Origin of the sequence: Streptomyces sp. NPDC091376, assembly GCF_044757085.1 — a bacterium.
Classification (GTDB): Bacteria; Actinomycetota; Actinomycetes; order Streptomycetales; family Streptomycetaceae; genus Streptomyces; species Streptomyces pratisoli.
The window spans coordinates 1-57671 of record NZ_JBIVUF010000025.1; the positions used below are offsets into that span (position 1 = coordinate 1).

Annotated in this window: 41 protein-coding genes; 36 read left to right on the forward strand and 5 right to left on the reverse strand. The window is 68.4% G+C overall.

The genetic code is table 11. The features are described 5' to 3' along the window. Positions 1–117 precede the first annotated feature (117 nt). Positions 118–1056: an MFS transporter gene (locus ACIQMR_RS34065; protein WP_401395755.1), complete on the forward strand. Its 939-nt coding sequence runs from the start codon at positions 118–120 to the stop codon at positions 1054–1056. 29 nt (positions 1057–1085) lie between these two features. Next, the gene (locus tag ACIQMR_RS34070; protein WP_401395758.1) at positions 1086–1583 is read left to right on the forward strand and encodes a hypothetical protein; all 498 of its coding nucleotides are present in this window, start codon (positions 1086–1088) and stop codon (positions 1581–1583) included. A 63-nt stretch (positions 1584–1646) separates the two neighbouring features. On the opposite strand, the gene ACIQMR_RS34075 is transcribed toward ACIQMR_RS34070, so the two are convergent. Next, positions 1647–2174 (reverse strand): HNH endonuclease, encoded by a 528-nt coding sequence (locus tag ACIQMR_RS34075; protein ID WP_401395761.1) that lies wholly within the window; start codon positions 2172–2174, stop codon positions 1647–1649. Between the two features lie 288 nt (positions 2175–2462). On the opposite strand from ACIQMR_RS34075, the gene ACIQMR_RS34080 reads away from it, so the two are divergent. The 19 genes from ACIQMR_RS34080 to ACIQMR_RS34170 all read left to right on the forward strand — a co-directional run bounded on the left by ACIQMR_RS34080 (position 2463) and on the right by ACIQMR_RS34170 (position 18718). Next, positions 2463–2888 (forward strand): hypothetical protein, encoded by a 426-nt coding sequence (locus ACIQMR_RS34080; RefSeq protein WP_030958056.1) that lies wholly within the window; start codon positions 2463–2465, stop codon positions 2886–2888. Then, positions 2885–3667 (forward strand): relaxase/mobilization nuclease, encoded by a 783-nt coding sequence (locus tag ACIQMR_RS34085; RefSeq protein WP_401395764.1) that lies wholly within the window; start codon positions 2885–2887, stop codon positions 3665–3667. The genes ACIQMR_RS34080 and ACIQMR_RS34085 overlap by 4 nt, the downstream gene beginning before the upstream one ends. Positions 3668–3754: 87 nt before the next feature. Further along, positions 3755–4453, forward strand: coding sequence for a hypothetical protein (locus ACIQMR_RS34090; protein ID WP_401395767.1), 699 nt, complete (start codon positions 3755–3757; stop codon positions 4451–4453). Positions 4454–4475: 22 nt separating this feature from the next. Next, positions 4476–5225 carry a hypothetical protein gene (locus ACIQMR_RS34095; protein WP_401395770.1) on the forward strand — a complete coding sequence of 250 codons (750 nt, stop codon included), beginning with the start codon at positions 4476–4478 and terminating at the stop codon, positions 5223–5225. After that, positions 5222–5884: a hypothetical protein gene (locus tag ACIQMR_RS34100; RefSeq protein WP_401395773.1), complete on the forward strand. Its 663-nt coding sequence runs from the start codon at positions 5222–5224 to the stop codon at positions 5882–5884. Before ACIQMR_RS34095 ends, ACIQMR_RS34100 begins: the two co-directional genes overlap by 4 nt. Positions 5885–5899: 15 nt before the next feature. Then, positions 5900–6307 carry a hypothetical protein gene (locus tag ACIQMR_RS34105; protein ID WP_401395776.1) on the forward strand — a complete coding sequence of 136 codons (408 nt, stop codon included), beginning with the start codon at positions 5900–5902 and terminating at the stop codon, positions 6305–6307. Positions 6308–6589: 282 nt separating this feature from the next. Then, the gene (locus tag ACIQMR_RS34110) at positions 6590–6973 is read left to right on the forward strand and encodes a hypothetical protein (protein WP_391955307.1); all 384 of its coding nucleotides are present in this window, start codon (positions 6590–6592) and stop codon (positions 6971–6973) included. After that, a complete protein-coding gene (locus ACIQMR_RS34115) occupies positions 6970–7773 on the forward strand; it encodes a DUF317 domain-containing protein (protein WP_401395778.1) in 804 nt (267 codons plus the stop codon). The genes ACIQMR_RS34110 and ACIQMR_RS34115 overlap by 4 nt, the downstream gene beginning before the upstream one ends. A gap of 30 nt (positions 7774–7803) precedes the next feature. Next, entirely contained in the window at positions 7804–8151 is a 348-nt protein-coding gene (locus ACIQMR_RS34120; protein ID WP_401395781.1) for a hypothetical protein, read from the forward strand. A 114-nt stretch (positions 8152–8265) separates the two neighbouring features. Continuing rightward, positions 8266–8991 carry a DUF317 domain-containing protein gene (locus ACIQMR_RS34125; protein ID WP_401395784.1) on the forward strand — a complete coding sequence of 242 codons (726 nt, stop codon included), beginning with the start codon at positions 8266–8268 and terminating at the stop codon, positions 8989–8991. A gap of 50 nt (positions 8992–9041) precedes the next feature. After that, positions 9042–9206 carry a hypothetical protein gene (locus tag ACIQMR_RS34130; RefSeq protein WP_401395787.1) on the forward strand — a complete coding sequence of 55 codons (165 nt, stop codon included), beginning with the start codon at positions 9042–9044 and terminating at the stop codon, positions 9204–9206. 2 nt (positions 9207–9208) lie between these two features. After that, positions 9209–9994: a DUF317 domain-containing protein gene (locus tag ACIQMR_RS34135; protein ID WP_401395789.1), complete on the forward strand. Its 786-nt coding sequence runs from the start codon at positions 9209–9211 to the stop codon at positions 9992–9994. A gap of 34 nt (positions 9995–10028) precedes the next feature. Next, positions 10029–11816 carry a type IV secretory system conjugative DNA transfer family protein gene (locus ACIQMR_RS34140; RefSeq protein WP_401395792.1) on the forward strand — a complete coding sequence of 596 codons (1788 nt, stop codon included), beginning with the start codon at positions 10029–10031 and terminating at the stop codon, positions 11814–11816. After that, complete coding sequence (locus tag ACIQMR_RS34145; protein WP_401395795.1) at positions 11813–12742, forward strand: alpha/beta fold hydrolase; 930 nt, start codon at positions 11813–11815, stop codon at positions 12740–12742. The genes ACIQMR_RS34140 and ACIQMR_RS34145 overlap by 4 nt, the downstream gene beginning before the upstream one ends. Beyond that, positions 12699–13850, forward strand: a complete 1152-nt coding sequence (locus ACIQMR_RS34150; RefSeq protein WP_401395798.1) for a hypothetical protein — start codon at positions 12699–12701, stop codon at positions 13848–13850. Before ACIQMR_RS34145 ends, ACIQMR_RS34150 begins: the two co-directional genes overlap by 44 nt. Then, positions 13847–15118, forward strand: coding sequence for a DNA cytosine methyltransferase (locus ACIQMR_RS34155; RefSeq protein ID WP_401395801.1), 1272 nt, complete (start codon positions 13847–13849; stop codon positions 15116–15118). Before ACIQMR_RS34150 ends, ACIQMR_RS34155 begins: the two co-directional genes overlap by 4 nt. Next, the gene (locus ACIQMR_RS34160; protein WP_401395804.1) at positions 15118–16233 is read left to right on the forward strand and encodes a DnaB-like helicase N-terminal domain-containing protein; all 1116 of its coding nucleotides are present in this window, start codon (positions 15118–15120) and stop codon (positions 16231–16233) included. The genes ACIQMR_RS34155 and ACIQMR_RS34160 overlap by 1 nt, the downstream gene beginning before the upstream one ends. 67 nt (positions 16234–16300) lie before the next feature. After that, the gene (locus ACIQMR_RS34165; protein WP_401395807.1) at positions 16301–17677 is read left to right on the forward strand and encodes a DUF317 domain-containing protein; all 1377 of its coding nucleotides are present in this window, start codon (positions 16301–16303) and stop codon (positions 17675–17677) included. 201 nt (positions 17678–17878) lie between these two features. Then, positions 17879–18718 (forward strand): hypothetical protein, encoded by an 840-nt coding sequence (locus ACIQMR_RS34170; protein WP_401395810.1) that lies wholly within the window; start codon positions 17879–17881, stop codon positions 18716–18718. Here the strand turns inward: ACIQMR_RS34170 and ACIQMR_RS34175 are convergent. The 4 genes from ACIQMR_RS34175 to ACIQMR_RS34190 all read right to left on the reverse strand — a co-directional run bounded on the left by ACIQMR_RS34175 (position 18706) and on the right by ACIQMR_RS34190 (position 22142). Beyond that, on the reverse strand, positions 18706–19512 hold the full coding sequence (locus tag ACIQMR_RS34175) for an aldo/keto reductase (protein WP_401395813.1): 807 nt from the start codon (positions 19510–19512) through the stop codon (positions 18706–18708). The genes ACIQMR_RS34170 and ACIQMR_RS34175 overlap by 13 nt on opposite strands. After that, positions 19422–20633: a JmjC domain-containing protein gene (locus tag ACIQMR_RS34180; RefSeq protein WP_401395816.1), complete on the reverse strand. Its 1212-nt coding sequence runs from the start codon at positions 20631–20633 to the stop codon at positions 19422–19424. Before ACIQMR_RS34180 ends, ACIQMR_RS34175 begins: the two co-directional genes overlap by 91 nt. Before the next feature lie 9 nt (positions 20634–20642). Next, positions 20643–20819 (reverse strand): hypothetical protein, encoded by a 177-nt coding sequence (locus ACIQMR_RS34185; RefSeq protein ID WP_185923492.1) that lies wholly within the window; start codon positions 20817–20819, stop codon positions 20643–20645. Positions 20820–21254: 435 nt separating this feature from the next. After that, positions 21255–22142, reverse strand: coding sequence for a DUF5655 domain-containing protein (locus ACIQMR_RS34190; protein WP_401395900.1), 888 nt, complete (start codon positions 22140–22142; stop codon positions 21255–21257). 610 nt (positions 22143–22752) lie between these two features. Between ACIQMR_RS34190 and ACIQMR_RS34195 the strand changes: the two genes are divergently transcribed. From ACIQMR_RS34195 to ACIQMR_RS34265, 15 genes are all read left to right on the forward strand, one after another. Continuing rightward, positions 22753–24321, forward strand: a complete 1569-nt coding sequence (locus ACIQMR_RS34195) for a TIGR02677 family protein (RefSeq protein WP_401395819.1) — start codon at positions 22753–22755, stop codon at positions 24319–24321. Then, positions 24321–25742 (forward strand): DUF2398 family protein, encoded by a 1422-nt coding sequence (locus ACIQMR_RS34200; protein ID WP_401395822.1) that lies wholly within the window; start codon positions 24321–24323, stop codon positions 25740–25742. The genes ACIQMR_RS34195 and ACIQMR_RS34200 overlap by 1 nt, the downstream gene beginning before the upstream one ends. After that, a complete protein-coding gene (locus ACIQMR_RS34205) occupies positions 25739–30055 on the forward strand; it encodes a TIGR02680 family protein (protein ID WP_401395825.1) in 4317 nt (1438 codons plus the stop codon). The genes ACIQMR_RS34200 and ACIQMR_RS34205 overlap by 4 nt, the downstream gene beginning before the upstream one ends. Continuing rightward, positions 30052–31374, forward strand: a complete 1323-nt coding sequence (locus tag ACIQMR_RS34210; protein WP_401395828.1) for a TIGR02679 family protein — start codon at positions 30052–30054, stop codon at positions 31372–31374. The genes ACIQMR_RS34205 and ACIQMR_RS34210 overlap by 4 nt, the downstream gene beginning before the upstream one ends. Before the next feature lie 54 nt (positions 31375–31428). Continuing rightward, positions 31429–32499 carry a serine/threonine-protein kinase gene (locus ACIQMR_RS34215; RefSeq protein WP_401395831.1) on the forward strand — a complete coding sequence of 357 codons (1071 nt, stop codon included), beginning with the start codon at positions 31429–31431 and terminating at the stop codon, positions 32497–32499. Positions 32500–32574: 75 nt separating this feature from the next. Then, entirely contained in the window at positions 32575–35508 is a 2934-nt protein-coding gene (locus ACIQMR_RS34220; protein WP_401395834.1) for a DEAD/DEAH box helicase, read from the forward strand. After that, on the forward strand, positions 35505–40421 hold the full coding sequence (locus ACIQMR_RS34225; protein WP_401395836.1) for a type II restriction endonuclease subunit M: 4917 nt from the start codon (positions 35505–35507) through the stop codon (positions 40419–40421). Before ACIQMR_RS34220 ends, ACIQMR_RS34225 begins: the two co-directional genes overlap by 4 nt. Before the next feature lie 9 nt (positions 40422–40430). Further along, entirely contained in the window at positions 40431–47036 is a 6606-nt protein-coding gene (locus ACIQMR_RS34230; RefSeq protein WP_401395839.1) for a DEAD/DEAH box helicase, read from the forward strand. After that, positions 47036–49180 carry a UvrD-helicase domain-containing protein gene (locus ACIQMR_RS34235; RefSeq protein ID WP_401395842.1) on the forward strand — a complete coding sequence of 715 codons (2145 nt, stop codon included), beginning with the start codon at positions 47036–47038 and terminating at the stop codon, positions 49178–49180. Before ACIQMR_RS34230 ends, ACIQMR_RS34235 begins: the two co-directional genes overlap by 1 nt. 633 nt (positions 49181–49813) lie before the next feature. Further along, positions 49814–50338, forward strand: a complete 525-nt coding sequence (locus tag ACIQMR_RS34240; RefSeq protein ID WP_401395845.1) for a hypothetical protein — start codon at positions 49814–49816, stop codon at positions 50336–50338. An 884-nt stretch (positions 50339–51222) separates the two neighbouring features. Continuing rightward, positions 51223–51672 carry a hypothetical protein gene (locus tag ACIQMR_RS34245; RefSeq protein WP_401395847.1) on the forward strand — a complete coding sequence of 150 codons (450 nt, stop codon included), beginning with the start codon at positions 51223–51225 and terminating at the stop codon, positions 51670–51672. A 35-nt stretch (positions 51673–51707) separates the two neighbouring features. Further along, a complete protein-coding gene (locus ACIQMR_RS34250) occupies positions 51708–51992 on the forward strand; it encodes a hypothetical protein (RefSeq protein WP_401395849.1) in 285 nt (94 codons plus the stop codon). A 270-nt stretch (positions 51993–52262) separates the two neighbouring features. Then, positions 52263–54017, forward strand: a complete 1755-nt coding sequence (locus tag ACIQMR_RS34255; protein WP_401395852.1) for a hypothetical protein — start codon at positions 52263–52265, stop codon at positions 54015–54017. A 565-nt stretch (positions 54018–54582) separates the two neighbouring features. Next, a complete protein-coding gene (locus tag ACIQMR_RS34260; protein WP_401395855.1) occupies positions 54583–55896 on the forward strand; it encodes a DUF4365 domain-containing protein in 1314 nt (437 codons plus the stop codon). After that, positions 55893–57344: a hypothetical protein gene (locus ACIQMR_RS34265; protein WP_401395858.1), complete on the forward strand. Its 1452-nt coding sequence runs from the start codon at positions 55893–55895 to the stop codon at positions 57342–57344. Before ACIQMR_RS34260 ends, ACIQMR_RS34265 begins: the two co-directional genes overlap by 4 nt. The last annotated feature ends 327 nt before the right edge of the window (positions 57345–57671 follow it).

Sequence of the window (57671 nt, forward strand, 5' to 3'; positions counted from 1 at the left end):
ACGCCATCCCCGCAACTACCTGGCCTTTCTCGGCCTCGCCGCCGCTCTGTGCTGCTACAAGCGACTCGTCCGCCTCACCACATAGGACACGGCCTAAGTCCGGCCCTCGCCACGGCGGTGGTCGTCGCAGCCGGCCTGACCACGCCGCCCCTGGAGGCCGGGCTGCGGGCGCTGTGGCCGAGTGTGCTGCCCAATCGCCGACTGCGGCACGCCGCGCTCGCCCTCGACACCGGCACGCAGGGCCTGCTGTACATCGTCGGCCCCCTGCTCGCCGCCGCGCTCGCCTCCGCGCACAGCCCGTCCCTCGCTCTCGCCGTCACCGCCGCCCTCGGTCTCGTCGGCACCGCCACCGTCGCGAGCGCACCGCCTTCCCGGCGCTGGCGTCCCGCGCAGCCGACGAGCACGGACGGCGGGCCAGGACGGCGGCTGACCAGCCCCGGCCTGGTGCTGCTCTTCGTCTCTCTCACCGGCATCGGGTTCGCGAGCGGATCCATGAACGTGTGGTCGATCGCCATGGCCGAGCACCACGACGAGGACATGCTGTCCGGGATCCTGCCCGCCGCATTCTCGACCGGCAGCTTCCTGGGGGGCCTCGTCTACGGACGCCGCACCTGGACCAGCACCACCACCGACCGAATGATCACTGCCGGGGCCGCGTTCCTGGCCGGGTGGCTCCCACTTCTCGCCCTCCTGGGACCGTACGCGGCCGCCTGCGCGGTCATCGTGCCCGGCGCCTTCCTCACCGTCGTGGTCGCCTGCGCCTACGTCACCACCGACGCCCTCACCGCCGCGGCCCGCACGAGCGAGGCGTACGCGTGGCTGATCCTGTCCATCGGTGCCGGCCAGTCCGCCGGCACCGCCCTCGCCGGACGCCTCGCCGAGCACCCCTTCGCCAGCGCCGCGCTCCCCGCCGCCGGCGCCGCGTTCGCCCTCACCGTCCTGCTCGCCGCGCGCCCGCACCTCGGCCCGGCTGGACGTTTCTCCCGGGCCGGTCGACACCGCCGCCCACCCCGAGGCCGGCACGAGGCCGCCCAGAACAACCCCGCAAGCCTCTGACATTCATACCCATTTGAGGAGATTCATCTATGGCTGTCCGTACGCAGTGGACTGTCGAGCACTCCTGCTCCCACGAGGTCGTCCATGACCTGTCCAACCGTCCCGCCGACAAGCGCGCCGGATTCGCCCGCTGGCTCGCCGGCCGGGACTGCACCGACTGCTGGAAGGCAGCTCGCGACGCCGACACGGAGTCCACGAAGGAGTGGCTCGCCGCCAAGCGCGCCGAAGAGCAGCAGGCTGCCGTCGAATGGGCGGAAAAGTTCGACATGCCGCAACTGGAGGGCCCGGAGAAGGCCCTGGCCTGGGGCGAGCGGTCCCGCCACCAGCTCATGACCTCCGCTCACACCGCACTGGTCGACGAGGGGCCTTGGGACGAGGCGGACTGGGCGGAGCTGGAGGAGAAGGCCCGCTCCATCACCCGCGCCGGATGGTGGATCGACCAGCGTGATGCGGAGGGCACCGACCTGCTCGAACTCCTCGACGCCGCCGGCGAGGACGACCGCGGGACGGAGAACCCGTTCCGATGACCAGCCGTCAGTGCACGGCCGGGGTCGTGCGTCAGACAGGCCCCCTTCGTAGGGGGGCCACCGTCACGCTGTCTCGTCCTCCGGAATCGGTTCCATCACCTGCCCCAGGCGGGTTCGTATGACCCTCATGCGCGGTGGCGGGGGCGGCTTCGGCCAGCCCTCCTCGCGGGCCTTCTCCACGCGGGTCGAAGCCCAGGCACGCCAGAGATAGACCGGATCGTTCTTCCCGAGGAACCAATAACGGTCAAAGAACCAGTCGCGGCGCTCCTTGTCGTCCAGCTCCGACTTGACGTCCTCAATGCGCGCCGTGACCTCATCGAATGCGCGCTCGATCCTTTCCCGCATCCACCAGAGGCCCTTGTCCCCGTGCGGCCACGTACTGGCTTCCGCGCCGTAGCGCTGATACGTCAGCTGAGCAACCCACGCCAGCAACCCCTTGTCGCTCTTGCCCTGATTGCACGGCCCACAGGCCGGGACCATGTTGACCCAGTGGTCCCACCCGGCATGCGTTACCGGGACGACGTGATCGATCTCCGCTGACTCGGCAGCGTCGCAGTAGACGCAACGCCCCATGTTGGTGAACAGCACCATCAGCCTGATCCACATGTCCTGCTTCTTCCGGCCCAAGGCACCCCCCGTGTTCGGGAGGAACTTAGCGGGCAGCACTGACAACGTGCGGCAGCCTGGTACAAGGTCAATCGCGTCAGCGAATTGCGGACGCCGCCTCTCGTACCAACGGTTCGTCAGATGCCGTCAGTTGCGCTGCCGATCCGGTTGATCGCGTCGCAACATAGCCGACGATCGCCGGTTAGCCAAACCGGCGATCCTCCGGACCATTGTTCCTCCCACCGCCACCCGCCTCGCGTGGAAAGGAACCGCATGTCCCAGCCCCCGCCCACACCGGTGTTCGCTCCGACACCCGACCCGCTCACCCCGGATCGGGACATCACGCACCAGCACTTCCAGGCCGGCGACACGGTCGTCGTCCTGAAGGGGGTCGCCGGCGGAGAACTGTGGGGTGACGCCATGCGCGTGGTCGCCCCGTCCTGGCACACCCCGACCGACGTGGACGGATGGCGGCTGCGCGATGCGACCGGCGGCGCGCAGTCGTACATCACCGCCCACCCTCGCTACCTCGTGCACCTCTCGCGTCGCTGCCCGGACTGTCTGATCCATCTCCGGGCCATGGAAGATGCCCTTCTGCCGAAGTACACCGACGACAACGCCCTGATCGACTGCGGTTGGTACACCACCACCGCCCTCAACCAGTTGGTGCACATAGCCGACGCCCGGAGCAGCCGGTGATTCCCCGTCTCCACGAGCGGACCCACACGCCGAACGACGTGCTCACCGAGGCGCTGGGACGTCCGGTGTCGCCGGACGAGGGGCTGACCGAGCACACCGTCGTCGCCCACTGGCCGCGCCTCGACTACTACACCTTGGACGACGAGCAGAAGATCTGGACGTCCCTCCAGTGGGCTGAGCACCTCGAAGTCCCGCTCATGGAGCACCCGTTCGCCGCCAGCGTGAACGGCGACCGGCGCGCGATCTTCCACCTCGACGTCCGGCTCCACCCCGACGACCGTGAGCTGACCGGCCCCGAATGGGCCGAAGCCGCCCACCGGCTGGCCCGCGCCGCAGGCATCGAAGTCCCCGGCGAGCCGAACGACTGCCGGTGGATCGCCGTCCAGGCCCAGCCCGGACGCCTCGACCTGATCGCCAACCTGATCCGCCTCGACGGCTCCTGGCACACGCAACCTGCCGAGGTCCTGCGACGCCTCTCGGCCGAGTCCCGCCGCATCGAGCAGGACCTGCGCCTGATGCCCGTACGAAGCACTCCAAGGCCGCCAGCCCTCGCCCGGCCCGCCTCCACAGCATCAGCCCAGCTCGCGGCCATCCTCTCGCAGCTCGCCGACGAGCAGACCGGCCCGTTGGCCACAGTGCGCGGACTCGTCGAACACACCGCCCACCGCATCGCCCACCAGCCCGATGCCGCCAGCACCGCCACGGCGCACTGCCTGGAGCTGATCGCCCGCCGCCTCTACGGCATCCAGCAGGACCTCGACACCACCGCGACCACCTGAACGCACCCACCCGGCCACGCACAGCCTTCCCGGCACTGCCCACCATCACGGCAGCCGCACGGCGATCACCGTAGGAGAAACGTCTCTTTGCCCCTGGCCGACCGATTCCTGACCGTCCGCCGCGACCCGCACTCCGAGGAGGTCCTCGCCCGCGGCGGAGACCCCGAGGCCCACAGCGTCCTGCAGCGTACGGGCTTCGTCCCGGTGGTCCGCGTCCACGAGACCTACCACCGCGCCCCCACCAACCTCATCGAGGGCGACGACACCCGCCTCGGGATCGAAGCGGTCGCCCGGCTTCGGGCCGTCGGATACCACGTCGACTGCGACGAGGACTTCGACACCGACCGCCGACCGGTCCACGATCTGCCGCTGGGCGCCACCGTCGCCCATCTCGCCCAGCGCATCCGCGAAGCCACCACCACCTGGGATGCGGCCGGCGCACTCACCGAACTGACCGCCTCCCACGACGGCATCCTCGCCGCCCTCGAAGAAGTCCTCATCGCCACCGCCGAGTTCCACGACGGCCTTGGCGACGCGGCCGACCCGCACATCGCCCGCCGTCTGCGCTACCTCGCCGACGAGCGTCTCCAAGCCATCCGTAGCGACCTCTCCGACACCCGTAACGCCCTCGCCGACCGGCACGTCCCGCACCCCGGCCGCAGCATCTGCGCCGAAGAGGTCCCCGCCACTGAGCGCGAGCGCTCCGCCGTCTGCGCCTGCCCGCCACCACCGCGCACCGCGCCGGCCCCGCCACCACCTCCCGTGGCCGCCAGCCTGCGCCGCTGACCCCATCTCGCCCAAGGACACCATGCACGATCACGCCAACTCCGAGCGCCTCGCCTCGTACGCCGACGTCCTCGCCGGCGAACTCCCGGGCACCTGGACGAGCTCCTACCACCCTCCCGAGCACAAGGACGACCTCGCCGAACTGTCCGACCGCATCTGGGACCTGGACCTCGTCGCCGCGTCACTCCCTGAGCACCCACTCCAGCAGGCAGCCGTCCTGAGCCGCCCGGACGGAGCCCAGCTCGTCGTCCTGGAACGGCACGACGAACGCGACGGATTCCTCATTGTCGCCGTCGCCCCGCGCGCACTGCCCGACGAGGCGTACCGCGCCGTACCCGAGCCCAACGGCATCGCGCTCGCGGACGATCCGTTCCTGGGCGCCGAGCAGGTCGCCGGCGACCTGCTCGCCCGCTACGAAGCCGCGCTCGCCCAGGTCCGGCACAACGCCCTCGGCGGCATCCAGCCGTCCCAGCCGGATCGGGTCGTCCTGACCTGGCAGCAGGACGGCAGCGTTGCCGCCGCGCCCGTCGGTGACGCAGCCGGCGCCGTCCTGGCTGCTCACGGCTTCATCCAGGATCCGCAGACCGGTATCTACCGCCTCGGCGCAGACGACACCAGGGCCCAGGCCCGCGCCCTGCGCGCGATCGGCCCACAGCTCGACGCGCTCGGCATCGGCACGGCGCTCCAGCACCCCGCAGCTCGGACCGCCCCCAGTGCCGTCCTGCCGCCAGCCCCGGCCGCCACACGGACGTCGGCCTCCAGAGCTCGATGAAGCCAGGGGAGCCCGACTTCCTGGTGCTGGAGTACGTCACCATCACCAAGGACCCACGCACCGGGCTGGTCGTCGCGATCGGCGGGACCGAGCGGGCGGCGGACATTCTCCAGCGCACCGGTGGCGTCCTGACCACTCCCGGCCCCCGCGGGGACTACCACCGTCTTCCCCACGGCCTCCCGATCGAGCAGCAGCGCCTGAAGGCCACCGCAGCATCGCACGCCCTGCTCTGCGCCGGTCACAGCGTCCACCTCGACCCCGCCCTGAACGCGCTGACCGCGCCGAATGGCGAACGCGACGCGGCTCTGCGCTACCTCGCCCAGCTCGCCGAGCGGGCCTCCCGCGCTGAGAGCAGCACCGAGGTCGCCGAGGTCCTGACCGAGATCGCCGGGCCGGCCAGCGGCCTGCTGCCGCTCACCCGGGACGTTGTCGTCAGGGCCTGGATCGCCTTGTCCCCTGCCCCGGACGCCGAGAGCGCAGACCCCGACCCCGACCCCGTCGCCGACCTCGGCAACACCGCCAGCGCGCTATCGCGCGCCGCCCACCGGATCCTCGCCGCCCGCAATCACGCCGCGCGGGCTCCCGAGCGGTCGACAGCCACAACACCGCCGCCGAGCCCCGCGAGGCAGCCGTCCGCCCCCGCACCCCGACGCCGATGAACTGGAGAACCGCCCATGGGCAATCGTGCCGATGATTACGGCACCGACGTCGAGATCTACGTCAAAGCGTTGACCACCACCATCCATGCCGCCACTCCCACCGGCGCCCCGGCCAAGCTCCACGACTTGCTGGAACAGCTCGGGATGGAACGCCACGAGTACCCCCTCGGCACGCCCCTGTACATCTGGCACACCGTGCCCGACCACCTCGGTGCCGAGGAGCAGAAGCACCTGGCGAGCCGGGCGGTCCCGACGCTGCTGATGGCCGGATACAAGGTCAACATCGACCCCGACCTGCTCGACGAAACCGCCTACCAGCAGGCCGTGCGCGAGATCCGCGCCAAGAAGCCGCGCCCCGTCAGACAGCAGCCGCCACGGGCTGCCTCCGCCTCGCGCCCCACACCGTCCCGGCGTACCCCATAACGCCCGTCGGGCGGCCCCGGCTCCATGCTCGGGGCCGCCCGCCCTGCACCGACAGCCTTATCGGAGAACCCAGTAACACCCCGCAAGCCCCCGCCGATCAGCCACCGCCTCACACCGCGCCTCGCCACCGCCCTGTTCCGCCGCTACCTACGCGCCTGCATCACCACCAGCCCCCACCGCCCCTCCCCGCCGGCACCTGCCCGTCCCGAAGCCGTCCCCGGCGAAGCCCGGCGGATCGGCCACCGCCACCACCACTGAAACCGACCCCCGTCCTGGAGGAGCATGCCCCACTCCAACCCATACCCGGTGCGGCTGGCCGACGAGATCGCCCGCCAGCTCGGCCAGCTCGGCGACCACCTCGCGATACTCCCCCCGCATGAAGCAACGCAGGTCATCGCACGCGTTGTTGATCCCGCGGACGGCGTCCTCGCCGGCGTCACCCACCTCGTCTCCGTCAGCAGCACCTTCGCCAAGGTCCAGGCCGAGCGCGGCGCCCTGCCCGCTGAGGTGTGGCTCGCACTGGGGCGGGCCACGAACGAACTCGACGCCATCGGCGGGGACCTGGACGAACACCGAGAGATCCTCCAGCACGCCGGCAACCGGCCCGAGACCGCACCGGCGAAGCCGCCGGCCCCTGCTCCACTCGTCGTACGGCGGCGCCGGTGAAGAGGAAGCAGTGGCAGGGCTGGGGGGCGGGCGAGCAGGCGCAGCAGCACTACCTTGTCGAGCCCCGCGCCCTCGCCGGCGGCGGTGACCTCCGGCACGTCTCCGAGTTCCTGCGCGCTTCAGGTTGGCGGGACAAGTCCAAGGCCGGCGGTCCTCTCGCCATGGAAAGCCCGGACCGCGCGGTCCGTATCACCTACGACCCCTTCGTGCTGCCCGGCGGGTGGACGATCCACGGTGCCGCGAGCGGACATCAAGAGCAGTGGTGGGCAGTCCTCGGGCGGCAAACGCCGGTGGAGATCGTCGCCGGTCTCACCGACGCCCTCACCCGGCCCCGCTCCGCGCACGCCCCCAACGTGTGGGCACCTTTGCGGGAGCACGGGTGGGACCGTCCGCCCAACGCCGAGCACGTGACCGCGACCAGCCCCGACGGCAGCGCCTGGATGCAGTTCCACCAGGGCCCTGACGGCGAGGCGATGTGGTGGTCCGGGGCGAAGGACAAGCAAGGCAACGGCTGGACAGCCCAGTTCGCCCCCAGCACCCCGATGCACCTGGTGGAAGCCTTCTCGATCGCGCTCGCCAGCCCCGAACCCGTGATGCGGCCGCTCGGACGAGTTCCACAGAGCGCCCAGATCCGCACCACGTCCGTGTCCGTGCTGCCCTCCGAGCTCGGCGCCTGGCAGCAGGCCCGGATCACCGCTGCCCGCGCCGCCACCTGGGCTCGCAACGCCGCCCGGAGCAGCCGGCCCCGCACCGCGGCCCGCCCCCACGCCAACGCTGGTGGCGCCCGCACCTACCGCTGATCACCCACCCCCCACGAACCGAGGAGCTTGATGCCCGCACTCACCCCTGACATGGTCCGCACGGCGACCGAGACCCTGTCCCTTCTTACCGACTACCTGCGTGAGAGCCCTGACCCCGAAGAGGCGCTCGCCCTCGTCGAGCCTCTGCTCGACGAGTACACGGGCCTGCCCGTCCAGCTCGCCGACACCTTGCGGGCCCTCGCCCGCGCCGTGCAGGACCATCCGGACACCCCGCGCACCCTCGAGGTCGGACTCCTGATCACGGACCTGCGCACCGCCGCATGGGAGCAGGCAGACCAGCACACCCTCCATTACGTCCTGGACGGCCTCCGGGGCCTGTACGGCAGCGCCGTCGCCACCGAGCCGGACTGCGGCTAGTGCCGCTGAGCGAACGGCAGCTCGCTGCCTTCGCCGACAAGCACGCCTGGCGGATCCCGTTCGACACCAGCCCCCGCCACCTCGCCGGCCCCGGAGACGCCCGCCACGTCACCCATGGCCTGGCCGCCGCCGGATGGAGACCCACCTCCGACCCGCTCAGCGCCGAGATCGTCCTGCGCAGCCCCGATCAGCGGCACAGCCTGCAGTTCGACCCGCAGTCCGGCCACCTCCGCGTGGTGGCGGCTGCGGGCCGAGCCCACCGGCAGCGAGCCGGGCTGGTACGCCGAGTTCGGCGAACTCGTCCCCGCCGAGGTCCTCGCCGCCCTCACCGATGCCCTCGTCGCACCTGCACCCGCCGAGCCGGCCAACCCCCTGCCGGGGCTGGAAGCTGCCGACTGGCTCATCGACGGCCGTGGGGCCGCCGCCTCCGATCCACCGGGGTGCAGGGTGGAGCGCCGACCGGAGAAGGGTGACGGCACCGTGCCGTGGCGCGAACCAGACCGTACGTCCTGGCACATCGAGGTCCGGGACCACCCCGGACCCTCCGCTGCGGGCCCCCGGATCTGGCACGCCTGGTGCGACGGCAACACACCGGAGCACCTCGTGACCGCCTTCATCACCACGCTCGCTGACCGCGCCCCGCTCCAGCGCGGCATGTACCACCGCACCGCCCACGGCGCCGTGCATAAGCCGAGCCCGCTCACCCCGGAGCAGGTCGTCGAGGCACACGCCGCCCGACTCGCCGGCATCCGCAGGCAGGCCCGCGGCGTGCGGCGCCAGCCAGAGGCCGTGACGCCCCCGGCGAAGGAAAACACCACCCGTTCCACCGCTCGCCGCTGATCCCGATAGGACACCCCACCATTCCCCTCGCCCCCGCCGCACATCGCGAGGTGCTGCGTCACCTCGACTGGAGCTACCTCGACGACTGGGCCTCCCACGGCCAGGCCGTCCTCGACATCAACACAGCTGCCCGCCACGCCCCCTCGACCCTGGCCCCGCCACCGACCGCGACCACGGTCCCCGCGTCCGGCCGGGCCAGCACGGTGCGGAGGTGACCATGCCGAAGCCCCCCGAGATCGTCGATGTCGACTTCGTCGCCCCTCGCCACCTGGCCGGAGGCGGAGATCCCGCCTGGGTCACCGTCCCTCTCCATCGGGCCTGCGGCTGGAGCTACGGCCACGACCCCCTGATGCCGCGCGTCATCCTCTCCAGCCCCGACCAGAAGGCCCTCCTCCGGCTCGAGCCCGACCCGGACGGCCAGTGGTGGACGCTCCATCACGCCCAGCAGCCGGACCGGCCCGCCTGGTACGCGAGCTTCGGCGCACGCACCCCGGTCGAGATCACCGCTGGATTCATCGACGCCCTGACCGACCCCGCCGCGACCGCCTCCGGCGAGGCCGACCCGTACGAACCGCTCCAGCGGCTCGCCTGGTCGCCTCCCACCACCGGGGGCGACGGCCTCGTGTCGCCCGACGACACCGCGTACGTCGAGCGCCTGGGCAGCGCGCAGGAACCAGGCGCCTGGTTTGTCACCGCCACGCTCGGCCCGGACCGGCAGCCGGTGTGGCAGGCCCGCTTCGGCGAGCACACTCCGCCGCACCTGATCACCGCGTTCACCACCGCGCTCGCCGATCCGAACCCTGTGCTGCGCACCGGCAGCATGCGCAGTCTCCCGACGCGTAACCCGGACGCGGTCACCCGCACGCGCCGGGAGGTTCCCGCCGTGCAGGTCGCCTCGGCCCTGGAAGAACGCGTCCACGCGCTCGCCGCCCGCCGCGCCAGCACGTCGGCGAGTCCGAGCCCCCTGCGACGGTCACCGGACAAGAACCGCCGCAGCCGCTAACCCCTTCGTCCCCCACCCGGAAGCATGTAGCCCTTTGCCACCTTCCTCCAACAGTTCCTCCGACGGGTACGACATCGTCTTCCGTCTCCTTCTCGGAGTGCTCGGCGTCGTCCTCCCGCTGTCCCATCTCGCCTGGCTGTCCGGCAACATCACCTCGTGGCTGACCGTCGACCACTGGGCGCCTTACCAGCCGACCGCCGCCCTCCTCCACCCTGAGCAGCTCTGGCCCCAGGTGGGAGAAACGTCCCTGCTCATCGGTGCCCGGATCGTCCCGATCGCAGCCCTGCTCGCGCTCGGCGCCGCGACCGCCGTCCTGTGGTCCCGCCACAAGACCAGCAGCAGCGGCCGGAAGAAGATCACCGGCATGGCCAAGGCCAGGGACATCGAACCGCTGATGGCTAAGGCGATCACCGCCAAGGCCCGCTCCCTGCGCCCGAGCCTGAAGACCGCCAAGCACATCGACGCCAAGGACACCGGCATCCTCCTCGGCAACCTGCAAGGCACCCGTCACGAGGTCCGCATGGGCTACGAGGACGTCGCCGTCGCGATCATGGCGCCCCGCTCCGGCAAGACCACCAGCCTCGCGATCCCGTCCATCCTCGCTGCCCCCGGCCCGGTCCTGCTCACCTCCAATAAGGCCGCCGGTGACGCCTATACCGCCACCCTCGACGCCCGAGCGGCCGTGGGTCAGGTCTGGTCGATGGATCCGCAGCAGATCGCGCACGCCGCTCGGGAGATGTGGTGGAATCCCCTCGCCGACGCCAAGACCCTGGACGGGGCGGGCCGGTTGGCCGGCCATTTCCTTGCCGCCTCCGTGGACGCGAGCCAACAGGGCGACTTCTGGTCCAAGGCCGGCAGCAACATCCTGTCCCAGCTCTTCCTCGCCGCCGCCCTCGATGACCGGCCGATCACGGACGTCATGCAGTGGCTGGCCTTCCCCGCCGACCGCACCCCGCTCGACATCCTGCGCGACCACGGCTTCGCCGCGGTCGCCGCGCAGCTCAAGGGCACTGTGGAAGGCCCGCCGGAGACACGGGACGGCATTTACGAGACGGCCCGCCAGTACGCCGCCGCACTGCTGAACAGCGAGATCGCCGCGTGGGTCACCCCGCAGAAGGAGGTCCCCGAGTTCCGCCCGTCTCAGTTCGTCACCTCCACCGACACTCTCTACCTGCTGTCGAAGGATGGCGGCGGCGGTGCCTCGGCGCTGATCGCCGCGTGCGCGGACTCCGTGATGCGGGCCGCCACCGCGCAGGCGGAGCGCGCTGGCGGACGCCTGGATCCGCCGATGCTGGCGATCCTCGACGAGGCCGCCAACGTGTGCAAGATCAGCGACCTGCCGGACCTGTACTCCCACCTCGGCTCCCGCGGGATCATCCCGATCACGATCCTGCAGTCCTACCGCCAGGGCCAGAAGGTCTGGGGGGATGCGGGCATGGACGCCATGTGGTCCGCCTCCACCGTGAAGGTGATCGGCTCCGGTATCGACGACCCGGACTTCGCCGACAAGCTGTCCCGGCTGATTGGCGACCATGACGTCGAGACGACCTCCACCTCGCACTCCGAGTCCGGCAAGTCGACCTCCGTGTCGATGCGGCAGGAGCGGATCCTGCCCGCAGACGCGATCCGCGCCCTTCCCAAGGGCACTGCCTTGTGTTTCGCCACCGGTATGCGCGCGGCGATGCTCGACCTGCGCCCGTGGTACCTGGAGCCCGGCGCCGCCGAACTCACCGCCGCCTCGAAGCGGGCCTCCGACGGCATCACCAAGCGGGCCGTCGCCAAGCACACACCGCGGCAGACCGACTTCGGGACCGCAGCATGAGATCGATACGGCTCCCGGATGGTGCCCGGCTCGCCACCTACATCGACGGTCCTGCACAAGCACCCATGACGGCAGTGCTCGTGCATGGTCTCTCGGTCACCGCTGCCCTGTGGCGCTCGCACGTACCGCTCCTGCTCCGTGAAGGGATGGGCGTCGTGCGCTACGACCAGCGCGGGCACGGCTACTCCACCCGCGGGACCGCCGCCCTGAGCCTCGACCAGCTGGCCGACGACCTCGCCCAGGTTCTTGAGACGACAGCGCCACGCGGCCCGCTCGTGCTCGCTGGCCACTCCATGGGAGCGATGACGCTCATGCGCCTCGTCGCGCGCCACCCCCACCTTGCGCCCCGGATCCGCAGGCTGGTGCTGATCTCGCCCCCGTACGGCGGCATCAGCACCCGCACGGGCACCGGTCCGACCCAGTCCTTGCTCACACTGGGCCGCAACCTTCTCGAGTCCGCGTGCACGCACGCGCCGTACCTGCTCGACGCGGTCCGGCGGCGCCTTCCCACCACCAGCCGGTGGGCCCTGCACTCCCCCGCACAGCCGACGTCCGGTGCGCTGCCGTTGCCGTGCCGGCAGGGCCTGCACACCATGGCGACCGGCGACATCGCTGCCCTGTGGCACGACCTCGCCAACCAGCAGCCCGACCCCAGTCCGCTGCAGCAGCTCGGCGGCCGGGTCCACCTTCTGGCCGGAAGCCTCGACGCCCACATCCCGCCCGAGCAGACCGGTCGTCTCGCCGCCTGTCTGCCCGGCGCCCAGCTTGAGACCGTCCCCGACGCCACCCACGCACTGCCACTGCGGCACGCCCAGCTGGTCACCGACCGAATCTCCCGCTGCGCCTCCATCTCTAACCCGATCTCCCGGAGCACACCGCCCCATGCCTCCGCTCAACCTTGCAGAACAGGCAGAACAACTCCGTGACCTGGCTCGCGAGTTCGAGGCCCTGCACGCACGCGTCCGGGACGTCTCCTACACCCCGGGCACCGACGCGCTGCGCCGGATCAGCCCGCTCCTGCTCAAGGTCCAGGACCTGATGGCCACCGCCCTCGTACGCCTGGGCGCGCTCGACGGCGGCGTGTACGCCGACATCGCCGGCAGCCGCGCCAGCCTGGAGTGTCTGGCCTCGGTCGTGGTCGCTTCCTCCCTGGCCGGCAACGACCTCGCCAGCGCGCTGTACGCCAACCCGTACGAAGGCGCGCCGTTCGTCGGCTACCCGGCAGACGACGAGGCGATACGCACCGCTCGCCACGCCGAGGCCATACCGCGCATAACCGGCCACCTCGCCGATGCCGCCCACCAGCTCGACCTGAGCGCGATCGGGAGCCACTACGTCGCCACCGGAATCACCCGCGACCTCGCCGCCGCACAAGAACAAACGAAGTCCGTGCAGCGGACGACCGGCCCCACCACAGCCCCCTCAGCGTCCCGCACACCCCGCGTACGGCGTTGGCGCCGCAAGCCACCGCAAGCCGGACACGCTGACCTTCTCTCCCGCCGAGGACACCTCTTGCACCCCTTCCACCTGTTCGCCCTTCAGCTCGCCAACCGTCTACCCGGCACCTGGACGGCCCTCCACCGCCAGTACCCCCGCGCCGCCGACCAGTTTGCTGACACATCCCGCGTGTGGACGCTGCTGGACGCCCGGCCGCCCATCTCCTTCCGCAGCAACGGAATCACCCTGCGGCGGGAGGACGACCTGGAGCTCTACCTCGTCGAGCACCGGCGAGGACGGGTTCTGATCTGCCCAGTGATCCCCCACGGGCTACACGAGGACTTCACCGACCGCATCCCCCCGCCGCATGCCCGTGCCAACGCCAGCGGCAATGGCGAAGCGTTCCTGCACCCCTCCCGCGTCCCCCTCAGCCGGGCCCCGATCGACCACGTCACCGCCGCGGAGTGGGCGGCCCTCCAGCAGGAGCTCCCCGACGAGGACGAGTTGGAGCGGGGTATCGCGGACGGCTGCTCGCCCTGGGCGTGCCGCGGGGATGCGGACGCGCTGGCGCAGGAGGACTTCGGGCTGGCCACGTGATACTCGACCTCTTCGCGGGGCCGGGCGGCTGGAGCAGGGCACTGGGTGTCTTCGGCGTGCGTGACGTGGGGCTGGAGTGGGACGAGTGGGCTTGCAGAACCCGTGCTGCCGCTGGGCAGTTGACGATCCGAACCGACGTGGCGATGTATCCGACGTGGCCCTTCCTCGGCCGGACGCGCGGGCTGATCGCCTCTCCGCCGTGCCAGGCGTGGAGCATGGCCGGCAAACGTCTTGGCCTGGTGGACCAGCCGCTGGTGCATGCGGCGGTCGAGGACCTCGCCGCCGGACGCGACACTCGCGAGCGCCTCCTCGCCGCCTGCCGGGACGAGCGCTCCCTGCTCGCGGCCGAGCCGATGCGCTACCTCCACGCTCTGAACACGGTCGGCGAGCCCGAGTGGGTCGCCATGGAGGAGGTGCCGGACGTCCTGCCGCTGTGGAAGCAGTACTCAGCGATCCTGCGCGGCTGGGGGTTATCGGTCTGGTACGGGATCCTCAACGCGGCCGACTTCGGCGTTCCGCAGACGCGCAAGCGGGCGATCCTGCTTGCCTCGCGAGTCCGTACAGCACAGCCTCCCACGCCGACGCATGCCCGCGTCGCCGAGCCCGAATCGCTGTTCGGTCCGGGACGTGCCCGCTGGGTGAGCATGGCCGAAGCTCTGGGGTGGGGGGCGACCGACCGGCCCGTTCCCACCGTCTGTGCCGGGGGCGGGCCCGGTGGTGGCCCCGAACCGTTCCCGTCGGGCTCCCGCAAGACGCTCTCCGACGCCCGGGAGCGCGGAACCTGGATGCCGCGACCGGACGGAGTGGTCCTTCAGTCCCGCCGCGAAGGCGCGGGGTGGGCGGCGCGGCACGGCACCCGCGAGAACCGTGCTGCCACCGCGCCGGCGCCGACGTTCACCGCCGAGGCGCATCGCTGGTCGTGGTCTCTGCGCAGCAACAACCAGGCCAACGCCACTGTCCGGTCCATCGGAGAGCCGGCGGGCACGCTGTTCTTCGGGCACCGCGCGAACGAATGCACCTGGGTCGCCACACCGGTCTCGGCGCCGACGAAGGACACGGACGCGCCGGCAGTGCCCGAGCCGATCCGGATCACCGCTCGCGAGGCCGGCCTCCTGCAGACCTTCCCCGACGATTACCCGTGGGCCGGGAACAAGGGCCAGCAGTTCTCGCAGATCGGCAACGCGGTCCCGCCGTTGCTCGCCGGCCACCTCCTCGCCCCGCACCTCGGCGTCACCCTCGACCCGAACGACTTCACCCTGGCCGCCTGATGCCCCTCAGCCCCGAACCCGCCGAGGACGAGGACGATTTCGACACGATCCCGGCGCCGCAGCCGGTGTTCCACGTCGAGCAGGCCCTCCTCGGCGCGCTTCTTCTCGATCCGCACCGTCTCGGCGACGTGACCGGGGTCTCCGCCGGCTCGTTCTCGACCGCCGCGCACGCCGCCCTGTTCGCCGCGATCAGCACACTGCCGCCGCCCGACCCGGCCGAGCACGCGAAGAACACTACGTGGCTCAACCAGGTACTTGCGGCAGGCCGGGAGCACGCACGCGGACTGACCGCTTCCTATCTGCACACCCTCATCCAGGTCTGCCCCTGGCCCCGCCACGCACCCGCCTACGCTCGGATGGTCGAGGCCGAACACGCCCGCCGGCGATTGCGAGCCGCCGCCGAGCACCTTCTCCAGACCGTCCACGACGCCGCCCTCCCCCATCCCGTCCAGACGGTGCTCGCCCAGGCCGACACGCTCGCCGCAGTCGTGGACGACATCGCAGCACGCTTCCCGCCACGCGCCGGCGTCCTGCCCCGCACCCCGCCACCCCCGCCGTCCATCGCACCCGACTATGCCGAGGCGGCGCAGGAGGAGCAGTTGCTGCTCGCTACCGCCACCGCCCACCCCGCGGGCATCGAGTCCGTACGGTGGCTGCTCTCCGAGGACTTCACCCAACCGCTGCACGCCGGCCTGTGGCAGTGCCTCACCACCCTCGAACGCCGCCACGAGCCCGTCGACCCCGTCACCGTCCTGTGGGAAGCCCAGCAGCGCGGCCTTCTTGAGCACAGCAGCGAACCCGTCGACGTGCTCCGCCTTCTCGCCGAACCGGTCGGCTCCGTCGAGCACTGGGGTGAACGCACACTGCAGCGCTCCCTCCTGGCCACCGCCGACCACGTCGGCCGTCGCATCGAGGCGTACGCCGGCGACCCGGCGAACACACCGTTCCAACTCGTCGTCGGTGCCCGCCGGTCCCTGGCCGACCTCGGCGCCATCCGCACCCGCTGGCAGCACGCCACCGGACGGATTCTTCCGCAGCGCCCGCACCCCGCGCCTACCACCCGCGCGGGCCCCCCGACCACCACGGCCGCCCGCACCGCTCGCGCCACCCGATAGCCCCCCCGCATACGCCGGTGGCCGGGCCCGAAGGCCCGGCCACCGGCACAGGAGACGACACCCCCACGTGACCACCGCCCAGCCCATAGACGCGCACGTCCGCCTTGATACCCACCCCACTCATCCCAGCGCCGTCATCGCCGTACTGACCGGCTCCCAGGCACGCATTCCCCACATGGGCCTGGAAGCAGCCGACTGGACCGCCGTGGCCGACAAGGTCCTGGTCCTGGTCCGCATCGATCACGAGGAGCCCTACTGGGCCGAGGAGGCGGCCAATCACCTGACCGCTGGAGGGATCACCGTCGAGATCACACCCCGGCTCGGGGAAGCCATGGACGAGGAATGGACCTGGGCGAGCTACCCGATGCCCTGGTGCACACGCAGCGAGGTCCGCGAGGTCTCCAACGCGGCCCAGAAGATCCACGACGACATCCGTCACGGCCAGCTCCTCATCCACGCCCACGCCCACGACGGCCACACCACCGTCGCGGTCGGCACCTACCTCGGCCGCAACGGCAAGTCTGTCTACCTCCACGGCGAGGACCACCTGCGGCAGGTCGTCGACACCTTCGGCTCACCCGCTGGGGCCCTGCTCGCCTTCGAGAAGGCCCACGCGGCCGACATGCGCCGCGGCCCGGCGCCCCTGACTGACACCGAACGCGCCGCCGCAGAAGCCCGAACCTCTCTCGCCCGCACCGCGGCCGAACCAGAAACAGCCCGCCCGGAACCGGAGACCGTCCCGGCCTACCTGGCCGATGCCGGCGACCATGACGCGCTCCTCGACACGTTCTTCACAGCACACGGCGACTGGGAAAAGTGGCGGACCTGGTCGGACCAGACGACCCACGCCATCCACGAGTCCCAGACCCTGCGCATCGAGCGTGTCCACGAAACTCACCCACGCGAGACCGCCTGGACCGTGGCCGCCTACGAGACTCCCGTTTCCGATCGCACGTGGGTGCTGACCGCAACCGGCGCTACCCCCGCCCCGGTGCTCCAAGGGCTGCTGGACCACCTCGCCGACGGCGACGGCTGGGACACGGTCGTCGGCGCACAGGTCGACGAGAAGACCGTCGCCGCAGCCACACAGCCCCTGAGTAAGGCCGGGTGGAAGCACACTGTGGACGGGCGATGGATCCGGTGGACGTCTCCCACGGGTGACACCGGCGTCCAGTTCGACGCTGTCGCCGCCCAGCATCCGAGCCAGAACCTCGCCACCTGGACCGTCTGGGCCGGTCCAGGTCTCGACCGACCCGCCTGGGCCCTCACCGCGTCCCCGCACACCCCGAGTTCGCTGCTGGCCGACCTCTCCGAGACCCTCGCCCACGGAACCGGCACCCGGCGCACCAATACCGCAAGGCGCCCCCACAGCGTCCGACTCCGACCCTCGCCGCCAGCTATCTCCCCGCCAACGACCGGGCGCACGATCAGCCCCGGTCTCTGAACCGGACACGAGCGACTTATGTCGCTGATGCCGCCCGACGGGTAGCCCTGCGCCCCGTAAGCCCGGTATCGCACCTGTCCCCGTTCGGGGCGCGTCCTCACCTAGAGGGCAGCACGGGATCGATCTCCTCGTCAGCTGCACCTGTACGCCTCGCCCCGAATCTCCCTCGCGATGTGGCTGGGACTTGGTACGTTCGGGCGCATGACACCGCGTTCAGTGGACCTGCGCAAGGAGCCTGTGGAAGCCGTGCTGGACCGTGTCGAACGGTCGCTGGAGGTACGCCTTAGCCGGGAGGCTGTAGTGCGCAAGCGCCGGTCTCTGGGGGCGCGTACGGACCGCAATACGTGGGTGCGGATCGAGCGGCGCGGACTCGATCGGATCGGGGTCCAGGGAGGGGATGGCACCGCGTCCGCCGAGGCCCTTCGCGGGATCGCGAAACCGGCCTGGCTCACAGGCGTCGCGTGGCGGGACGACACGGAGCCGGTGATGTGGCGAGCGGACGAGACGGAGATGCTGCCGGCGGCGCCAGTGAACAGCGCCGTAGTGGCGGAGGATCCACAGCTGCCCGAGGGGTGGTGGAATGCGCTGAACGCCTCGCTGGATGCCCTGGCCGCGCAGCACACAAACCGTATCGCGACACCGGATACCGATACCCTCACTCAGGACCTGGTCAGGGGAACGATCCACAGCGTCTTCCCGGGTGTCGATGCGGCCGTAGCCGAATGGCGGCCGGCCCATGCAGATTTCAACTGGGCGAATATCACGGCGCCGGTGTTCTGTGTGTTCGACTGGGAGGACTGGGGCATGGCCCCTCGCGGCCTGGACGCGGCAAGTCTGTGGGGGGCCTCGCTCGCCGTCCCAGCTCTGGCAGACCGCGTCCGCAGCGAGCGGCGTGAGGATCTGGAGAGCCGGGACGGCATGCTGATGACCCTGTTCGTCGCCGCGAAGATCCTCGGCCCTTACGCCGATCCCGAGGACCCCCGCCTGGTCCCCGCGAGGAAGACGGCGGAGCAGCTGCTGCAGGAACTTCAGGCGCGCTGACGGGCTTTGAGGAGCTGCCTGTACTCCCGGACCACGTTCTCGTCGACCTCGTACGCCAGGGCCTCGGTCAGCTCCCGCAGATGGGCGACGTCGTCTGTGCCGACCGCGACCGCGTCGACCCGAGGGAGGGCGTACGAGGAACGGAAGGCAGACTGGATCTTCGTGGCGGACGGGGAGCCTCGCAGGAAGATCCTCGGATCGAAGCGTTCCCACACCGCCTCGGCCGTACTTCCGCCGAAGGGGCTCATGCCCCACACCTGCGACGGGCACCACCGCATCGCCAGGGCCTCGGCCGCTTCGAGGACGTCGACCCCGACCAGCAACCCTGCTCGGACCATGAGGACATCAGGGCTTGGCACGTCGAAGTCCATGAGCGAGCGCAGATCCCAGGTCGAGACGCCCCAGGAACGGCAGAGCCCCGCCTGCGCTGCATCAGCCAGGACCGTGCACGCCTGTTCCAGCGTCTCGGCGTCGGGTGCCGAGTGCTCTGGGTTGTGCAGAAATACCAGATCAGGCTCCCGCCCAAGGTCCTTGATGGCTTGCTCGACGGCTACGCGGAGCCGGGCGGGAGCGAGGCTGTGCCCCTCGGGGAAATACCCGACCTTGGTGGAGACCGAGAATTTCGGCAGAAGATCGCCTGCCGTCGTCTTCAGGACCTCGTGGGAGCGATGACGCAGGTAGTTGGACGCGGTGTCGAGGCGTGTTACATCGAGGTCGGCGGCAGCTTCGAGTAGGTCACGGGCGTGACCAGACCGGTGTAGCCCGAGGACGATAGTTCCGTCAGCGGTTCGCACAGCCCCTCCTTGATCAACAAGTCGGCCAAAGTGATGATGTCGTCGGGGGCACCGTCGAGGTAGACCGGGTGACCTGACAGGAGCGCACGCAGGCTCGGTTCTGCACGCTCGTGGAAGGTCAGCCGCTTACCGCCACCGCACACTTGGACGGTGTCACCGGAGCGGACGATAGAGGGCGCGAACTCGGTGACGGCCGCGACTCCGTCCGGCCGACCGAAGGCGGCCACGTGCGGCATGTGGCGTGCGGGCGGGGTGCTGGACCGCAGTTCGTCCAGGTATCGCTCTGGACTGTAGGTGGCGGCCAGGGCGCTGAGCTTGTCCGTCAGCACCTGGTGTGCGGTGCCCTGCACGCCCTCCAGGTCGTGACGGAACGCGTCGTCGGCGCGGGCGGCGTCAGAGAGGAAGTTGGCCCAGGTGACACCGGTCCGTTTGGTGAACCCGAACGTCACGTGCAGGGAGTGTCCACCACTCCCCGAGCCGAGGCGGGTCGCGGTGTGCCAGAAGCCTCGTGGGATGTGCATGACGTCCCCGGCCCGCATCGTGCCCTTCCACAGCACTTCCTCGGAGGGCGTGCGGTTGCGCTCCGCGTCGCGGTACATCGGCGCCGGCCGCGAGGGACCGCGTACTTCCCACGACTTTTCGCCAGAAAGCTGCACGGCGATGACCTCGTGGTCGTCCCAGTGCAGATGGAATCCGTCGGTGTCACCCACCGCGAGGTAGGCGTTGGCAGAGGTGAGTTCGCCGGACCACCAGCCCAGGGCCCGGCAGGCGACTTCCAGCGTCGAGTCGAAGAAGTCCACGTGATCCAGGACCACGGTGCCGCCGTCGTTGAGGATTCGTCCGAGGGCCGCCATGTCCGCCTGGCTCACGGCCTGCCTGCGCCGGTTGACGTTGGTAGACACGAACGTGGACGGGTGCACTTCCTCGCCCTCGGCATAGCAGCGCAGCTGCGGATTGGCCAGATGGCGGCGCTTGATCAGGTCCAGCAGTCTGAGCGGGGTCAACAGCCGTGCGGGCAGCTCCGGGTCCGTGAGACGGCCGCGCGCGAACGCGGATCCCACGGAACCCGGCCCGTCCCAGCCAAGAGCCTTCTCGATGTGGCTGACGAGCCGGTGCTCCATGGGTTCCCCTTACTCCTTCGGGAGGTTCAGGTCGCGGTTGTCGCCGTCATCTCCCGCGCTGTTCTGCGAGCTGGTGATGTCGGACCGCTCGGACTCGCTGCGGTCATGCGCAGTCGCCAGCTCCTCCACCGCGATCAGCAGCGCGGGGCTGGTCCCCGCCACCTGTGTGGATGCCCTGTCTGCCATCGAGCTCTCCCCTCAGTTCTCCAACCCAGCTCTGGGCGAACGTCTGAGTTAACCCGCGTCCACCGCATGGCAGTAGGGCGGGATTCGGACAGTGCTGCAGGAGGTTCTCGCCCCTTCTCAGGGGAGGAGGCGAGGGCCTGATTCCGCCTGGACGAATGCCTGGTCTGAGCTGGGCGGAAGGGTGTGATTCATCGACCGGGAGTGTGAGCGAGGGCGAGAGTGACAACCACGGCGCTCATCATGGCGGCGAAAGGCAGGACATCGGAGCCCCGTCAGGCGGGGCAACATAGCGCGGGATCGCCGGCCAGCCAAACCGGCGATCCCGCGGATGATTGATGGTCCACCGCCACTACCTGCCCGTACGTCGAGAGGCATCACCGAGATGACCATCGAATCGACGCGTGGAAACGTGATCGGCCAGGACCCGTTAGCGCTTCACGCCGCCGCGTAGCTCATGCGGAACAGCTCCTGGGCGCGCTCCACATCCCGGAGGGTGCGCAGCTGCACCTCCAGGTCGCCCGTGCCGTGGTGACCGAGACCCGTCACGTCCCGGGTGAACCCAGCGACGAGGTCGACCTGGTTCGGGTCGACCTTGAGATAGACGAGAAGCTTGGTCCTCTGGGGCGGGCACACGCAGGCGAAGTTCCGAAGGCGCTGGTACGCCCGGTACGTCTTGCGCTGGACATAGTTCACGCCGTCGCCCAGCCCCAGCAGCGACTCATCAACCGCCTGCGCCAGCTCAACCAGGGCCATGCTCTGGCCGCCACCCCCAGGCCCGGCCACCTGCCGACGAACGCGTCGGGTGACTGGCGACCGGCCGCTGACCGAGGCAACGGTCTCAAGGCCGAACAGGTCGCTGCCGAAGAGTCGGTAGCGGACCAGGTCGATGCTGCGCCGGTGTTCGCGCACCGCATGCACGTCGTAGCGGGTGAAGTCGCCGGCGACGCAGATCAGCCTCGGGCCGCTCCACAGCACCTGGGCCGCGGCCATGCCCCCGAGCCGGTGGCGGACCAGGTGCTCGAACTCCGCCCGGTGATCCATCAGCCAGCTGAGGTAGAACAGGCCCTGGTTGATGACACCCGAGTCGACGCCCCGCTTGTACTCGACGATGACGGGCGATCCGTTCTCGTCCAGCCCGATCGAGTCGATCCGACCTCCGTGGACCGGCCCGGTGCCGTACTCACTCGCCAGGAACCGCACGCCGAGCAGCGGCTCCATGTGCGCCTCCACGAGGCTCTGCACGTCCGCCTCGACTTCAGCAAGACACGGCGAAACCTCGGTTACACCGATCGTCGTCGTATGGAACAACCTCAGGCCCGACACCTTCCCTTCCTCGACTCTGAGATCGAAAACGCCGGGCAGAGACAGATTTGTTTCCCGTAAGGGACTTCGATCCTGTGAAAATGGTGTGGGGAGCAATCTCCGGGCCATCGAGGGCACGAGCATCTCGCGGTTCCTTGGGATCGGCGCCCAGTCCCACATACGCCCTAGAGGTACCAGGGGCGAGCGCCTGGAGCACTGCGTTTACACGAGTCAGCCCCCTAGCTCAGTCGACGATGGAGCACGTACCTTCTAAGCGCCGGTTATTGCAGGCGTCTTACTGGCAGTTGGATACCAAGCACCGCTCCCACCTTCCGGAACGTAACTACCGCAGCAGTAGCCGCTCAGGGCTCCGCACTACCGCCGCAGAAGGCGACGCAATTGAAAGTGGTACTGCTTCCAGCAGGGATCGATGTCAGCGTCCCATCGCTCACTCGTCTCCCCGAGAGCAATCGGCGCAACGCGAAGCGATGGTGAGCCTCCAGCCAACTCACGTCCCGGGCCTCACGTACACGGCTTGCTAGCGAAAGTCGCAACTTCCCGCGCATGGAACGCATGTCAGTGGCACCTGCCAGGGTAGGACGCAGTGTGCAGCGGACCCGAGGGAGCACAGGTGCTACAACGTGATGATTCGGGAGTCTCCGAGTCATTCGATCTTGATTCATTGACGGTGGGCGACCGCCTGCGACTGTTCAACTTCACGCAGCGCGAGGATCCTGTCGCATATCTGTGGGTGCTGCGGGCGATGAACGTGCTACGTGCCGTACACCAGTTGCAGGTTCACCCTGACGACGTTGCGAACGCGCTGAACGATCTCGCCACAGAGCGCGACGAAGTACCGTCCGCCGCGGACCTGAATCTGCGGGGCATGCTCGACAACCTCTCCTCGGACGACGAGCAGGTCCTCTACCGAGTGGAAGATCCCTTGCGATGCGGCAACCTTGCTGCGTACCGGAACCGGCAATCGGTCTACCAGTTCACGGAGATCGGCTACCGCGTCTACCGCGCAGTGGAGGAGGTCATCGGCTCCCGCGTACAGGATGCGAACCTGTCGCGGCTGGTCTTCGCCGACATCTTGACAGACTTCAAGGCGCTGGCGACCGCGAACCGGGAGGGCGACGGGGATGAGGTGTACCGCAAGCTCGCACGCCTCGACAGCGTGCTGGAGGACTTGACTCAAAGGGCGGCGCGTTTCTATCTGACCCTGAACGACGTGGCGCGCACGACGGACGTCTCTCCCGAGACGTTCCTGCGCTACAAGCACGCGCTGCTGGCGCACATGAGTGAGTTCACAGCGGAACTGGAGCGCTACGCGCCCCGGCTGGCCGAGGCAGTGTACGAGGTGGAAGACAGCGGGGTGGAGACCCTGCTGGAGCGGGCCGCCGCAGTGGATGAACGGCCGATGATGCGCCCGGCCGCGCGACGCGAGGACTGGCGGCGGCGCTGGATGGGGCTGCGCCAGTGGTTCCTGGCGGACGGCCCTGTGGAGACCAAGGCCGCCCATCTGCAAGGCGCTACCCGCACCGCCATCTCCGGTGTCATCGCCCTGCTGCGGCAGGTGACGGAGTCACGTCGAGGAGGGGTGAGCCGGACCACCCAGCTCCGGCATCTTGCCGCCTGGGCGGCGGCTGCGCCGGATGAGCAGGCAGCGAACGCGCTGGTGTCCGCAGCCTTCGACCTGCGCTCGGTGCGGCATCTGTCGGGTGCCCACGACGACGATGACCAGATCTCACCGCGGACGACTTGGTGGGATGCGCCCGGAGTGGAGATCAGCATCAGCCTGTTCCGGCATGGCAAGCGGCCGGCACCGGGCGGCCCGCAACCAGTCCGCACGCGCCGTGGCGCCCATGCCCGGCTGCGTGAGCAGCAGTTGGCGGATCGGGCTGCGGACCGGGAGGCCGCGAAGGATCTTCTGGACCATGGGCCGCACGACCGGGTGCTGAACGAGGCGGAGACCCGAGCCGTGCTCAAGCTGCTGACCCGTGCCCTGCAGGTGCGAACGGTCGTCGCGGGCCGACTGCGCTCCGGCACCGGCAGCAGCGACGCCCTGACGCTGCGCCTGGTTCCGAACGAGCACGGCAGCCGGCTGCGGACCGAGACCGGCACGCTGCACCTGCCCGGCTTCGCCCTGGAGATCAAGCCCCATGGTGCGATGCGCCGACACCGAACGGAGAAATCCTGATGCCCGCCCATCGCGTAGCCGCCTCCGTGGAGACCGCGGACCTCGGCTCGTACCAGCAAGCGGCCCGGCTCATGCTGCTGCAGGGCGTCGTCACCGAGAGCTACCCGCGGGCCAAGGCGCTTGCGCTGGTGCTGCAATGGGCCGACGAACTGGCCAGGGATTTCCGTGACCTGTTCGGCTACTCCTTGCAGACCAGCGCCCGTCACGCACGGCTGCTGCGGCGGCTGGACGCCTTCGACGCCAGCCAGGCGTTCCTCACGGTGAAGAGCAAAAGACCGTTCGACCGGCGGCGGCTGGCCTACCTCTGCCTGATCCTGGCCTGCCTGCACAGGTCACGCATCGAGATCAATCTCGCCGATCTCGTCAAACTGCTCACGCCGTCAGCGAACGCGATCGAGCACTTGGGCTTCGATGCGACCGCACCGGGCCACAAGGACGCGGTCGTTGACGTGATGGACTGGCTCGTCGATCGGGGTGCGCTGCGGATCTCCGATGGCTCCATGGAGGACTGGGCCCGTGACCACGACCGGGGGGACGCGTTGTTCGACATCGACCACGACACCTGCGCGGCGCTTTTCCGGCCGAACAAGCCGCTGCAGCACCTGGTCAGCGTTGCTGGGCTGTTGGACACTCCGACCGCTGGCACCGGGCGGGACCCCCGTCGGCGCTTTGCTGCCCAGCGAGCCCGTCGGCTGCTGATCGAGTACCCGGTGGTCTACTTCAGCGATACCGACGCGGAGACCGCGACAGCGCTGCGCCAGCCCACCCTGGCCGAGGACATCGCACGGCTGACCGGGTTGCCTGTCGAGCGCCGGGCCGAGGGGATGATGCTCGTCGACACGACAGGGCACTTTACGGACAAGCGGTTCCCGGGCCGCGGCGGAGCCGTCAACCGGACTGCCGGGCTGATGCTCGCGAAGATCGCGGACCTGCGGGAAGACCCGGACCGGGCCAGCAGCCTGCAGTACCTCCTGCCCGCCGATCCAGGGGAGGCACACGCGGACCTGCTCAGCCGCATCGATATGGCCCTGCCGCAGGCGGGCACGCTCGAAGCCTTGGCGCACGACCCGCACGCGGACGCTGGCGAGCACGCGGCCGAAGCCGATCCGGACGCCCCGGAGCGTGAGGGGCAGACGGGCTTGCCTTTCGTGGAACACGGCACGCTGGAGCAGATGATCACCGAGCTCTATGAGGATTTCGGCCCCTCGTCCTTCACCAACAAATGGCAGGCCGATCCCGGCGGGCTGCTGGCGGAGGCGGTCGCGCTCCTGGCGGACCTGCGCCTGGTCCACATCGTCCCCGGCGGGATTCTGGTCCGGCCTGCGGCCGGCCGCTACCGCAATATCACCGCCGTCCTACCGCGCCCCGCGCACGACGGCCAGTTCGCTCTTGACTTCCCCGCTGAGGAAACCTCTCGATGACGCTCATCCCTCACTCCCGTACCGCTGACCAGTCGGAGGTTCGCTTCAAGCCCACCCGCGCCGGAGTGATCGGCCTATGGGACTACACCGACGAGGAGTTCGTCTTCGCCGACGGCCGCCTGGTCCTGCGCGGGCACAACGGTTCCGGCAAGACCAAGGCCCTGGAGGTTCTCTTCCCCTTGGTCCTGGACGGTGTCCTCGACGCGAGGCGTCTCGATCCGTTCAGCGGCGAGGAGCGCACCATGAAGTCGAACCTGCTCTACAAAGGGCAGGAGTCCGCATACGGCTATGTGTGGATGGAATTCGCCCGCACCGGACCGGACGGTGAGGTCCTCGAAGCCGTCACCGTAGGGATCGGCATGCGGGTGACCAAGCTGATGTCCACGCCGGCCCGCTTCTTCTTCGTCACCCACGGCCGAGTCGGCATCGACTTCGGCCTGCTGGACACCGCCTCGCGCCCGCTGCGGGAGAACGCCCTGAAGAAGCTGCTGGGCGAAGGAGCCACCTACGCTACGGCGGAGGCGTACCGGGAGGCGATCGATGACCGGCTGTTCGGGCTGGGCCGCGAACGCTACAGCCAGCTGGTCAACCTTCTGCTCCAGCTGCGGCGCCCTCTGCTGGCCAAGGACCTCGACCCGGTCAAGCTGTCCGACACCCTTACCGCCGGACTGCGCCCCGTCGACGAGGCCCTCGTCCTACAGGCCGCTCGCGACTTCGAGAACCTCGCCGAGATCCAAGCGCTCCTCAACGCCCTGACAGGGGCGGATACCGCAGTCCGAAACTTCCTGCGGGAATACACCAGTTACCTGCGCGCTCACGCCCGTGACCGCGTCGACCACGTCACCGAGCGCATCCAGGACACGGCCGCCCAGTGCGAGACGATCATGGAAGCGGCGGAGAACCGCCGCACCGCCGAGCGGCAGCTGGCCACAGCACAGCACGAGCGGGATACCTCCGATCGCCGGTGCAACGAGATCGGCGCTCGCCTGGCCGAGTACAAAAACCACGACGCCATCAAGCAGCAGGACGGGCTCAAGGAGCTGCGCGACCGCGTACGCAACGAGCGCCAGGGCATCGCCGAGAGTGGCCGCCACCTCAACCGGGCCCAGGAGAGCTTGGCCGCCCTCAAGCGGGAGGCTGAGCGCGCTCTCCTGCGCAACGATGAACTACACATGGCCGCTTCCCGGCACACCCACAGTCTCGTGGACGCGGCACGCCGCTGCGGCATCCTGCACGACGACGACACGCTGGATCTCGGTGCCGATCTGGACACGGACGTGGCGGGTCGGGTAGCCGCGCGTCGCAGCGAAGTGGAGGACGTACGCGCCCACCTCAGCGCGTCCGAGGACGCCGCAAAAGACCAGGAACGCGAGCAGCAGCACGCTGACGCGGCGAGCGGTGAGCTGACCGAGACCGAGCGGCAGTCCGCCGCAGTAACTGAGAAGCTCGAGATCGTCCGCGCCACGGCCGACCAAGAGCTGGAGGAATTCATCAGCCGCTGGAGCGGCATTGACGACACCGCGGTCTTGGTCGCCGGCGACGGTGACGTGCTGCGTGCGGCCGTCGCCGCGGTGGGGGAACCCGAAGCGGCCTCGCTGCCAGAGGGCTTTCGTTCCCTCACCGACCAGCGACGCACCAGTGCTCTGACCCGCGTCGAGACCTTGAAGCGGGAGCACAGCGACATCGCGGACGCGCTGCGAGCCAGGCGGGAAGAGCGCGACGCCGTGGCAGCGGAGGGCGACGACGCGCCCCCGCCCAGTGACCTGCGCCCCGCCAGCCGCGATGAGCGGCCCGGTGCCCCGTTGTGGCAGCTTGTGCGGTTCGCCGAGGACGTTCCCGACGATCACGCGGCTGCGGTGGAGGGCGCCCTGTACGCGGCCGGCCTGCTCACTGCCTGGCTGCACCCCGACCCCGCGCTGACCGACCAGGCCCTGCACGACAAGGTCGCCGACGCCTATCTGCGCCCGTTGCCTCACTCTCAGCGGCCCACCGGACGGACCCTGGCCGATGTACTGGTCGTCGAAGACCAGCAGCTCGTCGACGCTGCGGCCGTGCGGGATGTCCTGGCGTCCATCGCCGTTACAGAGGACGCCCCAGCGGCCGACGACGCGCTGTCCGCTCCCTCGGTCACCACCGGTTCGCACTTCTGCCTCGGCGTCCAGACCGGTGCTCATCCCAAGGCTCAGCCGGAGTACATCGGGGCCACCGCGCGAGCCGCGCGTCGGCGGGAACGGCTGCTCCTTCTCGAAGAATCCATCGCCGCCCTGGACGCTCAGCTCGGCGGCATCGAAGAGCGGCAACGGTACGCGCAAGAAGCATTCGACGACTTCGACCGCGCCCGGCGTGAGCTCCCCCGAACCCAGCCGATCACCCAAGTGGTGGGCGAGGTGGCCGTGGTGGCGGAGAAGGTCGCCAGCGCCCGCCGCCGCCTCACCGAAGCCCGCAAGCGGCTCGACGGGGCGATCGCCCGCGCCCATGAGAAGAACCGGCAGCTTCGGCATGCCGCCACGGCCACACGACTGCCCACCCTTCGCGAGGAACTGGACAGCATCGCCCAGGCCATCGACGACTTCGCCAACGCCGGCAACGCGCTCTCCACCTGCCGCGAGCAGGCCGATGCCGCCGAGCGCGACATCGCCGGCCGCAGGGAGATCATCGAAGCGCAGACCGAGTCCTGCTCAGAGCAGGCTGAGGCGCTCCAGGCGCGCAAGGACGAGTTCGCCGTTCATGAGGTGCGCCTGCGCACCCAGGAAGCGACTCTCGAAGCCCCTCTGCAGGAGCTTCTGCAGCAGATCGCGGACGCTCAGGAGCAGCTCGCCGAGGCACAGAAGACATACGACCGTGCGAAAAAGGACGCGGAAGAGCAGCGAGACCGGCTTCTGAAGGCTGACCATGCCCTGGAGTTCGGCCGTACAGCACTGGCCACGGCCGTGGCCGAGCAGGTCCGCACCACGCTCACGCTCGAGCCGTACGCCCGGCCCGACCTTCTTGGCCTCCTCGAAGCGAAGGCCGAGACCGTCTGGCTGCCGCACGACATGTGGCCGAGTCCCGAGCAAGCAGTCAAGGCCCTTATGGACAGCCTCGCCTCGCCCGGTACCTCTCTCACAGGCGTGGAGGCCGCCCGAAGCGTCGTACCTGCATCCGTCGCCTCCTTGATCAACGCGCTCGACGAGGCGACCGCTGGTCGCCCGATCACCGCGAGCCTCCTGAAGACCGTCACGACCAAGATCTCCACCGCGATCACCACGCTGGAGTCAGCCCTGCTGGAATCCGATCAGGGCTACCTCTTCGAGTGGGAACCGGTCGGCGACATCATCCTGGCCCGGGTCACCGACAGCGAAGGACCCGCCCCCGTAGCGGACTTCGCCCGCCGCCTGGCCGAACAGCTCGCCGATCAGAGTGTGCTACTGGAAGACAAGGAACGCACCGTCCTGGAAGACGGACTCCTGACGGGGCTGGCCCAGCAGATCCACGACCGCACCGTCGCCGCCCGCGACCTTGTTAAGAGCATGGACGCTGACACCCGGTCCAAGCCGATGTCCTCCGGTACGACGGTGGGCATCAACTGGGTCGTCTCCGACGCGCTCACCGACTCTCAGCAGGCCGTCAACAAACTGCTCGACAAGGACGCCTCCGGTCTTGGACCGGCCGGCCTGGCCGAACTCCGCTCCCACCTGCGCAGCCAGATCCGCGCCAAGGCCGCTGCCGATAAGAAGAGGAGCTACCAGCAGGTGATCGCCGAGGTCCTGGACTATCGCGCCTGGCGCAGGTTCGAACTCCGTCTGTTCCGGCCGGGCATGAGCGAGGCGGAGCGGAAGAAGGGGGAACTGCTCACCAAGGCCAAGCACAGCGTGATGTCCGGCGGCGAGAAGTCCGCCTCCATCCACCTGCCGCTCTTCGCGGCCGCCCACGCGCAGTACAGCTCCGCGTACCCCACCTGCCCGCGGCTGATCGCCCTCGACGAGGCATTCGCCGGCATCGACGAGAAGTACCGCCCCGACCTTCTCGCCCTCACCGCCAAGTTCGACCTCGACCTCTTCATGACCGGCTACGACCTGTGGATCACGTACCCCGACGTGCCGCAGATCTCGCACTACGACATGAAGCATGACGAGGCATCCCACACCGTCTCCGCCATGCTGCTCGTCTGGGACGGCGAACAAATCCTCGATGACCTCGAATTCCCCGGATCCGACGACCTGGCCGCCGAACTCCTCGGCTTCACACCCCGTCGCCACGTGCCCACGCAGGCAGGACTGCTCGCCGACGTCCCCGAGGACGAACCGATGAACGATGTCGAGGAATCAGAATGACCACGTCAGCAGAGGCATACGAGCGCTACCGGGGCCCCGAGTTTCGCCGGCTCCTGGCCGCTGCCCGGCGCTCGCTCGAGCGCAACGGCGGCGAGGTCAAGGGCTCGATCGGCCTGACCAACCCGACCGCTGCCGAACGCAACGCCGTCATCGGCATCACCGGCACCTATCGCTCGGCCGACGTCCGCCACATCACCATCCCCCTCTCGGCCCTGGAGGAAAGTGTCCGCAACGTCGCGGGCATGTCGCTCCGCGATGTCCTGGAACGGATCGGCCCGGAGCTGCGCTTCCGCGCCGATGAGCGGACCACACTCGATCAGGCCCGGCAGAAGATCCTGGCCGAGGGCGAGGCCAGCCCGCTGCACACGGAGCACCCCTGGTACCGGCAATGGCTGGCCGACCTCGCATCCGACGGCACAATCACCGGGCTGATCAACAAGAAGGACACCCACCTCCTCAGCCAGGCCATCCGCGTCCTGGAATACCTCAACAACCGACCCAGCAGCTCGCCACCGGTCATGCTGCCCGCCCTGGCTGACGCCACCGCAGGAGACACCAAGGCCCTCAACCCCGGCCGGGGCTCTCTGCCGACGCTGGTCCTGCGGGCCCTGGCCATGGCACGCGGAATCCCACTCGGATCAGGAGCCGAGACCCGGCGCGAGCTGTGGGACGCCTTCGACGTCATCGTCGACGACCTCGCCAGCCGCGTCCTCGTCCTCAACCTCCCCGCGACCGGACAAGGGCTGGGTCAGTGGCTCACCGACGCCGCCCGCTACGGCACCCCCTTCCACATCACCCTCCACCAGCTCATCACCCTGCCGATCATCGTGAACCTGCCAACGGTGTACATCTGCGAGAACCCGGCCGTGCTCCGTCGGGCCGCCGGTGAGCTCGGCGCCAGCAGCCCGCCGCTGATCTGCGCCGAGGGCCGTCCCTCGACTGCCTTTCACCGGCTGGCCCGGTTGATCGTCGAAGCCGGCGGCACCTTGCTCTACCACGGGGACTTCGACTGGCCCGGCATCGATATGACGAATCAGCTCCGTACCCGCTATCAGGCCAAACCCTGGCGTATGAGCACTGCGGACTACCTCAGTGGTGTTCGCGCCGACAGCGATCACGTCCGGCTGAGCGGAAAGCGGCAGGACACTTGCTGGGAGCCAGAGCTCGCCGAGGCCATGGAAAGGGAGAACCGCGCTGTCTATGAGGAGGCAGTCACCGACACCCTCCTGGCCGATTGGTCATATGAGTCACAGGGGAGATCCAGCGAGGCACAAGAAGTAGCTCGTGCCACTGATAACCTCAGCGTTGTTGACGTGTGACGCATCGCGTCCGGCGCATTTCGCCTTCATCTGCCCGGTCGCGGAACGGGGGCGATGGTGTTCGAGCCGCTGCGGGAGAACGACCCCCGAGAGATCGCGGGCTTCCGGCTGGCCCAGCGTCTCGGCCAAGGCGCGATGGGCGTCGTCTACCTCGGATACCGCAGTCCCCGCCCCGTGGCGATCAAGGTCATCAAACCTGCCCTGGCAGACCAGCCGTACTTCCGCCAGCGGTTCGCCCAGGAGCTGGAGGCGATCAGGCGCGTCGGTGGATTCCACACCGCGGCGCTCGTGGACGCTGACCCGGACGCGGAGCAGCCCTGGATCGCCACCGAGTACGTCCACGCGCCCTCGCTCGATGTACTGCTGAACCAGCATGGCGCGGTGAGTGAGCTTGGGGCGTGGTGGCTGGCCGCGAGTCTGTCCGATGCTCTGATTCACATCCACTCTGTCCGGCTCCTCCACCGCGACCTGAAGCCCAGCAATGTGCTGGTCACCACACAGGGCACTCGCGTGATCGACTTCGGTGTCTGCCATGTCGGAGGTGCGACCGGCCTCACCTCCGGCGACGCGCCGGTCGGCACTCTCGTCTACATGGCACCGGAGCAGGCCATGGACTCCCGCAAGGCGAGTGAAGCCGCGGACGTATACAGCCTGGGCGCGACACTCGTGCATGCGGCGACTGGGCACCCCCCGTTTTACGCCGATATTCCGGTACAGCGGATATTGGACGTTCCGCCCGATCTCTCGGGGTTGCCCGAGAGCCTGCGAGGGCTGGTTGTCAGTGCCTTGTCCTACGCTCCGGAGGACCGGCCGACCGCCCACAGTGTGCTGGAGGCAGCCATGGACCGGCTGCTAGAGCACGCCGTGCCCGTCAGTGGTCCGCTGTATCCGCCACTGCCTGGTGCGTTCCTCACGGACGTCCTGCAGGTGGAAGGTGCGCCTCCGGTGCCGCCGGATCCTCCCGAGCCAGTGTCGGCTCAGGAGGGTCTTGCGAGTCCGGAGCTCGGGGACGAGGTATCGCCGGCGGAGCCCGCCGTCGCAAGCGCGTCCAGTGGCGGGGGCGCGCCATGGGCTGACCGTTGGCGCGGAAAGATCCGCGACCGGCGGTCTGACTTCGGCGGCTGATTCCGCCGGGTGCACAGCGGGACAGGCAGTAGAGCACGACGAGGCAGTTCAACAGTGATTGAAGGAGAGAACCCGGTGACCAGCGCCCCAGGCACAGCCAAATTCGCCGCGGGCATGCAGGTCCGTGCACGGGACGAGGACTGGCTGGTCGTCGAGGTGTCCAAGACCTCACACGACGGCACGCGCCTGGATGTCCGCGGCATCTCCCCTCTCGTACGCGACCAGCGAGCTGTCTTCTTCGCCCACGACTCCCTGGACCAGGTCACCCCTCTGCGGCCCGAGGACACCGACCTTGTCGTCGACGACTCCCCGGAGTGCCGCCGCTCCCGGCTCTTCATCGATGCACTGATCCGCAAGACCCCGCTGCCGCTGTCCGAACAGCGGCTCGCCACCGTCGGTACACACCTCCTCGACAACCTCGCCTACCAGCGCGAGCCTGCTAGGGCGGCGCTGCGCGGCCTGCGCCCGAGGCTGCTCATCGCCGACGCCGTCGGACTGGGCAAGACCCTGGAGATCGGGCTGCTGCTGTCGGAACTCATCCGCCGGGGCAGGGGCGAGCGCATCCTCGTCGTCACCCCCAAGCACATCCTGGAGCAGTTCCAGCACGAGCTGTGGACGCGTTTCGCGATCCCCCTCGTACGCCTGGACTCGACCGGCATCGAGCGCATCCGCCAGAACATCCCGGCCGGCCGCAATCCCTTCTCGTACTACAAGCGCGCCATCATCTCCATCGACACCCTGCGCTCTGACCGCTGGCGCAGCCACCTCATGCAGGTCAACTGGGACGCCGTCGTCATCGACGAGTCACACAAGCTGATCAACACCGGGACCAAGAACAACCGGCTCGCAGGGCTGCTTGCCCCAAGGACCGATGCCCTGATCCTGGCCAGCGCCACACCCCACAACGGTCAGCGCGAGTCGTTCGGTGAGCTGCTGAGCCTGCTCGACCCGACCGCCATCCCCGACACCAGCGACTACGACGAGACCCAGCTCGACCACCTGTACGTCCGCCGGCACAAGATGTCCCCCGACGTCTCGGCGGAGATCGGCCACAAGTGGGCCACCCGCAAGCCGCCCGTGGCCTTCGACTGCGTCGCGAACCTCACCGAACAGAAGATCTTCGAGGAGCTGTACGACGTCTGGATCAGGCCAGCAGCGGGCCAGTCGGCTCCGGTGAGCGGCAAGGGTGCCCGGCTGTTCCCGTATACGCTCCTGAAAGCCTTCCTCTCCTCGCATAAGGCGTTGGCCGAGACGGTGGAGAATCGGATCGAGCGCATCGACGAGGAGGCACAGAAGCACCCGGAAAGGGGTGCGCAGCGGGCCGAAGAGCGATCGGCGCTGACGCGGCTGGGCCAGCTCGCCGGCGAGGCGACTGTGGAGGACGCGGCGAAGTTCCGCCGCCTGGTCGACGAGCTGAAGGGCCTGGGGATCGGGCCGGGGTCCGACAAGCGCGTCGTCGTCTTCTCCGAGCGCCGGGCCACCTTGCAGATGCTCCATGACTTCCTGCCCGGTGAGCTCGGCTTCGACGTGAGCGAGGAGAAGGGGCGCGGGGCTATCCGCCAGCTGCATGGTGGCCTGCCCGATGACGAGCAGCAGCGGACCGTCAAGGACTTCGGCCTGGCGGACAGTGAGCTGCGTGTCCTGCTCACGGGTGACATCGCGTCTGAGGGCGTCAACCTGCATCGCCAGTGCCACCAGATGATCCACTACGACCTGCCTTGGTCATTGATCACCATCGAGCAGCGCAACGGCCGTATCGACCGATACGGCCAGCAGACGTCCCCAGAGGTCCGCGCCTTGCTCCTGGTCCGCCAGGACGAGGACCCAGATGTGCCCTCCGCGGACCGACTGGTCTCCCGGCGGCTGCTGGAGCGCGAGGACGAGGTCCACCGCACGCTCGGTGAGGCCGCCTCCATCCTCGGGCTGCGTGACGAGGAGGCGGAGGAGACCGCGATCAAGTCGGGACTCGCGGACGGGAGAATGCTCGACGAGATCGTCCCCGAACAGCCGATCGACCCCTTCAACCTCTTCATGGCCCACCACACCGTCGACGGGTCAGGCGCCCACTACCGCGTACCGCAGTTGTTCGCCTCGACACGGGCTTTCGTCGAGGAGGCACTCGACGAGGTTTACGGCAACCCCGAGGAGAAGATCGGGAAGGCGTGGGACAAGGACTACCCCGAGATGCTCTCTTTCGCCCCGGACCGTGAACTGCAGCGGCGCCTCCTCGTCCTCCCGCAGACCTACCTGGACGAGCGTGGTGTGCTCGACAAGCTCAGGGTCACCTTCGATCCCGGGTTCGCTCAGCAGCGCCTGGACCGCGCCCGCGAGCGCAGCGGAGAGAGGGCCAAGGGCTCGATCACGAAGCAGGAGCGGCGCGAGACCTCTGGCTGGCCCGACGTCAGTTACCTCACCGACCAGCACCCGGTGGTGGAGTGGCTTACCGACAAGGTCCTAGTCCGGCTTACCCGCAACGCCGCGCCCGTCATCACGGCCGACGTCCCTGCGCCGGTGTTCCTAATGCAAGGCATGTACTCCAACGCCAAGGGCCACCCGACAGTCCTCGCCTGGTCTTGCGTGACCGGGCTGGAACGCGGCACCCCCGAATTCGATGACGATCTGGTCGGTGTCCTGGAGCGCGCCGGCGTGAAGCCCAAAATGCTCAACCGGCCCTTCGCCGGGGACATCGATGCCCTGCGCGCCCTGGTGCCACGGGCGGTCGAGGCCACGCGGCAGCACCTGCTCACACTACGTAGCAGCCAGGAAGAACCGCTGATCGAGCAACTGGCTGAGTACGAGAAGCGCCTTGCTGCCTGGCGCAAGGCGAGCCAGTCGACCTTCGAGCAGCTCACCCTCGGCATCCGACGCGAGCATGAGGAACAGCGGGTGGAGACCACCGCAATAGAAGTCGAGCAGCTGATCGAGCAGCTCGCCACCCAGGGCGACCCGATGATCCGCGTGATCGGGATCCTCGCCCCCGCCGCAGCCAGTGAACAGAAGGGTGCGTGACCACCGTGGCATTCGAAGCGATCATCAACCGCGGTGAGTACATCTCCGCCCACTACCTCGCCGAGCTCTTCGCCAAGGACCTCGCTGACCTGCGCAAGCACTGGACTGCAGCGGACCGGGCCGGAGCGCCCACATCCCGCTCCGGCGTGAGGAACCTGAGCCGCGACTACTTCAAGGCCAAGGTCCGCATCACCGAGAAAGACGACTTCGGCGGATCCGAGCTGCGCAAGCTCAACGACGCTCTGCTCGCAGCCCTCGCCTACATCCACCGTGGAGACGAGCCTCCAGAGCGCGAGGACGACACCCACACCAGGATCCGGCGGGGCGTCTTCGAGGTCATGCACAGCGACAAACCCAGAGAAGTCCCCGTCGCTTTCGCGGTGAAGGGGCCTGGGGGTGTCGAGCTGATCGCGCTGGACGTCACCTGGAGCACAGACGCCGAACTCGTCACCTCCGACGTCGAAGACGGCGGCGCGCAGCTCCTCGCCGCCATCGCCCTCGACGGCAGAAACGAGATCACCAGCGCGGCGGACGCCGTCACCTTCCTCTTCGGCAGCGAGGACGCCTACGCGCCCAGGTTCGTACTCCTGCTCGCCGGCGGTGCCGCGCTCCTCGCCGACCGCACCGCGTGGCACGAGGGCCGATTCCTGGGCGTCAGCATCGACGCCGCGCTTGACCGCAACCTGGCCGCCGACGGCGGCGAACTGGAAGCCGTCTCGGCCCTGTTCGGCGCGGAGTCCCTGCTGACAGAAGGCGGAGCCGCCGGATTCCTGGACAGCCTCGTCGACAAGGGTCGCAAACACGCCGTCGGCGTCTCCAAAGAGCTGCGGGAGGGCCTGCGACAGTCCGTCGAGCTGATCGCCCAGGAGATCCTGGACCGCGTCCACGACCAGGACGCCGACCCCTCCGAACTCGGCGGCAGCACCGAACTCGCCAACCGGCTCACCCGAGAATCACTGCGCTACCTGTACCGCATTCTGTTCCTGTTGTACGCGGAAGCCCGACCGGAATTGGGCATCCTGCCCAGCAAGGACGAAGCCTACCAAGACGGATACGGACTCGGCCGACTTGGTGAACTCGTCTCGTACGACCTTCCGGACGAGGCGCAAGACGGCTTCCACTTCCACGAGTCGCTGGATCTGCTGTTCCGTCTCGTCGACCAGGGACACCGCACACTGGAAGAGATGGAGTCGAGCGACACCGGATTGGACGCGGACGGCATCCGCTTCGAGTCCCTGCGCAGTGACCTGTTCCACGCGAATGCCACGCCACTGATCGGATCGGTACGCATCGACGGCCAGCGCGTCGACACCCGGCTGCGCAACAAGGTGCTGTGGCGGGTGCTGAACCGCCTCATGCTCAGCCACGGCACCGGCAAGGGCTTCATCTCCTACGCCCAGCTCGGCATCAACCAACTCGGCGCGGTGTACGAGGGCCTGATGTCGTACACCGGTTTCTTCGCCTCCGAAGACCTGTACGAGGTAGCCAAGCCGGACACGGACGGGCTGGCCGGCACATGGGTCATCCCCCAGCGCGAAGCCGACAACTACGACGACGAAGTCTTCGTCAAGCGCCCCGACGAGATCACGGGCGTACCCAGGCGAGTCGAGCACAAGAAGGGCTCCTTCGTCTACCGCCTCTCCGGCCGCGAGCGACAGCGCTCCGCCTCGTACTACACCCCCGAGGTGCTCACCCGTAGCACGGTCAAGCACGCGCTGGCCGAGCTGCTCGACCAGGATGGCGAGATCACGAAGGCTCGCGACATCCTGGACCTGGTGGTGTGCGAGCCGGCCCTCGGTTCGGGAGCGTTCCTCAACGAGGCCATCAACCAGCTCGCCGCCGAGTACCTGCGCCGCCGTATGAATGAGCTCTCAATCGAGCGCGGCCAGGACATGCAGCTGCCGCCGGACCAGTACGAGGCAGAGCTGCAGAAGGTCAAGGCGTACCTGGCCCTCCACAACTGCTACGGCGTGGACCTCAACCACACCGCAGTCGAGCTGGCCGAGGTGTCGCTGTGGCTCAACGCGATGCACGAGGGCCTCAAGGCCCCCTGGTTCGGCCTCCACCTGCGTCGTGGCAACTCGCTCATCGGTGCTCGCCGCGCGGTGTACGACAAGGAGGCGTTGAAGCGAAAGACATGGTTGGCCACAGTGCCGACCGACCGACCTCTTCGCGAGGGCGCCGAAGGGGCCGCCTTCCGCGCCAGCGAGGATGTCCACCATTTCCTGCTTCCGGCTAAGGGCTGGGGCGCGGTTGCGGATGCCAATCAGGCCAAGGAGCTTGTGCGGGACGAACGCGACCGACTCACGGAGTGGCGCAAGAAAGTCACGGCCACGCCGTCGGTCACGCAGTCGAAGCGACTGCTGGCGCTCGCGACGCGCGTTGAGCGGCTGTGGGAACTGGCCAAGCGCCGACTTGTCGTGTCGGAGGCCGAAGTCCGTCGCGACATCGACGTCTGGGAAGTCGACCGGGAGCGGCCCTTGCCGCGGTCCTCGGGCGCGGTCTCACGCGAACAGGTTGAGCAGGCACTCCAGCAGCCGGGCGCCCCGCTGGGACGCCTGAGGCTGGTCATGGACGCCTGGTGCGCCCTCTGGTTCTGGCCCGTAGGCCAGCCCAACACCCCGGAACCTCCGACATTCGAGGAGTGGCTGGAGTTCTGTGAGGCTGTCCTCGGTGTGCCTCCAGCCAAGGCCAAGGTCAAGTCGACCAAGCGAGGCGCTGGCGCCGGGCTGGACGACGAGTTCGGGCTGTTCGCAGACACTGGCGACTTCGAGCAGCTGGCCATGGACGATGAGTTGGACCGCACCCTAAGCCAGTGCGTGGATATGCCGACGGTAATGCTTCGCTTTCCATGGCTGGGCGAGGTCGATGCGATTAGCCGTAGGGAAGGGTTCTTCCACTGGGAGCTGGAGTTCAGTCAGGTCTTCGATCGTGGAGGGTTTGATCTGCAAGTCGGCAACCCTCCATGGCATCGTCCGATCTGGGATGATGATTTGGCTCTTGCTGAGCACGATCCGTGGTTCGGGTTGACCGAAAAGGCGCCTCAAGAAAATCGAGCACTGCGCCGCACTCAGATCCTTTCACAAAACGAAGCACTTCGCCTTTATCTCGGCGACCTCAATTCCTGGGCCGGCGGTAGCGACTTCCTGGGTTCCACTATCGAGTGGCCGGTCCTCGCCGGACTGCAGACAAATTTCTACAGAAACTTCATGCAGAGAGTGTGGCGATCTCTCGGGCCGAGAGGCAGGGCTGCGCTTCTTCACCCTGAGACACATATGAGCGACAAGAGTGGCGGTTACCTCCGGAGGGAAACATACCTTCGACTTAGGCTTCACGCTGGATTCCCTCACGCAAGGGAGTGGTTTGACGGCGTTGAGAGCCCCAGCCAGTCCTTCTGCATTAGCTGCTACGGACCCAGCCAGGAAAATCCGTCATTCCTTCTGGCGACAAATATGCGATCCACGGACATGCTGGACTTGTCGCTCAAACACGACGGTTCAGGAGAAGTTCCGGGGCGCAGTTTCGTGACAGGCGAGCCGGACTTGCGCCCACATTCTCATCGCATCATCCCCATCAATGAGCAGCTGCTCAGGGTGTTCGCCGATGTTCTTGACGAGCCGGGAATTAACCCTTTGGAGGCGAAACTCTTCAGGCCACTGACCACGGGTGAACTCGGAGCTCTTGCCGCCATCTCTGAACAGTCGAACCGCTTGGGCGATAGCACGGCGCTTTATAGCGCAGAGGGATGGCGCGAGAAGGACGCAGAGCGGGATGGGATCCTGGAGCAGGTGACGCGGACACCTCAAAGCCTGCGCGAGGTTATCCTTCAAGGTCCGCACTTCACGGTTGCGACACCGTTTACCAAACAGCCAAATGAAGGCTGTACTGGTAAGGCGGACTGGTCGGCACTTGACGCCCTCTCATTGCCAGACAATCTGGTACCCCGGACTAACTTTCAGTACTGCATTCCAGCCGACGACGATCGCAGGGTATCGAAGTACTGGAATGGGGAGCCTTCGGTGGCCAGATGGCGAACCATCTGGAGACGAAGGGTCGACGTTGCCACCGAACGCACGCTCGAAGCTTCCCTGATTCCTCCCGGCCCAGACCATATCGACTTGGTGAATACGCTTGCCCTAGCATCGAATAGAGGCACAGCGATTGCGGCGGGCTTCTTTGCGAGCTTGCCTTTTGACTATCTAGTGAAAGCGCTGGAAAAGGGCGACGTTAGGATCGAGACGATTCGACGCTTCCCCTTCCCTCTGTCACACCCTCTCGTGTCGCCACTTTTGTTGCGAACCCTCAGGCTCAATTGTTTGACGAAATCATACGCTCCCCTCTGGGAGGAGTTGCACGACGAGTCGTGGCGATCCGACCGGTGGGCATCATGGCAGGGAAGGCAGACCTTCATAGGGGATGTGGAGTCTGTATGGAGCAGCTCCCTGCCACTTCGTACGGAGCAGGACCGGCGGGCGGCTACAGTCGAGATCGACGCCCTGGTCGCGATCATGCTCGGAATTTCAGCTCGCCAGTTGTGCGCAATGTACACTTCGCGGTTTCGTGTGCTGCGAATGTATGAATGGGAGACTTTCTTTTCTCGGGATGGGCGCAAGATCGGTGCTCAGAAGAATAATGTTGGCGTGCGACAGAGTGTCGCTGAAACAAACCTCGTGCGTGCTTGGGCTAAGGCCGCGCGCGCGGGTGACCCAACGCCCGAGGTGCCCGAGGACTGGGTGAAGCCTGACCGCGAGGCCGAGATGACCCAGGCCCATGCGGACTTCACCGCGCGGCTGCTTGCCGGCGAGTACGGCGACTACGCCGCCTACGCCGCCGAGCACGGAGATCACGGCAACCTCCTCGGCTCGGCCCAAGCCGATCAGGCCCTCGCCGACGTCTCGGCAGAAAGCAGGTAAGACGCCGTCATGCTGCCCTCTCTGGTCGCCGAGGACCTTCGCCGCGCCCTCGCCACCTACCTGACGACGAGCTTCGCTCTCGCCGATGACGACGTACGCGATGAGCTCGACGCGTTCCTGGAGCGGCCGGAGAGCCGGCTGTTCCGGGGGCCGTATCTGCGTGTGCGCACTCCCTTCCGGGAGGCAGGCTCAGGCTGGGAGGCCGCGCTCGACTGGTGCCCGAAGGACTTCACGCCGTATACGCACCAGGCTGCGGCCTGGCAGCGGCTGTCCTCGAAGGGGGGGCGTCAGCCGGAGCCGACGATCGTCACCACCGGTACCGGGTCCGGTAAAACCGAGTCGTTCCTCGTACCGATCCTGGACCACTGCGCTCGTGCTCGCGCCGCAGGACAGCGGGGTGTCAAGGCCCTGCTGCTGTACCCCATGAACGCTTTGGCCGATGACCAGGCGCGCCGTATCGATGACTTCCTCGGTACCGAGGCGGCGCTGAAGGACGTCACCGCCGGCATCTACATCGGTGGTGCCTCCGGCCCGCGTTCGGCGTCGGACGAGGACGAGAACGAGCCCGGCTCGTACGGTCGCGATACCGGTGCGACGTCTCTCGTCGGCGATCCCACCATCAAGCACCTGATCACTGATCGGGACGCGATCCGCGCCGATCCGCCGGACATCCTGCTCACCAACTACAAGATGCTGGACCTGCTGCTCCAGCGCGTTCCGGATGCGCCGCTCTGGAAAACAGACTCCCTCGCCTTCGTCGTCCTCGATGAGTTCCACACCTACGACGGCGCCCAGGGCACCGACGTGGCGATGCTGTTGCGCCGCCTCGGCGCAGCCACCGGGGCAGCCCGCGAGGGCCGCCCCCTCGGCGACATCACACCCGTGGCGACGTCGGCGACGCTCGGCGGGGGAATGCCCAGCGGCTCCTCGTCCCTTGCCCTGGACGGGCCTGAGAGGTCCGATCGGGAGCTGCTGCGTGAGTTCGCGGAGAAGGTCTTCGGGACACCGTTTCCCGACGCCGCGCTCATCGGCGAGAACCGGCTACTGCCCGGAGAGGTCGTCACCGACCCCGACTTCCTGCTCCCCTCGCCGGCCCCCGCGGCTCTGGCGGCGCTGCCCGACCCCCTGGACGACGAGGCGGCGCTCGTAGACCTGGCCCGGCTCATGCTCGGCCAACCCCTCAGCGATCCGGTTCAGATCGGCGCCAAGCTCAAGCAGCACATCCTGGTCAAGGCGATCCTCGACGTCGCCGGGAACAGCCCGGTCACCATCCCCGACATCGCCCGCGAGTTCGCCCAGCGCGGCGGCGGACCAGCCTGGGATGAGGCAGGGCGCAGCGATCCTCGGCTTGTCGAGCTCGCCTTCGCGCGGATCCTCGCACTGATCTCGCACGCCCGCAGCCCGCACCCGGTGACGGGAAAGCCCGGTCCTTTCCTGCGGGTTGAGGCTCAGCTTTGGGTGCGTGAGGTCCGCCGCGTCATCCGTGCGGCGACTGCCGAGCCCCACTTCCGCTGGTACGACGATGACGGGCCGACCGGAGACTCCCGGCCGAACCCCGCCAACCTCGCCATCTATCAGCCAGCGGAGGTTGACAGCGCCGGGGAGGGCGGGGAGCGGACCGATGCGTCGCGTCGTCCTGTAGGGCCGCCCTATCGGCGGCATCTTCCTGCCGTGTACTGCCGTCATTGCGGGCGGTCTGGCTGGGCTGCGTTGTCCACGGAACTGGAGTGGCAGCAGCTCAAGACGAACACCCTGGAGATCTATAAGGCTTCAGCGCAGAAGAAGCGGTCCGTGCGCTGGATGCTGCGGGCTCGCCCGGACGAGTACCCCGTACTGCACCTGCACGCCGAAAATGAGCGGCTGACGACCAACCCGACCGAGGACACGGTCGCGGTCATCACGCCCCATGGACCGTTGCCTGTGGCCCCTGACGAGGAGTGTCCCGCGTGTGGTCTCGACGACGGCATGCGCTTCCTCGGCGCCGGCACCGCCACTCTCGCCTCGGTCACCACCACGCAGCTGTTCTCCGACCGGGGACTCGCCGGCGACGAGCGGAAGCTGCTCGTGTTCACCGACTCGGTGCAGGACGCCACCCACCGCGCCGCGTTCATCGCCAACCGCAGTTTCGGCTTCACCTTCCGCGGTCTGCTGACCAAGCACCTCACCGCGGGCCGGCCTGTCGCAGTACATGATCTCGCTGCTGACGCCGCCGAGGCTGTCGTTACGGCCGCAGGCGCGGGCAAGCGCAGCGAACTCGCCTCCATCGTCCCGCCCGATGTGCGAGAGAACCCGGACATCCTCACGCTCCTCGACGAAACAGAGAACTTCAGTGATGCCGGCGCGGACATGCTGCAGAGCCGCATGGTCTTCCAGACCCTCATGGAGTTCGGTCTGCGCTCCCGCCTGGGCCGCACCCTGGAGCTGACCCGAACCGCTGCCGCGGAGGTCGACCTCAAGGATCTGCCCGCACTCTGCGCCGAACTGCGGGAGCGGCACCAGCGCCTGCCCGGGCAGATTTCACTGCCTCCAGACGACGAGGCGTACGCGGTATTCGTGCGCGGGTTGGCCGAGCGACTCCGCCTGCGCGGGGCTCTGTATCACCCCTGGCTGCAGGAGTACATCCGGCAGGCCGGCGCAAGGCGCTGGCCGGTCTGGGGCGGCCGTCCCACCGGCATGCCTGCCTTCCCCAGGGGCCTCGCCGCCCCCGCATTCCCGGTATCGGGCGGCACCCGCACCACCGGCTTCGACTCCCTGACCCGCGACAACACCTGGTTCGCCGATTGGGGCCACCGTTCGCTGGGCTGCGACCGGCGCGAGGCACGCGCGGTCGCCGAGCTCGCCATGAAGCTCCTCGCCCAGCGTGACATCCTGGCCACCTACCACGCAGAGGGCGGCGCGCTCGTCTACGCGCTCAGGCCCCGCAACGTCCTCATACACCGCATCGACGACGCTGCCGCACCAGGCGGAGAAGACGGCGTGAACGCGTGCGGGGTGCGCTGCGACACCTGCACCTGGCGGCAGACCGTGCCACCGAACCGCCGCTCGGACTGGCTGGGCACCGCGTGCCTGCGTTTCCACTGCTCGGGCCACTTCGTGGAGGACGACCGCGACTACACCGCCGACTACTACCGGCACTTGTACACCATCGACCGTCCGGGCGACGTACTGACCGCTGAACACACCGGCGCGCTCAGCCGCGAGCGGCGTGAGCATGTCGAAGCTGCCTTCAAGAACCGGGCCTCGGCCTTCGACCCGAACGTTCTCACCTGCACGCCCACCCTTGAACTCGGCATCGACATCGGCGACTTGTCTGCCGTCCTTCTCGCCTCCATGCCGCCCGCACCTGCCAACTACGCGCAGCGGATCGGCCGGGCGGGCCGCAGCACCGGCAACTCGCTCACCGTCACCTTCGTACCGCGAGGCGCCCGAAGCCACTACTACTTGCACGTTCCGGAGCAGATGCTGGCGGGCCGGATCATCCCGCCGGACTGTTACTTGGACGCCTCGGAGATCCTGCGCCGCCAGTACCTGGCCTTCCTCTTCGACCGCGCCGCGGACCGCAGCCTGTGGGAAGGCACGGCGATCCCTGAACGCCCCATGCCGCCGCGCATCGGCGAGCTCTTCGGACATGGCCTGGCCGAGGACGGCTGGTTCAGGCGTTTTCTCGATGTCGCGGGCACCCGCCATGCCCAGCTGTCCGCCGCGTTCATCGCTCTGTTCCCCGCGATGACCCCGGCCGCGGCCCAGGGTGTCCAGCACTTCGCCGCCCAGGGCCTGGAGGAAGCCGTCGGAGCCGCGGCCAGCGCGTGGAACAAGCGAGTGGCTGCCCTGCGCTCGAGGATGCGGCAGATCGGCCGGGCCTTCGACGCGCTGGCGACCGCTTCCGGTGATCCCGAACGCGACAAGCAGCGGCGCCAGCTCTTCGCCGAGCAGCGGACGGTACGCAAGCGCCGGGACGCCCTCGTCTCGGAGAACTCGATCAACGCCCTGGTGCGGCTTGGCCTGCTGCCCAACTACACCCTCCACGACGACGCGACCGTCCTAGACGCCACCTTGTGGTGGAAGGGCAGCGACGGGGAGTTCGACGAGAGCTCGACCGACTACGGCCGCGGCTCCCGGCTCGCGCTGACCGAACTTGCCCCCGGCAACGTCTTCCACAGCGACGGCTACAAGTTCATCGTCAGCACCGTGGACCTCGGCACCGGTGTCGGCGGCGGCGAGAACGCGTACGCCCTGTGGCGGTTCTGCCCCGAATGCGGATTCGTGGCCACCGAGGAAACCGGGCTTGACATCACCGCCTGCCCGCGCTGCAAGGCACCGCAGATCGCCGACCCGGGGGCCGTACACAAGGTGCTGGTGCCCGAGCGGGTCCTCGCCCGCGAGCGACGCGAAGACGCCCGGCTGACCGACGAGCGGGACGAACGCGAGCGCAAACAGTTCGACGTGATCACGCTCGTCGACATCGACAAGGACCAGCCGCAAGGGCTGAGGGCGTGGCGCCGCTCTGGCAGCGGCCTGCCCTTCGGCGTCGAGTTCGCCCGCGTGGCGACGATCCGCACGATCAACCTCGGACCATCAACCGCACCCGGGTCGACCCACGCGATCCGCGGCGAAGACGTCCAGGTCTCCGGCTTCGAGACATGCCTGGAATGCGGAGGTGTGCGCGGCACCCACCCGCAGGCGTGGGACCCCTCGGCCCAGCGGATCGGCACCCGCCACGCGTACTGGTGCTCACACCGCGACGACGGCGTCGCCCACGAGCCGACAGAGAAGCTGCTGCTCGCCCACGAGCTCACCACCCAGGCACTGCGCATCCTGCTGCCCGTCTCTACGATGGACCTCGCCGACCGCCTCATCTCCTTCAAGGCGGCCCTGCTCCTGGGCATCACCAAGCACTTCGGCGGCGCTCCCGACCACATCCGTGTGATCACCGACAGCATGCCCGGCGACAGCCAGGAACTGCGACGACGGTTCCTCGTCCTGCACGACTCGATGCCCGGCGGCACCGGCTACCTGGAACACCTGGCGGACGCAACAGTGCTGCACCGCGTCCTGACCCTCGCACAAACAGCGCTACGGGACTGCCCCTGCCAGAAGGAGGAGCAGCGCACCCCCTGCCACCGCTGCCTGCTCCCCTTCGTATCCAGCAGCGAACACCCGCACGTCTCGCTGCGCATCGCGAAGGATCTCCTGGACGAGATCCTCAAGGACTGGGCGGTCGAAGCCGTCGACACTCTCTCTGGCGTACGCATCGACCAGCTCGTCGACAGCGAACTGGAGGACCGGTTCGTCCGCACCCTCATCACCTGGGGCCGCCGGGACGAGGAGGACGGATCGGTCGCCGCCAAGGCCGGCCAAGGCGGAGTGGAACACGAACTCCGTTTCACCCGCGGTGATGCGGCCACGCGCTGGCGCATGCGGGACCACGTACGGATGAACACCTCCGTGCCCAGCGAACCCGACTTCCTCTTGGAGCGCACTGACGGCCGCGCGGAACGGGTCGCGGTCTTCCTCGACGGCTTCGCCTTCCACGCGAGCGAGAGGGTCAACCGCATCGCCGACGACGCCGCCAAGCGAGCGGCCCTCCGAGCGGACGGGGTGCTGGTATGGCAGCTGACCTGGGACGACGTCATGACGTGGGCAGCGGGAGTCAGCGGCGCGCCGGAAGGCCGGCAGGTTCGTGCCCCTGCCCGGCCGCTTCACACGGATACCGCACTCCAGCTCGCCCGGCAGATCCACCAGAGCCTGGTTGGCCAGGCCCGCCCCGACGACACCCTCGACCCGGTGCTTCGCAACCCGGTCGAGACCATGCTGGAGTTCCTCGCCGACCCTGACTGGGCCAAGTGGGCTCGACGGGCGGCCGGCCTGCTGGGCGGCTTCGGAGCAGCGGCGCGCCCGCAGCCGGTGGACCGCGAGGAGACTGGACGAGCGCTTCCCGACGTACTGCGAGGCGCGAACCTGTCGGCCTCCGCCTCGGCCGCAGAGGCTGTCGCGTTCGACGCCCGCACCACCGGCCAGACGCGGATCATCGGCCTGCTGGACCGCCGCCCCGAGCCGCGCAGCAAGCAACCGGACATGCGGGCATGGTCCGCACTGGCCGTGCTCGACGACCGGGCCGAAGCCATCGCAGACAACGAGCACAAGGACCGCTGGACGGACTGGCTGCGCTGGTCGAACCTGCTGCAGTTCCTGCAGCCCGCCGACGGCGACGAACTCCCCCGTTCCTTCCACCAGGTCGCAGTGTCCACCAGTGACCAGGTCGATCCGCACACTGTGGCTCTGCTGACCAGTGCGCTGCCCACGGAGGCAGGGGCCCAGCAGGCGCTGCCCCAGGCATGGACCGAAGCGATCGAATGGGCCTCGTCCCAGGTCGAGGACGTCCTGCGCGCTCTCGTCAAGCAAGCCCGCAATGGACGCATCGAAGTGCCGGAAATCGGCTTCGAGTACGGAGACCAGGCGATCCAGGCCGAACTCGCCTGGCCAGACAGGAAGGTCGCCGTCTTCATCGACCTGGACGAGCAGCGAGACGCCCTCTTCGCGCGCGACGGATGGTATGTCGCGAGAGCCGGCGCCGTGAATGTAACTGAGCTCATCAAGAAGTTGGAGGGGAACTGATGTCCGGCGCCAAGGTGATCATGGCGGACGTCTTCGGAAAGTCCTATGACGCGCTGGACGGCTCCGTCCAGCCGCAGGTGCTGCAGTTCATCATGAAGATGCAGCGCGACCCGGACTCCAACGGCCTCAACCTGAAGCCGCCGAAAGGCGCCAAGGACAAGAGGGTCCGCACCGCACGCGTCACGGACAACTACCGGGCCGTGCTCATGCACTACGCCGACCGCATCTACTACCTGGTCGCTGTGCTGCCGCACGACGACGCCTATGACTTCGCCGCGAACATCCTCTTCGACATCAACAAGGTCACCGGCGGCATCGAGCTGATCAATCTCGGCAGCCTCTACGGCACGCTCAGCGGACAGCCGAAGGCCGCCGACACCGCGCCCGACACCCCGTCGCTATTCGCCAGTGTCTCCGACGCTGACTTCGAACGACTGGGCGTCCACACCTCTATCGTTCCGGCGCTCCGCGAGATCCGCAGCGAGGACGCGGTCCTCGGCATCGTCGAGACCCTGCCCAAGCTGGCTCGCGACGTGATCCTGTGCCTCGCTGACGGCATGTCCGTCGAAGAGGTCTGGGAACAGGTCAGTTCCCTGGCGGCCACCGCTGACGAAGTCGACACCCAGGACTATGAGGCCGCGATCGAACGCCCCGCCACCAAGGAAGCTTTCGTGGTCACCGGCGACTTCGCCGAGTTCGGGCGGATCCTCACCGAGCCCCTGTCCGCCTGGCGGATCTTCCTGCACCCGGCACAGCGGGCGCTGGCTGAGCGAAAGACCCCCTACAAGGGCTCCGTCCGCGTCACCGGAGGCCCCGGAACAGGCAAGACCGTCGTGGCGCTGCACCGCGTCAAGGCCCTCGCCGAACGCCTGCCCGCCGGCCAGGCCATCCTGCTCACCACCTTTACGACCAACCTGGCCAACCTGCTCAAGTCCATGCTCAAGGACCTCGGCGGCGCCCAACTGCTCGCCAAGGTCGACGTACGGAACATCGACAAGGTCGCCTACGGCACCGTTAAGGAGACCTTCGGCGCGGAAGCGCCCAGCAGGCTCAAGGACGGCGAGATCCTCAACCGCTGGATCGAACTCTCCCAGGAGCACCAGACGCCCCGCTTCGACGGCCGTTTCCTCGACGCCGAGTGGAAGCAGGTCGTGCTGGCCCAGGACATCCGCAGCCGCGACGAGTACTTCGCCGCCAGCCGCGCCGGGCGCGGACGACGCCTCAACCGCCCCGAACGCGCCCAGGTCTGGTCCCTCGTCGAGGAATTCGAGCGCAGACTCGATCGCGAAAAGGCCGCCGGCGTCACCCAGCTCGCCGTTCAGGCAGCCCGGATCGCCTCCGGCTGGTCCGACGAAGAGCGGCCGTACCGGCACATCGTCGTGGACGAGGCCCAGGACCTGCACGCCGCCCACTGGAAACTGCTGCGCGCGCTGGTCCCCGACGGCGACGACGACCTGTTCATCGTCGGCGACGCGCACCAGCGGATCTACGACAACCGGACGTCCCTAAGCGCCCACGGCATCAAGATCCGTGGCCGCTCCAAGCGGCTGACCCTCAACTACCGCACCACCCGGCAAATCCTCGCCGCCTCCCTGAACCTGCTCGGCGACTCCAAGTTCGACGACCTCGACGGAAACCCGGAGCAGCTGCGCGGATACCGCTCCGTCCTGGCGGGGGCCAGACCTGAAACCACCGGCTATCGCACCCCCTCCGAAGAGATGACAGCGCTGGCCAAGCGCGTAGACATCTGGCAGCAGGAAGGGATCAAGCCCCACGAGATCGCGGTCGTAGCCCGAACCCACGCGATCGCCGACAGCGCTGTTCAGGCACTGCGTGACACCACGCTCGCCGCGGTGAAGGTCGAGGACTACCGCGTCCCCGACCCCGCCGAAGGCGTCCACGTCATGACGATGCACCGCATCAAGGGACTCGAGTATCGGGCTGTCGCCATCGTCGGAGCCGGCACCCAGCACATGCCGCTGCCCAGCGCTGTCACCCCAGAGACCGAGGACCGCCTCCAGTACGCCGCAGACCTCCGCCGCGAGCAGTCTCTACTCTTCGTCTCCGCCACGCGCGCCCGCGAGCAGCTGTCGATCACCTGGTCAGGCCGTCCGAGCCTTTTCCTCCGCGGCCCTGCCTCCTAGGCAGGAACACCTGGCTCCCCCCCCAGATCTTGGATAGCAGGGCCGACAGAAAGAGAGGGACTGGGTTCCTGGACCAGCCGTACGGTACGCACCCAGCGCCGCCGGCGACCTGGCTCGAGCTGCCGTGAGCCAAGCTCACGGCCGGCGCCGGTGCCCCCTCGAAGGCCCGGCCGTCATCAAAGACGACCTGCAGGCCGTCGCGGAGGCCGAGCGCCGCTGCACGGAGCGATACAAGCTCCCGCGCGTCAACCCGCACAGGGTCGAACTTGGAGGGCAGTCATGTCGTTGAGGGCCGGAACGTTTTCCTGCCCCCGGCCAGACAGGGAGCGCGGGTTCCGCCCGTTCCACTCGCTCAGCAGCTGCTTCGCCGCTTCGAGGCGCGCCCGGACCTTCCCACGCTGCGGCCGGTGCCCGAGAGTACCTGCCCGTTGCTCACCCAGGCGGCCACGCACACGAACAGCGGCTCCAACCCCGTGATGCTTGGTGGCTCCTTGAAGGACAGCTCGCTGATCACGCCCCGACGGCCCGGCCGTCGCGCGGCTGCTGATCGCGCCAACGCGGGAGCGCGCGCGCTCCGCCCTCGCGTACGTAGCCGACCACACCCCGCTGCCCGGACCGGAAGCACGACTGCTGGTGCTGCTGACCCTGCGCACCGCGCACACAGGCACCGGCAACCTCGTCGGCCAGAACCTCACTGCGCTGAGCCTGAACGATCCGGAGGGCCTGGTCGAGAAGCTGACCGGCTGCGGCTGGCTCACCCTGCCCGGCACCGCCGGGAACCTGCTCGCCTCCCGGCCGGAGAACCCCACCCCGATCATCGTCCCCTCCCTAATGCCCCGCGAGGACGGGGCGGGTCCGTTCACGTTCGGCAAGAAGATGCGGCCCAAGCTCTCCGGTTGGGCCCAGAGGGTCGTCTCGGACAAGAAGCTCCGCAAGGGCAAGGCCGCCGCCGGCACCCGGCTGTTCGCCCTGGCGCTGGCCACCCAGACCGACCTCTCGGGACGCCTTGGTCCCGGCAGCCAGGGAATCGCCCTGAATACTCTCGCTGCCTGGGACCGGTCGGCCCCGGCAAGCTGCAGCACCTGGTCAACCAGCTGGCGCAAGCGGACTGGCTCACCGACGCCGCCCTCACCGATACCCACCGCACCGGGCAGCTGACCGAGCGCGTCCTGCCGCTCACCTGCCCCCTGCAGGCTTGAGTCACCAGCCCGTCTGAGTGAACCCGTGACGTGTCGCCCGTCCTGCCCCGGTCACCGGCTGGATGATGGGCTGCCTGGCCCCAGGCGGGCCACGTTCTGAGCGCCGCCCGATCCGGTGTACCGGAACGCAAGGAGCGTGGCATTGCACCGGCCTTCACCACATGGGGATCACAGACAGCAGCTCGTCGTGTTTTGTTGACGTGCGGGATCGGGCAGTGCGCGTCAGGAAGGCACTGCCGTGAGCGACCGCTCCTCGTGGGAGTCCCGCAAACTCCGCTACTGGTCCGAGTGCAGTGGGCAGTCCCGCCGCGCCGGCCTTCGAACCAGCCACCCGGCGCCTGCAGCCTCGCCGGCGCAGGCACGGCTGGAGAGCCTCGTCCTCGAGCAACTGGGCACCTCTCCGGACCTGTGCGCGCACCCCTTCGGCATCGCTTCGCTGAGCGGCGTCGGCACGTCCCTCACACTGCACCTCGACGCCTACATGGGCCAGAATCGGTACTCCTTCCCCGAGCACTGTCTGAGCCGTCTGCTGCCCGCGGCTCCCGCGCCCGGGAGCGCTGACGATCCGCACGGGATTCCCGGCCTGCGGGTATGCGGCATTCAGGCCGGCGGTCGGCAGCTGCACCTGTACATGGTGAAAGACCCTGGTCAGACAGCCACGCTCCTACTCGCTCTGCCCAGTGGGCTGGCGGCGAGCTGGGAGGACATCGAGCGTCGGCACCGGCGCTGGTGCGAAGACAACGGTCTGCGGCCGCTGTGGACGGCCCCTCAGCTCGATCCCGTGGAATCGGCCACCTCAGCGCCTATCCCAGTCTCGAAGCCTCGCGGGCCAGGCGGGCCGCGGTGGGCAGCGCGCTGCTCCGGCGTATCGCGCTCTTCCACACCGTCACCGCCTTCTACCGGGTCCAGTGCTGGGACGACGGCGACAGCTGGAAAATCGACGCCCGCACTGCCCACCCCCGGGCCCGCTGGCACGACCAGCTCCTGCAGAGGCTGTGCCACCCACGATGGGGCCTGCCGGTGCACGTGGCCCACCGATTTTGCCACTGCGCCGAACCGGACACCCCTTACCAGTGGAACCACACCTGCGCCTTCTACTTCGACGGCCACACCACCGGCAACGACGACCCCATCTACCTGCGCATCCACGCCAGCCCCGAAGGACACGACTACAACTGGCAGATCGCAACACTGCGCCAGGTCGGCGCCCCAGAGGACTGGATGGCCCGCGCATTTCCCCAGCAAGCAGTCGAGCACCACGACCAGCACCAGCAGGCGGAGCGGCTGCGGTAACGAAACGTCTGCCACCGAACGAGAGGAGGCCGCGCATGCCTGGATCGGACCTGCCGCCACCGGAAGTCCCCATGACCACGGAAGCCCTACTCACCCGCTGGCTCACCGCAGCACAGAAGGCAGAACTCCTCCACGGCGTACTGGTCTTCGCCGGCGACTACGACGAGCGTGACTTGGAGACCGCAAGGCGCACCTACCCAGGCCGTCGTCCCGTGCTGAACGCCGACAGCGGCCTGGAAGTCCACCCGGCCGGCGCTGGAGCCCCCGCACCGCTCGTGAGCCGGCCAGCCGGAGTTTCCGAGCCGGAGGGCGGCAGCTGAACGAGCCCACCTCAGCCAGCAGCCCGGCGTCCGTCGTCAGCCGTGGACACTCTGTCGGGAGACATCAGGGCATGCGGCGGCGTTTTTACGCCGTAAAGGAGGGGTCTCCCTTGGTGAAGGGCAGTCGACTTCGTGGATCGCGCCCGCTCGGCCCGGGTGCGCCGTACGGTCGATTCTGCGGATGTGACCGTACGGTGACGCCGGGTCAGGCATGGGAGGGATCCGAGGATGGTCAGTGCCCGTACGTACCCATTGTGGCGGGATCTTGCGATGAGCAAGGACCTCCCCAAGGAGGCCCTCAGGACGGTGATCGAGGCCCTGTGCACCCCGGCGGTCAGCCCTCACGGCATCGACCTCCAGGCCGACCGGTGGCGGGAGGAAGCCCTCAAGACGGCACTGCCCGCGCTACTGGCCCGGACGTCTGCCAAGCGGTTGCGGAACCGGCTGCTGGTCCAGGCCGACGAGGAGATGCTGGCCACCCTGGCGGCCGAAGGCACGGTAACCGCCACCGACCTGCCCACCATCCTGCGCACCCGCCGGGTCTGGGCCGGATTGATCGCCTGTCTCGCACGACACTCCGACCAGGTCGAAGCAGCGATCGCCCTCCTGCCCGGCCTGCCCAGCCACGAAGTGGAGCAGGTCGTCCGAGACTGGGATCCCGACCGCTACACCCGCACCGAACGGGCCGCTCCGATTCCTCCCCTGCCGCGGGCACTGTTCGACGCCGTCCTGGAAGCCTGCCTCACCCCACTCGCCGCGTACCTTCTCCACCCCCAGCCCGAAGGGGGCTGGGGGGCCGTGTCCGAGCTCTCGAAAGACTGGTCGCTGGAACTGGGCGACACTAGTGCCTGGGCGATGCTGGCCAGGTGTCCCGAGCGGTGGGCGGAGCTTGTCTCACATCCCACGTTCGGGGCCGCCGTCCAGCACCTGCTGCTGGACCAGGCCGAGATCCGCGCTCGGGAAGACGCCCTGCTCCACGCCGTCGGCGCGTACCCGCCCGGCGAAGAATCCTCCACCGAAGACCTGAGCCCCGCCCTCAGCGAGGACTTGCTGCGGGCCTGCCTCCCAGCCCTGTGCATTCCCGAGCTCGCCGAGCTGCCCAACCCGCAGGTGACGGCACGCAGGACCCTGCACCACATCGCCCACCGCGTCCACAACAACCCGCGCCTGGCCGAACTCGCCGCCGAGCCAGTGCACGCAGCCACCGACGCACTCGTGACCCGCGGCCGGCTGCTCAGCCAGCCTGACAGGCAAGCCGACGACCTCGGTTCTGACGGACGCGTTCTGAGCCTCGCCGAAGACCTAGCCCTCCTCAGCGCCAACCCTGGCCATCTCGCAGGCGCCTGCGCGCAGCTCGCCTCCATGGATCAGCCGGCCATCGTTTCCCCCACACCGAGCCGGACCCTGATCCGCATCATTGACAACATCGACCCCGACCACGACCGCCCGGCCAGGCTCCTGGAACGCCACTCGGAGCACCGCCGGGTCCAGGCCCTGGCCGCCCTCGCCGCCAACCCGCACACCCCACACGCCGCCGTCACCGACACCCTCAGCGTGCTCCACCCTGCCGAGCTGGCCTGGATCGCCGAGAACCTGGAAGACCCTGACTGGTTCCTCAACACAGCAGCCGCCGTCCCTGCCGCCGGAGACGAAGGCGACGGTGTGCTGCGGCTGCTCAGCGACGAGCAACTCGCCCAGCACCCCGACCCGGCGGCCGTCCTACAGTCCTGGCTCGACTCCCCAGCCACCGACGAGTACTCCTCCCGCTCCGAGGTCTACCGGGCTATCGTCGCCTCCCGCCACCACGCCTTGAAGCACCTGCGCCAAATCCCCGCTGACGAGATCCTCTCCCGCCACGAGCCCGAGATCGCCCTGAAGATCCTGCTGGACCACTGCGGGCGCAGCACCGAGAGGTGGGCGGCGCTCGCCGCCGCCATGACCTTCGAGTACGACAAAGAGAAGATCACCTTCGGAGAACTCCTCGACTCCCTGGACGGCACGCCTGCGGAAGCGCGGACATCCTGACCTGGCTTGCCCGATCCTCCAGGAGTGTGAGAAACAGCCCAGGAGGCACCAACGCTCCCTGGGCGTCCACGGTCTGAGGAACTGACTTCCCTCGCCGTCGGCCAGTCCGCAGCCTGACGACGAAGTTCTACCGGCGCCGGCGGCCACCGCCGGCGCCAGGCAAGAAGAAGATCTCCTCGCTCACCAACCCCGCTCTTCAGTGGCCTGTCCAGCCCGCCAGCCCACCTGCCACCCCATCAGAACGAGCGTCAAATGAGCGTCATTTCAGCGTCAAGATATCGCCCGTAACGCCCACAACGCACATAATGCGCATGCATAAAACCGCAGCTTCACCCGCTGCCGTGTGGACCTCGAAACGTTCAGGTACCCAGCCTCCGGGTTCACTCTTCCCGAAGGACGTGCACAGGTCATTGTCAGTGGTGCCTCTTATCCTGAGTTGACTCGGACCGCGCGCGAGCGACGGAGGATCACTGCATGGGGTGGGACAACAAGGCGCGCCGTCGGCCGCCCAGATTCAGCAGGGCTGCGGAGCACACATGTGTGCGTTTCCCGGAGCACTGATCGGATGCCGAAGCGCAGTGTCCAGCAGCGGGCTGGGTACCGGGGTGAGGCATTCGTCGACAAGGCCGTCTCCGATGCCGGCCATGTATGGAACGACACCAAACGTGACTTCGCCGTCGACGGGCAGATCGAGTTCGTGGACGTCGACCGGGAAGTCACCGGTGTCGCCGTCCTGGCTCAAGTGAAAGGCACGGAGGTCGGATTTCGGGGCGAGACGCCGACGGGATTCAAGTTCACGTGCAAGGCCGACCACATCGCCTACTGGCTTCGGCTGGGACGACCAGTCGTGCTCATATGCGTCGACCTACGTATCCAACAAGCATGGTGGAAGCGCGTCGACACCTGGTTCGCCGACCCTGAACGTAAGGCCCGGCGGGTCGTTCAGTTCGACAAGGCCGCAGACCGCTTCGACCCCGATGCCTTCAGCCGGCTGTCGGCCCTGGGCGTACCCGTGGGGGAGCCGTTGCCGCGGCTCCAAGGAAGCGAACAGCTGGTCTCGAACCTCCTCAAGGTTGAAAGCTTCGCCCCACTCATCTACGAGGCGTCCACGCCCTGTCGTGACCGCGGCGATGCCTGGGAGCGGATGCGGTCGAACGGTAACCAGTTCGAGAGCGGCTTCGTCCTGGCTGCCGGACGGATCTTCTCGCTGTGCCGACTGGACGAGGGCCCGCTGGCCGTGCTCTGCGACGGGCCGGTCACCTCCGTCCCCAGTGAGGAGTGGGCGACCACCAAGGACCCCGACCTGCAGCGGCGCTTCGTGTCCCTGTTGAACTTCACGCTGCGCTCCGCCCACCATCCCGAGTTGGTCTGGCATCCCACCAAGAAGGTCGTCTATATGCAGGCCCCGCCGGACCGGTCCCGCCGGAAGATCAAAGGGCGCTACCGAGGCAGCCGCGGACGCACCTTCTTCACCCCGTATTTCGGCAAAGACGACCAGACCAAGATCAGCTTCTGCCGTCACTACGCTGCCAGCCTTTACTTCCGCCGCTGGAGTGAGCAGTGGTTCTTGGAGATCAACCCCACCTACCACTTCACCATCGACGGCCACCGTGACTCCCTGTTCGACGCCGAGTACGTCCAGAAGATCAAGCGGCTGGAACGCAACAACGCCGTCTACCAGCTCGTACGCGCCTGGGCCGACTATCTGCAGGGCGATGACACCCTGTTCAGGAGCCGGGATGAGCGCATCCGTTTCGGCCAGCTCCTGCATCTTGACTGCGATGCCGCCATCGACGAAAGCGTCTGGATTCCGCAAGAACCAGCGCCGAAGCCGAGCGTGAACGGTCTGGCCGAGAGACTGTGGGAGCTACCGCAATGAAAGCACCAGTGCTTCATGAGCCGGAACTAGAGTTCCGGGCCGGAAACCGTCACATCGATCCCCGCTACGGCATCAGCGTGTTCGGCCCGGCGGACGCCGACTCCCCTACCGGACCCCGTCAGATCCCCATCGCCTTGGTCGGCCCCGCCCAGGCGGTCGACGGCATCCGGAGTTGGCTGCAGCGCTGCCAGGACCCAATCGAAGCGAAGGAGACGAAGCCCGGACAGGAGAATCTTCACCAGCCGTTCCCCGGTTTCAGCGGCGCCTCCCCGTTCGGTGCCCAGCTCGTCTTCGACGACGCCCTCGTCCGCGAGATCCCCGAACGCCAGCTGCGCCGCCTTGCCCGCGTCAACATTGCCTCCGGCACCGCCGATGCGGTGGAGCTCTACGCCGACGCCGCCCGGTCGCTGGCCGAGACCGGGCGCTGCCGGGTCATCATCTGCGCTCGCCCTGAAGAACTGCGGGACAGAGAAGACCATCCTCCCTCGGAGGAGGCCGTGACCGACCGCCAGGAGGAACAGGGCGAACAAGGGGCCGGAGGTGATTTCCACGACCTGCTCAAGGCCGCCGCACTAACGCTGTCGGCCCCCTTGCAACTGATGCGCAAGGAGACCTGGACCGGGATCCCGGCCAAGAACAACGGTCAAACCGTCCGCCCGCTGCAGGACGAGGCAACACGGGCCTGGAACCTGCACACCGCCCTGTACTACAAGGCCGGCGGGACCCCCTGGCGCATGCAGCGCCACAGCTCCGACCTGGCCACCTGCTACGTCGGGGTCAGCTTCTACCGCAGCGCGAGCGGAAACGAGCTGCACACGGCCGTCGCCCAGGTGTTCAACGAACGCGGCGACGGCGTCGTCGTCCGCGGCGGAACCGCGCAGATCTCCAAGACCGACCGCCAGCCCCACCTGACGCTCTCGGACGCCCGGCAGTTGCTGCTGGACGCCCTGGCCGAGTACCGCACCACCCACGGCCACCAGCCGGCACGCATCGTCGTTCACAAGACCTCTAACTTCACCGCCAGTGAGGTCGACGGATTCCACGAAGCCGCCGACCTGCGTGAGATCGACCATGTCGACCTGCTGTGGATTCAGCGGCGTGGCGCCCCACACCTGTACCGCACCGGTCAACTCCCCCCGTTGCGCGGCACCAGTGTCCAACTGGACGCTCGTTCCTTGCTCCTGTACACCCGCGGCTCAGTGCCGTACTTCCGGACCTACCCCGGCCTGTACGTCCCCCAGCCACTGCTGATCCGGCCCGCAACACACGGCACGGATCTGCTGACCGCCGGCATGGACATCCTCGCCCTGACCAAGATGAACTGGAACAACGCCCAACTCGACGAACGTGACCCCCTCACCTTGCGCACCGCTTACCGAGTCGGTTCGATCCTCAGGCACGTTCCGCCCAATGCCCGCATCGCCACCCGTTACGCCTACTACATGTAGGCAAGGGCGCCCTCAACAGCTCTTTCGCGGCGCTGCACTCGGGGCGGGCTTCAGTAGGCGAGGGGGGCCGGAACCGGTCCGGCTTCCACGCTCCGTCATCGGAAAAGCGTCATCCGGAAGGGGAGCTGTCATATGCGCAGGTCAGGCAGCACTTTCGGTACGCCGAGCGTGCTCTGCGGGCACCGAAAGCGTCACGCCGCAGCCCCCGCCTCGACCGCGGGAACGGTCAACGAGCGCCAGCGTTGGAAAGCACTGCCGACGGTCCCTGAGGGACGATAAGTTACCCCGTTGGCTGCAAGTACATTCGCTCCGGGCCAACCACGGGCC

What these genes read in the sequence shown, in the direction of transcription:
- ACIQMR_RS34070 (WP_401395758.1), top strand. Translation starts at nt 1,086, where the DNA reads ATGGCTGTCCGTACGCAGTGGACTGTCGAGCACTCCTGCTCCCACGAG.
- ACIQMR_RS34075 (WP_401395761.1), bottom strand. Translation starts at nt 2,174, where the DNA reads ATGGTGCTGTTCACCAACATGGGGCGTTGCGTCTACTGCGACGCTGCC.
- ACIQMR_RS34080 (WP_030958056.1), top strand. Translation starts at nt 2,463, where the DNA reads ATGTCCCAGCCCCCGCCCACACCGGTGTTCGCTCCGACACCCGACCCG.
- ACIQMR_RS34095 (WP_401395770.1), top strand. Translation starts at nt 4,476, where the DNA reads ATGCACGATCACGCCAACTCCGAGCGCCTCGCCTCGTACGCCGACGTC.
- ACIQMR_RS34100 (WP_401395773.1), top strand. Translation starts at nt 5,222, where the DNA reads ATGAAGCCAGGGGAGCCCGACTTCCTGGTGCTGGAGTACGTCACCATC.
- ACIQMR_RS34105 (WP_401395776.1), top strand. Translation starts at nt 5,900, where the DNA reads ATGGGCAATCGTGCCGATGATTACGGCACCGACGTCGAGATCTACGTC.
- ACIQMR_RS34110 (WP_391955307.1), top strand. Translation starts at nt 6,590, where the DNA reads ATGCCCCACTCCAACCCATACCCGGTGCGGCTGGCCGACGAGATCGCC.
- ACIQMR_RS34120 (WP_401395781.1), top strand. Translation starts at nt 7,804, where the DNA reads ATGCCCGCACTCACCCCTGACATGGTCCGCACGGCGACCGAGACCCTG.
- ACIQMR_RS34125 (WP_401395784.1), top strand. Translation starts at nt 8,266, where the DNA reads ATGGCCTGGCCGCCGCCGGATGGAGACCCACCTCCGACCCGCTCAGCG.
- ACIQMR_RS34135 (WP_401395789.1), top strand. Translation starts at nt 9,209, where the DNA reads ATGCCGAAGCCCCCCGAGATCGTCGATGTCGACTTCGTCGCCCCTCGC.
- ACIQMR_RS34145 (WP_401395795.1), top strand. Translation starts at nt 11,813, where the DNA reads ATGAGATCGATACGGCTCCCGGATGGTGCCCGGCTCGCCACCTACATC.
- ACIQMR_RS34150 (WP_401395798.1), top strand. Translation starts at nt 12,699, where the DNA reads ATGCCTCCGCTCAACCTTGCAGAACAGGCAGAACAACTCCGTGACCTG.
- ACIQMR_RS34160 (WP_401395804.1), top strand. Translation starts at nt 15,118, where the DNA reads ATGCCCCTCAGCCCCGAACCCGCCGAGGACGAGGACGATTTCGACACG.
- ACIQMR_RS34170 (WP_401395810.1), top strand. Translation starts at nt 17,879, where the DNA reads ATGACACCGCGTTCAGTGGACCTGCGCAAGGAGCCTGTGGAAGCCGTG.
- ACIQMR_RS34180 (WP_401395816.1), bottom strand. Translation starts at nt 20,633, where the DNA reads ATGGAGCACCGGCTCGTCAGCCACATCGAGAAGGCTCTTGGCTGGGAC.
- ACIQMR_RS34185 (WP_185923492.1), bottom strand. Translation starts at nt 20,819, where the DNA reads ATGGCAGACAGGGCATCCACACAGGTGGCGGGGACCAGCCCCGCGCTG.
- ACIQMR_RS34200 (WP_401395822.1), top strand. Translation starts at nt 24,321, where the DNA reads ATGCCCGCCCATCGCGTAGCCGCCTCCGTGGAGACCGCGGACCTCGGC.
- ACIQMR_RS34205 (WP_401395825.1), top strand. Translation starts at nt 25,739, where the DNA reads ATGACGCTCATCCCTCACTCCCGTACCGCTGACCAGTCGGAGGTTCGC.
- ACIQMR_RS34210 (WP_401395828.1), top strand. Translation starts at nt 30,052, where the DNA reads ATGACCACGTCAGCAGAGGCATACGAGCGCTACCGGGGCCCCGAGTTT.
- ACIQMR_RS34215 (WP_401395831.1), top strand. Translation starts at nt 31,429, where the DNA reads ATGGTGTTCGAGCCGCTGCGGGAGAACGACCCCCGAGAGATCGCGGGC.
- ACIQMR_RS34230 (WP_401395839.1), top strand. Translation starts at nt 40,431, where the DNA reads ATGCTGCCCTCTCTGGTCGCCGAGGACCTTCGCCGCGCCCTCGCCACC.
- ACIQMR_RS34235 (WP_401395842.1), top strand. Translation starts at nt 47,036, where the DNA reads ATGTCCGGCGCCAAGGTGATCATGGCGGACGTCTTCGGAAAGTCCTAT.
- ACIQMR_RS34250 (WP_401395849.1), top strand. Translation starts at nt 51,708, where the DNA reads ATGCCTGGATCGGACCTGCCGCCACCGGAAGTCCCCATGACCACGGAA.
- ACIQMR_RS34255 (WP_401395852.1), top strand. Translation starts at nt 52,263, where the DNA reads ATGAGCAAGGACCTCCCCAAGGAGGCCCTCAGGACGGTGATCGAGGCC.
- ACIQMR_RS34260 (WP_401395855.1), top strand. Translation starts at nt 54,583, where the DNA reads ATGCCGAAGCGCAGTGTCCAGCAGCGGGCTGGGTACCGGGGTGAGGCA.
- ACIQMR_RS34265 (WP_401395858.1), top strand. Translation starts at nt 55,893, where the DNA reads ATGAAAGCACCAGTGCTTCATGAGCCGGAACTAGAGTTCCGGGCCGGA.